44 protein-coding genes (1 of these 44 only partly in view) are annotated in these 40774 nt (G+C 46.2%); 42 read left to right on the top strand and 2 right to left on the bottom strand.

What is annotated here, in order from left to right; genetic code table 11:
- The 15 genes from R7Q39_RS17280 to fliJ all read left to right on the top strand — a co-directional run.
- Window positions 1-528 (top strand): flagellin (locus R7Q39_RS17280; RefSeq protein ID WP_206946719.1); only part of this gene is annotated, 528 nt, incomplete at its 5' end.
- A 288-nt stretch (window positions 529-816) separates the two neighbouring features.
- Window positions 817-1947 carry a flagellin gene (locus R7Q39_RS17275; RefSeq protein WP_005380449.1) on the top strand — a complete coding sequence of 377 codons (1131 nt, stop codon included), beginning with the start codon at window positions 817-819 and terminating at the stop codon, window positions 1945-1947.
- Window positions 1948-2039: 92 nt separating this feature from the next.
- Complete coding sequence (gene flaG, locus R7Q39_RS17270; RefSeq protein WP_005384493.1) at window positions 2040-2474, top strand: flagellar protein FlaG; 435 nt, start codon at window positions 2040-2042, stop codon at window positions 2472-2474.
- A 21-nt stretch (window positions 2475-2495) separates the two neighbouring features.
- A complete protein-coding gene (gene fliD, locus R7Q39_RS17265; protein ID WP_154205107.1) occupies window positions 2496-4490 on the top strand; it encodes a flagellar filament capping protein FliD in 1995 nt (664 codons plus the stop codon).
- 3 nt (window positions 4491-4493) lie between these two features.
- Window positions 4494-4799 (top strand): flagellar protein FliT, encoded by a 306-nt coding sequence (locus R7Q39_RS17260; protein WP_005380456.1) that lies wholly within the window; start codon window positions 4494-4496, stop codon window positions 4797-4799.
- A gap of 12 nt (window positions 4800-4811) precedes the next feature.
- The gene (fliS, locus tag R7Q39_RS17255) at window positions 4812-5222 is read left to right on the top strand and encodes a flagellar export chaperone FliS (protein ID WP_005380457.1); all 411 of its coding nucleotides are present in this window, start codon (window positions 4812-4814) and stop codon (window positions 5220-5222) included.
- A gap of 287 nt (window positions 5223-5509) precedes the next feature.
- Complete coding sequence (locus R7Q39_RS17250; protein ID WP_318076481.1) at window positions 5510-6976, top strand: sigma-54 dependent transcriptional regulator; 1467 nt, start codon at window positions 5510-5512, stop codon at window positions 6974-6976.
- Window positions 6977-7175: 199 nt separating this feature from the next.
- On the top strand, window positions 7176-8207 hold the full coding sequence (locus tag R7Q39_RS17245) for a sensor histidine kinase (RefSeq protein WP_318076480.1): 1032 nt from the start codon (window positions 7176-7178) through the stop codon (window positions 8205-8207).
- 36 nt (window positions 8208-8243) lie between these two features.
- Window positions 8244-9653 (top strand): sigma-54-dependent transcriptional regulator, encoded by a 1410-nt coding sequence (locus R7Q39_RS17240; protein WP_005394318.1) that lies wholly within the window; start codon window positions 8244-8246, stop codon window positions 9651-9653.
- A gap of 122 nt (window positions 9654-9775) precedes the next feature.
- A complete protein-coding gene (gene fliE, locus R7Q39_RS17235; protein ID WP_005384482.1) occupies window positions 9776-10087 on the top strand; it encodes a flagellar hook-basal body complex protein FliE in 312 nt (103 codons plus the stop codon).
- A 14-nt stretch (window positions 10088-10101) separates the two neighbouring features.
- The gene (fliF, locus tag R7Q39_RS17230) at window positions 10102-11844 is read left to right on the top strand and encodes a flagellar basal-body MS-ring/collar protein FliF (protein ID WP_005380462.1); all 1743 of its coding nucleotides are present in this window, start codon (window positions 10102-10104) and stop codon (window positions 11842-11844) included.
- Entirely contained in the window at window positions 11837-12892 is a 1056-nt protein-coding gene (gene fliG, locus R7Q39_RS17225) for a flagellar motor switch protein FliG (RefSeq protein ID WP_005380470.1), read from the top strand. Before fliF ends, fliG begins: the two co-directional genes overlap by 8 nt.
- Window positions 12893-12963: 71 nt before the next feature.
- Window positions 12964-13764 carry a flagellar assembly protein FliH gene (fliH, locus tag R7Q39_RS17220; RefSeq protein ID WP_005394317.1) on the top strand — a complete coding sequence of 267 codons (801 nt, stop codon included), beginning with the start codon at window positions 12964-12966 and terminating at the stop codon, window positions 13762-13764.
- A 3-nt stretch (window positions 13765-13767) separates the two neighbouring features.
- Complete coding sequence (fliI, locus tag R7Q39_RS17215; RefSeq protein WP_213901782.1) at window positions 13768-15087, top strand: flagellar protein export ATPase FliI; 1320 nt, start codon at window positions 13768-13770, stop codon at window positions 15085-15087.
- Between the two features lie 6 nt (window positions 15088-15093).
- Window positions 15094-15537: a flagellar export protein FliJ gene (gene fliJ / locus R7Q39_RS17210; RefSeq protein WP_054575510.1), complete on the top strand. Its 444-nt coding sequence runs from the start codon at window positions 15094-15096 to the stop codon at window positions 15535-15537.
- A 40-nt stretch (window positions 15538-15577) separates the two neighbouring features.
- Here the strand turns inward: fliJ and R7Q39_RS17205 are convergent, their stop codons facing one another.
- Both R7Q39_RS17205 and R7Q39_RS17200 read right to left on the bottom strand, forming a co-directional pair.
- On the bottom strand, window positions 15578-15892 hold the full coding sequence (locus R7Q39_RS17205) for an NIPSNAP family protein (RefSeq protein ID WP_017635953.1): 315 nt from the start codon (window positions 15890-15892) through the stop codon (window positions 15578-15580).
- Window positions 15893-15931: 39 nt separating this feature from the next.
- Complete coding sequence (locus R7Q39_RS17200) at window positions 15932-16075, bottom strand: hypothetical protein (RefSeq protein ID WP_215666825.1); 144 nt, start codon at window positions 16073-16075, stop codon at window positions 15932-15934.
- Window positions 16076-16172: 97 nt separating this feature from the next.
- Between R7Q39_RS17200 and R7Q39_RS17195 the strand changes: the two genes are divergently transcribed.
- The 27 genes from R7Q39_RS17195 to R7Q39_RS17065 all read left to right on the top strand — a co-directional run.
- Window positions 16173-18026, top strand: a complete 1854-nt coding sequence (locus R7Q39_RS17195; protein ID WP_318076479.1) for a flagellar hook-length control protein FliK — start codon at window positions 16173-16175, stop codon at window positions 18024-18026.
- A gap of 85 nt (window positions 18027-18111) precedes the next feature.
- On the top strand, window positions 18112-18615 hold the full coding sequence (fliL, locus tag R7Q39_RS17190) for a flagellar basal body-associated protein FliL (protein ID WP_005380477.1): 504 nt from the start codon (window positions 18112-18114) through the stop codon (window positions 18613-18615).
- A gap of 7 nt (window positions 18616-18622) precedes the next feature.
- A complete protein-coding gene (gene fliM, locus R7Q39_RS17185) occupies window positions 18623-19669 on the top strand; it encodes a flagellar motor switch protein FliM (RefSeq protein WP_005380478.1) in 1047 nt (348 codons plus the stop codon).
- 58 nt (window positions 19670-19727) lie between these two features.
- On the top strand, window positions 19728-20138 hold the full coding sequence (gene fliN / locus R7Q39_RS17180) for a flagellar motor switch protein FliN (protein WP_005380479.1): 411 nt from the start codon (window positions 19728-19730) through the stop codon (window positions 20136-20138).
- A gap of 1 nt (window position 20139) precedes the next feature.
- A complete protein-coding gene (fliO, locus tag R7Q39_RS17175) occupies window positions 20140-20553 on the top strand; it encodes a flagellar biosynthetic protein FliO (protein ID WP_005380480.1) in 414 nt (137 codons plus the stop codon).
- Complete coding sequence (gene fliP / locus R7Q39_RS17170) at window positions 20540-21409, top strand: flagellar type III secretion system pore protein FliP (RefSeq protein ID WP_005380487.1); 870 nt, start codon at window positions 20540-20542, stop codon at window positions 21407-21409. Before fliO ends, fliP begins: the two co-directional genes overlap by 14 nt.
- Window positions 21410-21433: 24 nt before the next feature.
- Window positions 21434-21703, top strand: coding sequence for a flagellar biosynthesis protein FliQ (gene fliQ / locus R7Q39_RS17165; protein ID WP_005380488.1), 270 nt, complete (start codon window positions 21434-21436; stop codon window positions 21701-21703).
- An 8-nt stretch (window positions 21704-21711) separates the two neighbouring features.
- The gene (fliR, locus tag R7Q39_RS17160; RefSeq protein WP_005384463.1) at window positions 21712-22494 is read left to right on the top strand and encodes a flagellar biosynthetic protein FliR; all 783 of its coding nucleotides are present in this window, start codon (window positions 21712-21714) and stop codon (window positions 22492-22494) included.
- A gap of 3 nt (window positions 22495-22497) precedes the next feature.
- The gene (gene flhB, locus R7Q39_RS17155; protein ID WP_005380490.1) at window positions 22498-23628 is read left to right on the top strand and encodes a flagellar biosynthesis protein FlhB; all 1131 of its coding nucleotides are present in this window, start codon (window positions 22498-22500) and stop codon (window positions 23626-23628) included.
- 210 nt (window positions 23629-23838) lie between these two features.
- Window positions 23839-25938, top strand: coding sequence for a flagellar biosynthesis protein FlhA (gene flhA, locus R7Q39_RS17150; RefSeq protein WP_318076482.1), 2100 nt, complete (start codon window positions 23839-23841; stop codon window positions 25936-25938).
- Between the two features lie 28 nt (window positions 25939-25966).
- A complete protein-coding gene (flhF, locus tag R7Q39_RS17145; protein ID WP_025767171.1) occupies window positions 25967-27484 on the top strand; it encodes a flagellar biosynthesis protein FlhF in 1518 nt (505 codons plus the stop codon).
- 14 nt (window positions 27485-27498) lie between these two features.
- Window positions 27499-28386, top strand: a complete 888-nt coding sequence (locus tag R7Q39_RS17140) for a MinD/ParA family protein (protein WP_005380498.1) — start codon at window positions 27499-27501, stop codon at window positions 28384-28386.
- Window positions 28379-29113, top strand: a complete 735-nt coding sequence (locus R7Q39_RS17135) for an RNA polymerase sigma factor FliA (protein ID WP_005380499.1) — start codon at window positions 28379-28381, stop codon at window positions 29111-29113. The genes R7Q39_RS17140 and R7Q39_RS17135 overlap by 8 nt, the downstream gene beginning before the upstream one ends.
- A 45-nt stretch (window positions 29114-29158) precedes the next feature.
- Window positions 29159-29527 carry a chemotaxis response regulator CheY gene (gene cheY / locus R7Q39_RS17130; protein WP_017635949.1) on the top strand — a complete coding sequence of 123 codons (369 nt, stop codon included), beginning with the start codon at window positions 29159-29161 and terminating at the stop codon, window positions 29525-29527.
- Between the two features lie 118 nt (window positions 29528-29645).
- The gene (locus R7Q39_RS17125) at window positions 29646-30386 is read left to right on the top strand and encodes a protein phosphatase CheZ (protein WP_005380502.1); all 741 of its coding nucleotides are present in this window, start codon (window positions 29646-29648) and stop codon (window positions 30384-30386) included.
- 9 nt (window positions 30387-30395) lie between these two features.
- A complete protein-coding gene (locus R7Q39_RS17120) occupies window positions 30396-32636 on the top strand; it encodes a chemotaxis protein CheA (RefSeq protein ID WP_318076478.1) in 2241 nt (746 codons plus the stop codon).
- Window positions 32637-32665: 29 nt separating this feature from the next.
- Window positions 32666-33778, top strand: coding sequence for a protein-glutamate methylesterase/protein-glutamine glutaminase (locus R7Q39_RS17115; protein WP_005384458.1), 1113 nt, complete (start codon window positions 32666-32668; stop codon window positions 33776-33778).
- Between the two features lie 8 nt (window positions 33779-33786).
- Complete coding sequence (locus R7Q39_RS17110; protein WP_005380505.1) at window positions 33787-34566, top strand: ParA family protein; 780 nt, start codon at window positions 33787-33789, stop codon at window positions 34564-34566.
- A complete protein-coding gene (locus R7Q39_RS17105) occupies window positions 34556-35632 on the top strand; it encodes a chemotaxis protein CheW (RefSeq protein ID WP_318076477.1) in 1077 nt (358 codons plus the stop codon). Before R7Q39_RS17110 ends, R7Q39_RS17105 begins: the two co-directional genes overlap by 11 nt.
- Before the next feature lie 35 nt (window positions 35633-35667).
- Window positions 35668-36162 (top strand): chemotaxis protein CheW, encoded by a 495-nt coding sequence (locus R7Q39_RS17100; protein ID WP_262643808.1) that lies wholly within the window; start codon window positions 35668-35670, stop codon window positions 36160-36162.
- Window positions 36163-36175: 13 nt separating this feature from the next.
- On the top strand, window positions 36176-36670 hold the full coding sequence (locus tag R7Q39_RS17095; RefSeq protein ID WP_031777229.1) for a DUF2802 domain-containing protein: 495 nt from the start codon (window positions 36176-36178) through the stop codon (window positions 36668-36670).
- A gap of 289 nt (window positions 36671-36959) precedes the next feature.
- Window positions 36960-37577: a cytochrome c biogenesis heme-transporting ATPase CcmA gene (gene ccmA / locus R7Q39_RS17090; protein ID WP_005380511.1), complete on the top strand. Its 618-nt coding sequence runs from the start codon at window positions 36960-36962 to the stop codon at window positions 37575-37577.
- A 1-nt stretch (window position 37578) separates the two neighbouring features.
- Complete coding sequence (gene ccmB / locus R7Q39_RS17085; RefSeq protein ID WP_005380512.1) at window positions 37579-38247, top strand: heme exporter protein CcmB; 669 nt, start codon at window positions 37579-37581, stop codon at window positions 38245-38247.
- Window positions 38248-38356: 109 nt separating this feature from the next.
- Window positions 38357-39100, top strand: coding sequence for a heme ABC transporter permease (locus tag R7Q39_RS17080; protein WP_005380513.1), 744 nt, complete (start codon window positions 38357-38359; stop codon window positions 39098-39100).
- 11 nt (window positions 39101-39111) lie between these two features.
- Window positions 39112-39318, top strand: coding sequence for a heme exporter protein CcmD (gene ccmD / locus R7Q39_RS17075; RefSeq protein ID WP_005380515.1), 207 nt, complete (start codon window positions 39112-39114; stop codon window positions 39316-39318).
- On the top strand, window positions 39315-39800 hold the full coding sequence (gene ccmE, locus R7Q39_RS17070; protein WP_005380516.1) for a cytochrome c maturation protein CcmE: 486 nt from the start codon (window positions 39315-39317) through the stop codon (window positions 39798-39800). The genes ccmD and ccmE overlap by 4 nt, the downstream gene beginning before the upstream one ends.
- A protein-coding gene (locus tag R7Q39_RS17065; RefSeq protein ID WP_053349548.1) for a heme lyase CcmF/NrfE family subunit crosses the window boundary here: on the top strand, window positions 39797-40774 show its beginning. Its footprint extends 999 nt past the window's final position; 978 of the gene's 1977 nt are visible here — the first part of the coding sequence; it begins with the start codon at window positions 39797-39799; its stop codon lies off the right edge, out of view. The genes ccmE and R7Q39_RS17065 overlap by 4 nt, the downstream gene beginning before the upstream one ends.

The following is a 40774-nucleotide window of genomic DNA, read 5'->3' as shown; positions in this document are numbered from 1 at the left end:
TACGGCCAAGAGCAAGAAATCAACATCAGCGCAAAAGCGGGTGACGATATCGAAGAGCTTGCGACTTACATTAACGGTCAAACTGACCTAGTGAAAGCCTCAGTAGACCAAGACGGTAAACTGCAAATCTTCGCTGGCAACAACAAAGTCGAAGGCGAAGTCGAGTTTTCAGGCGGCCTATCTGGTGAGCTAGGTTTGGGCGAAGGTAAAAAAGTAACGGTAGATACTATCGACGTAACCTCAGTTGGTGGCGCACAAGAATCTGTTGCTATCATCGATGCAGCACTGAAATACGTAGACAGCCACCGCGCAGAGCTGGGTGCATTCCAGAACCGTTTCAACCACGCAATCAGCAATTTGGACAACATTAACGAGAACGTGAATGCGTCGAAGAGCCGTATCAAAGATACTGACTTCGCGAAAGAAACGACGGCAATGACCAAGTCACAAATTCTATCGCAAGCGTCAAGCTCAATCCTTGCGCAAGCGAAACAAGCGCCAAACTCAGCGCTAAGTCTGCTAGGTTAATTTCAAACCTAAGACGAGAACCTCATTGGCTCGTGGTGAGAGATGAGCGAGTAAACCCAGCTTCGGCTGGGTTTTTTTCTGTCTTTTGGGGCCCCAGGATTTCTGCGAATCACGACATTAGAGCTTCATCACATTTCAGTAAGCCAAAGAAAATAATCGCAAAAAATTGAAAATTTCTTCTAAAGGATATTCATCGGTCGCCGTTAAAGGGACTGAGAGAAATGAGATGTACCTAAGTGAGGTGAGAGACACGACGGTACATTCACTAAAGCCTTAAGGAGATCAATTATGGCGATTAACGTTAATACTAACGTTTCTGCGATGACTGCACAGCGTTACCTAAACCAGGCAGCTGACGGTCAACAAAAATCAATGGAGCGTTTGTCTTCGGGTTATAAAATCAATAGCGCGAAAGACGATGCTGCAGGTCTACAGATTTCAAACCGCTTGAATGCACAAAGCCGTGGCCTAGACATGGCAGTGAAAAACGCAAACGACGGTATTTCTATTGCACAGGTTGCTGAAGGTGCAATGAATGAATCTACCAACATCCTACAACGTATGCGTGATCTTTCGCTTCAATCGGCGAACGGCTCTAACTCAAAAGCAGAACGTGTAGCGATCCAAGAAGAAGTAACAGCGCTAAACGATGAGCTAAACCGTATTGCTGAAACTACCTCTTTCGGTGGTAACAAGCTTCTAAACGGTACTTACGGTACTCAATCTTTCCAAATCGGTGCGGACTCAGGTGAAGCAGTGATGCTTTCTATGGGTAACCTACGCTCAGACACTTCAGCAATGGGTGGTAAGAGCTACGCAGCAGAAGAGGGTAAGGACGCATCTTGGACTGTTGGTGAGAAAACAGAGTTCAAAATGAGCTACACCAACAAGCAGGGTGAAGAGAAAGAGCTATCAATCAGCGCTAAGCAAGGCGATGATATTGAGCAGCTAGCGACATACATCAACGGTCAAAACGATGATGTAAAAGCCTCTGTTGGCGAAGATGGCAAACTACAAGTATTTGCTTCTTCTCAAAAAGTTGAAGGTGATGTTGAGTTTTCTGGCAACCTAGCAGACGAGATCGGCTTTGGTGGCCCGAAAGACGTAACAGTGAAAGACATCGACGTAACCACAGTAGCTGGCTCTCAAGAAGCAGTAGCGGTTATCGACGGTGCTCTTAAGTCCGTAGACAGCCAACGAGCTTCACTCGGTGCTTTCCAAAACCGCTTCAACCACGCAATCAGCAACCTAGACAACATTAACGAGAACGTTAACGCGTCTAAAAGCCGTATTAAAGATACTGATTACGCGAAGGAAACCACTGCGATGACTAAGTCGCAAATTCTTCAGCAAGCAAGTACTTCAATCCTGGCTCAAGCGAAGCAGTCTCCATCTGCAGCGCTAAGCTTGTTGGGCTAAGTGGTAAACCCAGCCTGAGGTCAACACCTTAGTGCTGGGGCACCAAAGCGATAGATTCTATCGTTAGCCCATAAGGTGGAAGGGAGATTGTAATGGATATATCCTCCTACGCATCGAACATCCAGCCTTACGGCACGCCAAATGGCACAAAGTTTGCAAATAAAAATGGCAATGATATAGGCACGTCTAGCCCAGCAAATTCAAATGGTGAGATTTCGCCGCAAAAAGCGAAAAACACCGAATACGATTTCTCTGTTCAAGCTGCGATCGAGATGGCTGAAAGCCGTCAAGAACTGAACAAAGAAGAACGTGAAAAATTGGTCGCACAAATGAATGAATTTGTAACGTCCATAAACAAAGGAGTCGCATTTCGAGTGGATGAAGAATCCGGACGAGATGTGGTGACGATTTATGAAGCCAATACCGGTGACGTGATTCGTCAAATTCCTGATGAAGAAATGCTAGTGGTATTGCGTCGCCTAGCTGAGCACACAGCCAACAGCGGGTTGTTGACTGAAAAAGTGTAAGTCGTTTTTAGAGGTGATTTGATGAGTTTAGGCCCTTTGGGGATGTCTGGCGGCATGGATATTAATTCCATGGTCAGCAAAATTGTGGATGCCGAACGCGTACCAAAGCAGCAACGCATCGACAACGAACGCACGACAATTAATGCCAGTATCAGTGCTTACGGGCGACTCAGAGAATCATTGGATACGATGAAAAATCTCATGGCGAACTTTCGTCAGGAGAAAGCATTTGCCGTTCGCACTGTCGAAACGACCGATGACAATATCGTATCTGCCACGGCAACCACAGATGCTATCGCTGGCAAATATGCTATCGATGTGTTGCAGCTTGCTCAGAGCCATAAAGTCGCTTCTGACGTATTGCCAGAAGACGCAAAATTTGGCCCTGGTAAGCTGCAGATTTCGCTTGGTGACGAGCGTTTTAATATCGATGTTCGTTCCCGATCTAAGCTCATCGATGTCGTACGCGGCATTAATGGCGCTAAAGATAACCCTGGCGTTCGTGCATCTCTTATTAACGACGTCGAAGGTCCACGCCTTATCCTTGCTTCTAACCTCTCTGGTAAGGATCATCAAATCAGAGTCAGTGTGGAGGCAGAAAAAGGCAACCCTCTTAAATATTTCGAATACCAAACACTTGAAGACCGCGTCAACGCGCTTGAAGAAGCTCGTTCAGCGGCGGAAGATGTCTTAGGTCCTCTTAAATTTCCGGAACAACCAGCAGAAGAGCTGGATGCAAACGGCAATCCTCTACCTCCAGAAGAGCAAAAAGCGGCAGACGATGTACAAGATGATGCATCGCAAGCGCCAATCTCTGCGGCGGGTGCAGAAGCAGCCAAAGCTGGTCAAGAAGCCATTGATGAAGCCAACCGACGCGCGAGCTTACGCCCTGAAGACAGAATTCCAGGGTGGACAGAAACTGCGTCAGGTACTTTGTTGGACTCTTATGAAGAACCAGAGCTTGAACTCGACGAAAAGGCAATAGAGAAGGCACCAGATGTACCAGGCTGGAATAATGCCGCATCGGGCACCCTAACCGATTCTTACGTTACGACGAAAGAGGCTAAGCAGCTTCTTGAGCAAGAAAAAGCGGAAATCGAGCAAAAAATTGCGAGTGAAAAGCAAGCGTTAGACGAAAAAGTGGCACGTGGTGAACTTTCCGAAGCGCAAGCTAAGCAAATTCATCGCGCTAAACTTGATCCTCAAGAACGTGAGCGTCTGGAAAAAATTGATGAAGCAGAAGCGAAAATCGCAAAGGCACAATCTGCTTTTGAAGAATACCTTGGAATGACAGAAGTACAAGCAGGGCAAGATTCAGAAGTTCTGCTTGATGGAGTGGCAAAGCTATCTAGCCACAACAATGTGATTGAAGATGCGATCGAAGGTGTTGATTTAACGCTAAAAGGCAAATCAGAACCGAATAAACCGCCTGCTGAAATTGGTGTCGAGTACGACCGTCAAAGTGTACGCAACGATATCGAAAACTTTGTGGCAGCGTATAACTCGTTTTATCAAACCTCCCAAGCGTTGGCGAGTGTGGATCCGGTAACTGGCCAAAAAGGGCCGTTGTCAGGTGACAGCACCGTACGCAGTGCAGATTCACGATTAAAATCGGTCTTTTCTACTCGAATCGATAAAGCACCTGAAAACCTAAAGTCCTTAACAGAATTTGGCATTACGACCACACGTCAAGGCACCCTAGAAATCAACTATGACATGCTAGACCGCCAGTTGAACAATAACTTCAACGAGTTAGAAAAGTTCTTCGGTGGCAACACAGGTTTTGCTAAACGAGTAGAAGATGCGATTCACGGTATCACAGGTATTACAGGCAGTATTCGTACTCGAGAAAAAAGTCTCACAGAACAAAACTACCGTTTGAGTGACGATCAAGCGGCATTAGATCGCCGCATGGAAAGCCTAGAGAAGCGTACTCATGCGAAGTTTACCGCGATGCAAGATGCGACCGGTAAAATGCAGGGCCAGTTAGGCGCTTTGATGAGTGCGTTGGGTTAATAAATGCAAAAAGAACTCATGGAAATTAGTGATATAGATCAACTAATTACGCAAGAATTAGAAAAAATTGATTTTAATGCTGAAGAAATTCTTCGCTTGGTCGATATCAGGGAACGGTTATTGCAAAACCTGTTACCAATTATTCATCAAAATCCTTTGGTTAAGCAGGATGCAGAGTGGCAAGCATTGCTAACTCGTACCAAAAGAATTGTCGAGCTGATGCAATCGGAAACGTCAAAGGTCGGAAAAGAGCTCCATAAGTTTCGTTATGGCCAGCGTTCACTTCAGCAGTACAAAAAATTTATTTAAAAGAGGATTACTATGCGCGGTTCTTTGCAAGCATACAAAAAGGTATCAGTCGACAGCCAGCTTAGCGCGGCTTCTCCGCACAAAGTCATTCAAATGCTTATGGCTGGTGCGATTGAGCGCCTTATTCAAGGTAAAGCAGCCATGCAAGCAGGCAATATTCCAGCAAAAGGTGAGCGCTTGGGTAAAGCGTTAGACATCATTATCGCGCTACGCAGCTGTCTATCTATGGATGACGGTGGTGATATTGCTTCAAACTTAGATTCACTGTATGAGTTTATGATCACGCAAATTTCTGCTGCTAACCATCAAAATGAGCCTCAGCTGATCGACGACGTTATCGACATTATCCGTGAGATCAAGTCCGCTTGGGACCAAATCCCAACAGAGTTTCATAATCTTACCGCTGCTGAAGTTGGTATTTAATAGTCAAAACAATGCGTTAAGATACTAGACGAATATATTTGTCAATTGCGCAACGAGTTGTGTAGCAAAGTTTCTATCAAGCTCACACCTCTCCATTGCTTGGTTGCCTTATTTTTATATTCAAATAAAATAGAAGCCATTAGTAGCCCTAATGGCTTTTTTGTTGCTGATTTTCCTATTTTGTCTATCGTAAATTGAGTGTGGTGGTTCTGCCTTCTTTAGCACCCAATTGCGCAAATCAAGGTTTGGCCGCAACGCACCTAAAATAAAGGCAATCATTCTTACTTATGCATGGTTTGGCAAAGCTGCTTGTAATTGATGATGACGCATCAAGTCGTTTAAATTTAAGCAATATATTGGAATTTGTTGGAGAAAATTGCGAAGCGGTCAGTTCTGATCAGCTCAGCGTTGTTGATTGGTCTAGCGTATGGTCGTGCTGTATTGTTGGTAATATTCCAGCAGGTCAAGCGGCGAGTACGGTTATCTCTCATTTAAACAGCGCTTACCACATCCCTCTTCTAGTCATGGGCCGTTTTCCTTTGCCTGTTGATGATCTTCCAAATTTTGTTGGTGAACTAGAGCTGCCGCTTAATTACCCACAGCTTAGTGAAGCGTTACGCCACTGCAAAGATTTTCTGGGGCTAAAAGGAGTGAATGTTGTTGCTAGTGCACGCAAAAACACGCTTTTTCGCAGCTTAGTTGGTCAAAGTAGAGGTATTCAAGAAGTTCGACACCTGATTGAGCAAGTATCAAACACGGAAGCAAACGTGTTGATCTTAGGTGAGTCCGGTACAGGTAAAGAAGTTGTTGCGCGTAACATCCACTATCACTCTTCATACCGCGATGGCGCATTTGTACCTATTAACTGTGGTGCAATACCGCCTGAGCTCCTAGAAAGCGAATTATTTGGTCACGAAAAAGGCGCGTTTACTGGTGCGTTAACTGCCCGTAAAGGTCGATTTGAGCTCGCAGACGGTGGCACGATCTTTCTTGATGAGGTTGGCGATATGCCAATGTCGATGCAAGTAAAGTTGCTTCGTGTATTGCAAGAACGCTGCTTTGAACGTGTAGGTGGCAATAGTACCATCAAGGTAAATGTTCGAGTTGTGGCGGCGACACACCGTAATCTAGAAAATATGATTGAAGAAGGTACGTTCCGAGAAGACTTGTTCTATCGTCTGAACGTGTTTCCAATTGAGATGCCAGCGCTGAAAGAGCGCAAACAAGATATACCATTGCTGCTGCAAGAACTGATGACACGTTTAGAGGCGGAGGGCGGACAACCTATCTGCTTTACACCTCGTGCAATCAACTCACTGATGGAGCATAACTGGCCGGGCAACGTACGCGAGTTGGCTAATCTTGTTGAGCGAATGATTATTCTGTATCCAAATAGCTTGGTGGATGTAAACCATCTACCAACCAAATATCGCTACAGTGACATCCCAGAGTTCCAACCAGAGAGCAACCCATTTGTTTCGGTGGAAGAGCAAGAGCGTGATGTATTCCAAGATATCTTCTCTGAAGATTTTAGCTTTGAAGATCAAGACGACCTTGATCACAGCATGAACGCCCCGCAAGCGCTGCCACCGGAAGGGGTTAATTTGAAAGAGCTGCTGGCTGATTTAGAAGTTAATATGATCAGCCAAGCATTAGAAGCGCAGGGTGGCGTTGTAGCAAGAGCGGCCGACATGCTGGGTATGCGACGTACTACGCTGGTGGAAAAAATGCGTAAGTACAACTTACAGCGCTAGGTAAAGTGAAGTTTTAAGACGATATCTGAATAATCACTTGGGCTGGTTAACATCGTTTTTCTGGCATCCAAAACCGTTATCTCTGAGTGTCAACTTATTGTCGATAGCTTAACGTCCTGATAAATATAGAAAATAGCTTGGTACGCTAATTGCTTACCAAGCTATTTTAGTTTTAGCGGCGATATTTCGACAGGCAGTAATGGATAACAACACCAATCAATCCCATTTAGATTCCGTAGAGAATCAGGTTGAGCGCTACAAACAGGTGCTCGATGTGATGCCTGCTGGAGTGATTTTGCTCGATACGTACGGAGTAGTGCGTGAAGCAAATCCAGAAGCGCACCGAATTCTTGAGATTCCACTGGTTAACGAAAAATGGTTCAACGTTATCCAGGCGGTGTTTGACCCACGTGAAGATGATGGCCACGAAGTTTCATTACGTAATGGCCGTAAAGTTCGACTCGCCATCTCGGCGTCCACAACAGGTCAATTGATCCTGATTACCGATTTAACCGAAACCCGTTTACTTCAAGCTCGTGTCAGTGATTTACAGCGCTTATCGTCGTTAGGACGTATGGTTGCATCGCTTGCTCACCAAGTAAGAACGCCGCTGTCGAGCGCTATGTTATATGCATCCAATTTGGGAGCGCCAAATCTTCCTCCAGCGACAAAAGATCGCTTCCAAACCAAATTAATGGATCGACTGCACGATTTGGAAAAGCAGGTTAATGATATGCTGCTTTTTGCTAAAGGTGGTGATAATAAAGTCATTAAGCCATTTACGATTGCCCAGTTGGTAGCGGAATATCAGCCGATGGTCGAAACCGCGCTAAAAAACAACAGTATTGATTACTGCCTAGAAGTGGAAGAAGAACAAACTGAACTACTAGGCAATGCGAACGCCATTGCATCTGCATTGAGTAATCTGGTCATGAATGCGATTCAAATGTCTGGTAAAGAATCGCAAGTCGATATTTTTTTCCGCCCGGTAAATGGTGAGTTACGCATTTCTGTGCAAGACAGCGGACCGGGTGTGCCCGAAGAACTGCAAGCCAAAATCATGGAGCCATTTTTTACCACACGTTCTCAAGGAACTGGATTAGGGTTGGCAGTTGTTCAAATGGTTTGCCGTGCCCATGACGGTCGATTGGAGCTTATTTCAGAGCAGGGTGATGGAGCCCGCTTCACCATGTGCATTCCGCTAGAGCGAGTGCAAACAGAAGCGCAATAAGCGGCTTTTGGTAATAACAATTTCTGGAGAATCATAATGGCGCAAAGCAAAGTGCTGATCGTAGAAGACGATGAAGGTCTTCGTGAAGCCCTAGTCGATACTCTGGCTCTGGCAGGGTATGAGTGGTTGGAAGCGGACTGTGCTGAAGATGCACTGTTGAAGCTGAAATCGAATACGGTTGATATCGTCGTTTCTGATGTGCAAATGGCGGGTATGGGTGGCTTAGCTCTGCTCAAAAGCATCAAGCAGAATTGGCCTAACTTACCAGTATTGCTAATGACGGCGTACGCCAACATTGAAGATGCCGTGTCTGCAATGAAAGATGGCGCGATTGACTACATGGCGAAACCATTTGCACCAGAAGTGTTGCTAAATATGGTCAGTCGTTATGCACCGATAAAAAGTGATGACAACGGTGATGCTATCGTTGCTGATGAGAAAAGTCTGCGCTTACTCGCGTTGGCCGATAAAGTGGCACGTACAGATGCGAATGTTATGGTGCTAGGTCCGAGTGGCTCAGGTAAAGAAGTGATGTCGCGTTATATTCACAACGCGTCAAATCGTAAAAATGGTCCTTTTGTCGCAATTAACTGTGCCGCGATTCCTGACAATATGCTCGAAGCAACACTGTTTGGCTATGAAAAGGGCGCATTTACTGGTGCTGTTCAGGCATGCCCAGGAAAGTTTGAACAAGCGCAAGGTGGCACAATCTTGCTTGATGAAATCAGCGAAATGGACCTGAACCTGCAAGCGAAGTTGTTGCGTGTTTTGCAAGAGCGAGAAGTAGAGCGCCTAGGCAGTCGCAAAAGCATCAAGTTAGATGTTCGTGTGTTAGCGACGAGTAACCGTGATCTTAAGCAATACGTGTCAGAAGGAAACTTCAGAGAGGACTTATATTACCGCCTGAATGTATTCCCAATTGCGTGGCCTGCACTTAAAGAACGTAAAGGCGATATTGCACCGCTTGCCAAGCATCTTGCTGAGCGTCATTGCAGCAAAATGGGCATGCCAGTGCCTCAATTCTCGACCGTTGCGTTAGAAAAACTATTGCAATACCCTTGGCCGGGTAATGTTCGTGAATTGGATAACGTGGTTCAACGAGCGCTGATATTAAGTGAAAATGGCGACATCGATGCAGAGCACATTTTGCTTGAGGGCGTAGATTGGCAAGATGCCAATAGCTTGCAACACGTGGTGCAAAATGCAGATATGGTCGTGCCCAATGTTAAGCCAGTTGCTCAAGCTGAGAGTGTTAGCCGCCCAGTAACTGGTGGAGAAGGCTTAGGTAGCGAGCTGCGCGATCAAGAATACGCCATTATTTTGGAGACTTTGGTTGAGTGTAATGGTCGACGCAAAGAAATGGCGGAGAAACTGGGTATAAGCCCTCGAACCTTGCGCTATAAGCTTGCCAAAATGCGTGATGCTGGTATAGATATCCCGAATTAACACAGACAACAGCCATAAGACGAAAAGTGTAAGTAAATTGATTGCTAATGTCTTATGGCACGTTAATTGCTATGTCAATAATCAGTTTTGTTAATAGTCAATCTTTTGGCTTAGAGGTGCTAATGAAAATTGATGGTATTCAGGCAGAAATGCGCGCCATGATGGTAGAAGCAACCAATACGGCTCCTACTGCAAGTGGGGCGAAAGTTGGAGCGGATTTTAACGATCTCCTAACTAAAGCCATCAATAACGTGAACACACTTCAAAAAGCATCTGGTGATTTACAAACCCGTTTTGATCGTGGTGATGCCGATGTATCCCTTTCTGACGTTATGATCGCTCGTAACAAGTCTAGTGTCGCTTTTGATGCGACGGTTCAAATTCGCAATAAACTCGTTGAGGCATATAAAGATCTCATGAACATGCCAGTGTAATTTAGGTAATAAGTGTGGCAGACAAGTCTACAGATTTAACCGTCACTGAAGGCGGCTCAGATGGTGCACTGGTAGCAAGTTCCGATGTGGATGTGGAGAGTCAAAATCCAGATCTAGAAGAGCGCAGTGCGTCAAAATTCGATATGGCAGTGGGCGACCTCGATTTACTTCGTCAGGTTGTGCTTGTGCTGTCGATATCCATCTGTGTTGCATTGATCGTGATGCTGTTCTTTTGGGTCAAAGAACCGGAGATGCGCCCACTTGGTGCGTATGAGACCGAAGAATTGATCCCCGTTCTGGATTATCTGGACCAGCAGAAAATCAATTATAAGCTTGATGGCAATACTGTTTCTGTTGAATCGAGTGAGTACAACTCGATCAAACTTGGCATGGTTCGTTCCGGCGTTAACCAAGCTACAGAAGCAGGCGATGATATTTTGCTGCAAGACATGGGTTTTGGTGTTTCACAACGTCTCGAGCAAGAGCGTCTCAAACTCAGTCGAGAGCGCCAATTGGCTCAAGCAATTGAAGAAATGAAGCAAGTTCGCAAAGCACGAGTGTTATTGGCACTGCCAAAGCACAGCGTGTTTGTGCGTCATAACCAAGAAGCGTCTGCGTCGGTATTTTTGACATTGTCGACAGGCACGAACCTTAAGCAGCAAGAAGTGGATTCTATTGTCGACATGGTAGCGAGTGCCGTGCCGGGAATGAAAACTTCTCGAATTACCGTCACAGATCAGCATGGCCGCTTACTCAGCTCAGGCTCCCAAGATCCCGCTTCTGCGGCGCGACGCAAAGAACAAGAATTAGAACGCAGCCAAGAGCAAGCGCTGCGCGAAAAAATTGATTCCGTACTATTACCGATTTTAGGTTATGGCAACTATACGGCGCAGGTTGATATCCAAATGGATTTCAGTGCGGTTGAACAAACTCGCAAACGCTTTGATCCGAACACCCCTGCGACCCGCAGTGAGTACGCACTCGAAGATTACAATAACGGTAACATGGTAGCGGGTATTCCGGGTGCGTTGAGTAATCAGCCTCCAGCGGATGCCTCAATTCCGCAAGATGTGGCTCAAATGAAAGATGGTTCTGTCATGGGGCAGGGTTCAGTTCGTAAAGAGTCCACGCGTAACTTTGAGCTAGATACCACCATCAGCCACGAGCGAAAGCAGACCGGGACGGTGGCTCGTCAGACCGTTTCTGTTGCGATTAAAGACCGTCGTCAAGTTAACCCTGATACGGGTGAAGTGACTTATACCCCAATGTCCGAATCTGAAATTAATGCCATTCGCCAAGTATTAATTGGTACCGTTGGCTTTGATCAAGGCCGTGGCGATTTGCTGAATGTATTGAGTGTAAAGTTTGCTGAGCCAGAGGCTGAGCAGCTAGAAGAACCACCAATTTGGGAGCACCCTAACTTCAGTGATTGGGTTCGTTGGTTCGCAAGTGCATTAGTGATTATTGTGGTTGTGTTGGTTCTGGTTCGCCCAGCAATGAAGAAATTGCTTAACCCTACCAGCGATGATGAAGACGAAATGTACGGACCAGACGGCTTGCCGATTGGTGCGGATGGTGAAACTAGCTTGATTGGCAGTGACATCGAAAGCAGCGAACTGTTCGAGTTTGGCTCAAGTATTGATTTGCCAAACCTTCATAAAGATGAAGATGTATTGAAAGCGGTTCGCGCTCTGGTTGCGAATGAACCTGAACTGGCTGCTCAAGTAGTGAAAAACTGGATGAATGACAATGGCTAACGATATCGTACCTCAAGATGACAACGCCGCGGGAATGCCAGTAGAGCTGGATGTTTCAACCATTACTGGCGAAGAAAAAGCGGCAATTTTGCTACTGAGCCTTAATGAACAAGATGCAGCTGGCATTATCCGTCACCTAGAACCAAAACAGGTTCAGCGTGTTGGTAGTGCGATGGCTCGCGCGAAGGATCTCAGCCAAGACAAGGTATCTGCTGTTCATCGTGCGTTTTTGGAGGATATCCAGAAATACACCAACATTGGTATGGGCAGCGAAGACTTTATGCGTAATGCACTGGTTGCCGCTCTTGGTGAAGACAAAGCCAACAACTTAGTTGACCAGATCCTACTTGGTACGGGCTCAAAAGGCTTGGATTCTTTGAAATGGATGGACCCACGCCAAGTGGCGAGCATTATTGTCAATGAACACCCACAGATTCAAACTATCGTACTGTCTTATTTAGAAGCAGACCAATCTGCAGAGATTTTGTCTCAGTTCCCTGAGCGCGTGCGTTTGGATCTGATGATGCGTATTGCCAACCTTGAAGAAGTTCAGCCATCAGCATTGGCAGAGCTGAACGAAATCATGGAGAAACAGTTCGCGGGTCAAGCGGGTGCACAAGCAGCCAAAATTGGCGGCCTGAAAGCAGCAGCGGAGATCATGAACTACCTAGACAACAACGTCGAAGGTTTGTTGATGGAACAAATTCGCGATCAGGACGAAGACATGGCGACGCAAATCCAAGACCTAATGTTTGTTTTCGAAAACTTAGTCGAAGTGGACGACCAAGGTATTCAGAAGTTGCTGCGTGACGTACCACAAGACGTGTTGCAAAAAGCACTCAAAGGTGCAGATGACTCGTTACGTGAGAAAGTCTTCAAGAATATGTCTAAACGTGCTGCTGATATGATGCGTGATGACATAGAAGCGATGCCGCCAGTACGAGTGGCAGATGTAGAAGCCGCTCAGAAAGAAATCTTAGCAATTGCCCGTCGAATGGCGGATGCTGGTGAGCTCATGCTATCTGGCGGTGCTGACGAATTCTTATAATTTCTATTGCTTCGCAATTATCCTATTGCGGAGCACCCTCACTTCTTAATCGAACACACAATAGGTAACCCATGGCTGGCGATAGAAAACGTGGATTTATCCGTCCTGATGAAGATGATTCGATGATCGAACCTCAACGTTGGGGGCTGCCTGATTATGGCGAGCCTAAAGCCAAACAAGCAAAACAAACCGCGTTCAACTATGACCCGGGATGGGTGCCGAATTTTGATGAGCCTGAAGAAGAGCAGCCACTTGCGCTAACCGAAGAGCAAATTGAACTGATTAAGCAAGGTGCTTATCAAGAAGGCTTACATCAAGGTCAGGAAGCTGGCTTTAAGCAAGGTTACGACAAAGGTAAAGAAGAAGGGTTGCAAGCCGGCCATGCTGAAGGTCTCGAGCTCGGAAAAGCTGAAGGGGTAACTGCAGGGCAAGAATACATTCAGCAGCAAGTTGAAACTTTTATGAACTTGGCCAATCAGTTTGCTCAACCTTTGGAGTTGATGAATGCTCAGGTTGAAAAGCAGCTGGTGGATATGGTGCTCTGTTTAGTTAAAGAAGTGGTGCACGTTGAAGTACAAACCAACCCTCAAATTATTTTAGATACAGTGAAGCAGTCGGTTGAAGCGCTACCAATATCAGGCCACCCTATTACCTTGCACCTGAATCCAGAAGATGTCGCGATTATTCGTTCAGCTTATGGTGAAGAAGACCTTAATTGTCGCAACTGGACGTTAGTTGCTGAGCCATCGCTAAATCGAGGTGACGTCCAGATTGAAGCCGGTGAATCAAGCATTAATTATCGCATGGAAGAACGCGTCAAAAGCGTATTGCACAGCTTTTGTGGCGCAAACCGTCATCAAGAGGGTGAGTAATCCATGCAAGCACTCGCTGACCGCTTAAAAAGCTACAAAGTTGAAGGCCTTACGACGCGCCCTGTCGCCTCTGGCAAACTGGTGCGTGTGGTTGGGTTAACGTTGGAAGCAACCGGCTGTCGCGCACCAATTGGCAGTTTATGCTTAGTGGAAACCATGTCAGGTCAGATGGAAGCCGAGGTTGTCGGCTTTTCAGGTGACAACCTATTTTTAATGCCAAGCGAACAAATTACGGGCATTTTACCTGGCGCGAGAGTCACCCCTTTAACCAGTGACGCTGGTTTGCCTGTCGGCATGGAGTTACTTGGGCGCGTGATAGACGGGGTTGGGAATCCACTTGATGGACTTGGCCCTTTGTATACCGATCACCGTGCCTCTTTTAATGCCGAACCAATCAACCCGTTGGCTCGAAAACCAATTTCTGAACCGCTCGATGTTGGCCTAAAAGCCATCAATGGTTTGTTGACGGTTGGTAAAGGTCAGCGTATCGGTCTGTTTGCAGGTTCTGGTGTGGGTAAATCGGTCACGCTTGGCATGATGACGCGAGGCACCACCGCACAGGTTGTGGTCGTCGGCCTGATAGGTGAGCGTGGACGTGAAGTTAAAGAGTTCATCGAAGAGATCTTGGGTGAGGACGGTCGTCGCCGCTCAGTGGTGGTCGCGGCGCCTGCCGATGCTTCACCTCTAATGCGCTTAAAGGGGTGCCAAACGGCATTAACGATTGCTGAATACTTCCGGGACCAAGGGTTAGATGTTCTGCTATTGATGGACTCGTTGACTCGTTTTGCACAAGCACAGCGTGAAATCGCACTTTCTGTTGGTGAGCCGCCAGCGACGAAAGGCTACCCGCCTTCTGTATTTGCCAAGCTGCCAGCGCTGGTTGAGCGAGCGGGTAATGGAAGTGCCGAACAAGGCTCGATTACGGCGTTCTTTACCGTGTTGACCGAAGGGGATGATTTGCAAGATCCGATAGCGGACGCATCGCGAGCTATTCTTGATGGCCATATTGTACTTTCTCGTGAAATGGCGGATGCAGGCCATTATCCGGCGATTGATGTCGAGAAGTCGGTGAGCCGTGTTATGCCGCAAATCACGACTGAAGAGCACGTTTTGATGTCAAAAGCGGTGCGACAGGTCTTGTCTATTTGTCGCAAGAATCAAGATTTGGTCTCGATTGGAGCGTACAAACCGGGTACCGATCCTGCTATTGATGGCGCATTTACTTTGAAACCGAAGTTAGACGAATACTTGCGGCAGAGCATGAAAGAATCGGTGCCATACGATATGTGCGTCAATATGCTTAGAAACATTTTGGGTGGGTGATAGCGCATGAATAATGCGATGGAGTTTCTACTTGAGCAAACTAAGGATCGTGAAGACCAAGCTGTGCTTGCACTGAACAAAGCGCGTTCTGAACTCGAAGATTATTACCGTCAGGTTGAACAAATTGAAAAGTATCGGCTTGATTATTGCCAGCAACTCGTCGACCGTGGTCAGGCGGGCCTAACGGCAAGTCAATATGGACACTTAAATCGATTCCTTACCCAGCTAGATGAAACTTTATCTAAGCAAAAGCAAGCAGAAAGTCATTTCAAAGAGCAGGTTGAAAACTGTAAAGAATATTGGTTAACCGTGCGTAAAGAACGCAAATCCTATGAGTGGATGATAGACAAACGCGAAAAAGAGAAACAACTTGCTGAAGCTAAGCGCGAACAAAAGCAAATGGACGAGTTTTCCACCTTACTTTACAGTCGAAAACCACATAGTTTCTAAAGGTTATCGGTTCGATATTGCATTACGGTGTTGCAGCTGACTACATTTCTACCGATTCAAGTAAGGTAACTTTGATTGAGTCTTGTTCAATTAACTCAAACACCTTCGGTCGAATCTCGCGAACCCACCACTCGTTGTATGTTTTTTCGTAGAGAGCCTGGCGTGCTTGTTCATTGTCGAACTCTCTAAGCCAAACAAAATAGTCATGTCCATCATCACCAGTGTGAACGTAAGTATTCAGTACACGCATGCCTTGTGAACGTTGATAGGGCAACAGTTCTTCCTTCATCCAACTTAGCCACTGTTCTGTTTTGCCTGCTTTGATTCTATATTGGCGTAATTCTGTGATCTTCAAAGTGATTCCTTAATTGTTAAGCCAAGTGTCTGTTTACGCTTATCGTTTTTCAAAGTCAATCAAGTAGCTGTACATCATGTTAGGAACCAGGTTCTCGGATAGTACTGTTGATGTTTGTTCCATAAACATGCCATCTATTAGCTTACCGAGAATTGACTCAATATTGTGGTGTGATTTTTGCATTTTAGCTGTCAGTGTCGGGTCTTTTTGACCTTTGTTTGCCGCTAGTATTGCTGTCTGTCAGCGATACGCTCAGAGCCACGAGAACGAGAGTTTCTAAATGAGTGTGAATTTGTCCCATGTATCTGCGACTACCAAGACGCCAGTTTCTGATGTGTCCGCTAAAGCGTCCGCAGAGAGCACTGAGAGCAAGGGATTTTTAGAAACGTTAACCGATGCGTTTGCTAGTAAACAAAAGCCCGAAAAAGTAGCAACAGAATCGACAGTAGTTGAAGAAAAAGAAAGAGCGGATGTAGGCAGTACTTCTTCTGCTAACGTCTCGGACGAATTGTTGGCGCAAGAAAGCCAAGAATCCGTCAGTGACGAGCCCCATGGTTTTGATGAAATATCAGCAAACAAACCGAATGCAACCTTAAGTGAAGAAGCAAGTTTACAAAAGGCGAGTAACAGCACACCTTTGGAGAATGATGTTGAAGCTATTGAAAAAGTGAAATCAACATCAATCGATACGAGCAACCCATCAAATACAGTGGACGTAAAAAGCACGATGGGCGAAGGACAACAGCTTCTTGGTCGAATTGAACAAGCGAATCAAACCCTGAATGCGAGTAATGCATCCATCGATAGTGGCAAAGTTTTGCCTCAGAGCGCGAATTTAGTGCATTCGTTCCACGAGCAAGCAACCGTTTCGACACACCTTGATGAGCTGGCTTTGAATGAAACGCCATCAGTTCATTCGCTTGAACAAGCACAGATGATCCCAGGACAAGACTTAGAGCCAATTTTAGATAAGAATGGTCAACCTATCGATGTCGACAAACTTTCGCCTGAGTTTGCTGCTTGGCAAGAGCTAGCGAAACAAGCCAGCCATCCGACGGCTAAGAGCGCAGTCAGTGGTGAAGTAGCTAATGATCTGTCGCCGTTGTTAACAGACGTTGATGGTTCCAACATCGACGCGCTTCCACGAGTCTCCTTGGATGAACTTGAAGTTATAGATACTAAGTTGGCGCAAGGAAAACCACTGACTCGGCAAGAAGCTCAGATCATTGAAGGGTTGAAACAAGGAAGGATCACGGCGGATATTCCTGATCAAGACCTTGCCCAATTTGTTGCGCTCCCTAATGACATTAAACAGATTCTCGCAGAGCAACAAGTACAACATAATTTAACTCGCCAGGCTGGACCTATGGCAGTGTCTCAGCAAATCCAGCATACAGCGGCTCAAGTACCCCAGCCACAAACTGCTCATAGTGGAGAAAAAGTCGCATTATCTCCAACGCCTGATACGTTGATAGCCGCGCAAGTGCCGACGTCGCTTCAAGGTGTGAAAGACGGAGAGATTAGCCAGAAAGTGATGAACGCAGCATTGGAGACTGGTGCGCTAAAGTCGACTGCGGATAAACAAGATAAGCCGGACCTCCAACATGGCTTCGCTGGACAGCTTCAGGCTATGGCAGGTCAGCAAGGAATTAATGTGCAGCAACAAACGCGTATTGATGCTGCACAACAAGCTCAGCTTCCGTTGCAACTAACTAAAGAGCTAGCCAACGAGCAAGTTGAGGAAAAAGTGCAAATGATGATGTCGAAGAATCTGAAAAATCTCGATATTCGTCTTGATCCACCAGAGTTAGGTCGTATGCAAATTCGTATGACCATGAATAACGACGTTGCCAATGTACATTTTACAGTGAACAACCCGCAAGCTCGTGACATTATTGAACAGACGCTCCCTCGTTTGAGAGAAATGCTAGCGCAACAAGGTATGCAGCTGGCTGATTCTTCCGTCCAGCAACAAAACAGCGGGCAACAGCAAGGTAGGTATACTGCTGAACAACATGGTCAAAGCGCGCAAAGTGGCGGTTTTTCTGGACAGTCCGAAGAGGGTTTTGAATCTGATGTCAATCTGGATTTGAATGTCGCTTCAAAGCGTGATGGAATTAGTTTTTACGCATAAAAGGCCGTTTAACGGCAATGGCATACGGTTACCAAGCAACTCACTAAAACGTCTTGGTAACTCAAAAGAACAATAAGAGACAAGAATGGCAGAAGAACAGTTACAAGGGGCCGATGCGCCGAAAGGAAAAAGCAAGTTACTTATCATCATCATCGCTGTTGTAGTATTACTACTTGGTGGCGGGGCAGCGGCATTTTTTCTAATGGGCTCTGATGAACCTGCTCAGGCTGAATCGTCTCAACAGGCTCAAGTGAAGGCATCGGATGCTGCGCCCATCGCGTATGTGAATCTTCCTCAGGCATTTGTATTTAACGTTACTGGGGATAGCCGCGATAGGTTGGTTCAAATTAAAGCGCAGTTAATGGTTCGCGGTGCAGAAAATGAAGAGTTGGCGCGGTATCATTCGCCACTGATTGAAAGCTCTATGCTATCAACGTTTGCTTCCGCGACGGTTGATCAATTGCGCTCTCCTACAGGACGAGTGGAATTGCGCGATCGTGCTTCCGAAGATATCAAAGCAGCGCTGAATGCTGCGGTCGGTAAGCCAGTGATTGAAAAAGTACTGTTTACAGATTTTGTTATTCAATAGGTAAAACGTGACCGATCTATTAAGCCAAGACGAAATTGATGCGCTATTGCATGGGGTTGACGATGTTGATGACGTCGATGAACCGATAGAAAACGACACTGAAGGTGCCGTCAATTTTGATTTCTCGTCGCAAGACAGAATCGTACGTGGTCGAATGCCGACGCTCGAACTTATCAACGAGCGCTTTGCACGGCACATGCGTATTAGTCTGTTTAATATGCTGCGTAAAACGGCAGAGGTGTCGATCAATGGCGTGCAGATGATGAAGTTTGGTGAATACCAGAACACATTGTACGTGCCAACCAGTTTGAACATGGTGCGTTTTCGTCCGTTAAAAGGCACTGCGTTGATCACAATGGAGGCTCGTTTAGTCTTTATTCTGGTAGAAAACTTCTTTGGCGGTGATGGTCGATTCCACGCCAAAATCGAAGGCCGCGAATTTACCCCAACGGAACGCCGCATCATTCAGTTGTTACTGAAAATTGTATTTGAAGATTATAAAGAAGCGTGGTCGCCAGTGATGGGGGTAGAGTTCGAATATCTCGACTCTGAAGTAAACCCAAGTATGGCAAACATTGTCAGCCCGACAGAAGTGATTGTCGTGAGTTCCTTCCATATAGAAGTTGACGGCGGTGGCGGCGATTTTCATGTCGTTATGCCTTACTCCATGGTTGAGCCTATCCGTGAACTATTGGATGCAGGTGTTCAGTCCGACAAGATGGAAACGGACGTTCGCTGGAGCTCAGCACTACGTGAAGAGATCATGGATTGTCCGGTTAACTTCCGCGTGAACTTGCTCGAAAAAGACATTTCTTTGCGTGATCTCATGGAGCTGCAACCGGGCGATATCATCCCGATTGAAATGCCAGAACATGCGACGATGTTTGTAGAAGACCTACCGACCTATCGCGTAAAAATGGGTCGTTCGGAAGACAAATTAGCGGTGCAAATTTCTGAGGAAATTGAGCGCCCACATGTCGTCAAAACAGATTTAGCTTTCTTAGGTAAAGACATCATGTCCGAGCTTGAGAGTGAAGACGATATAGACCATTAAGATACCTTATTAAACAGACATGCTATGGCATGAGTAAGGCGTAACACAGGATAGAAAAATGGAACCAAGTGACGATCAAAAGCTAGCAGACGAATGGGCAGCCGCTCTTGGCGAAGACCCGTCTGCCCCTTCTGTAGACGTAGATGAAGTATTGGCTGCGCCACTGGAAGAGCTAAAAGACACTTCAAGCCCAATTAGCGAAGATGAGCGTCGTAAACTCGACACTATTATGGATATCCCGGTGACGATTTCGATGGAAGTCGGTCGTTCTCAAATTAGCATTCGGAACCTGTTGCAGCTTAACCAAGGTTCGGTTGTTGAGTTGGATCGTCTAGCCGGTGAGTCGCTCGACGTATTGGTTAACGGTACTTTGATTGCTCACGGCGAAGTCGTGGTCGTCAACGATAAGTTTGGTATCCGTTTGACGGATGTGATCAGCCAAACTGAACGAATTAAGAAGCTGCGTTAAGATGAGTCGTTCAATCAAAATGCGATTGAAGCAAATCACTGGAGCACTGAGCTTAATGCTAAGTGCTCCTTATGCATTTGCTGCCGCACCAAATAATCTGGATCTTGCGACGACACTTGGCTCGCTTGTGCTTGTAATCGGCGTGATTCTTTTGCTGGCTTGGTTGCTGAAACGTATGCAAGTGCCAGCGATGGGACAACAAAAGGGCTTGCGTATAGTGAGTCAGTTGCCAGTGGGTACAAAAGAAAGAATCGCAGTAGTTCAAGTGGGTGAAGAACAGTTTTTGGTTGGGATTACTAGCCAATCGATCCAAACTTTAGCCAAGTTAGATAAGCCACTGAAAGAGGAAGAGTTGGCGACCAATGCTTTTGCGACTCAATTTAGCCAGCTGATCAAAAAACATGACAAAGGGTAATCCAATTCGTTTGCTCCTGAGTACGTTGTTACTTTTTGTCGGCGTGCTGTTTTCTTCATTTACCTTTGCTGAAGCAGAGGAGTCAGCGCTGCCAGATAACTTAGCCGATGGAAGTAGTGTTACAGTTCAGGCTATGCAAAGTGATACTGGTGCTAGCCGTGCTATGTCCGTTTCTAGTGGCGGTGGTATTCCAGCATTCACCATGACCACGAACCCTGATGGCAGTGAAGACTACTCGGTTACACTACAAATTTTAGCGTTAATGACCATGCTTGGCTTCTTGCCTGCCATGGTGATTCTGATGACCTCGTTCACTCGAATTGTGGTGGTGATGTCGATATTGCGTCAGGCAATGGGTTTGCAACAAACGCCTTCTAATCAGGTTATTATTGGTATTGCGCTGTTTTTGACCTTTTTTGTTATGTCTCCTGTCCTGAACGAAATCAACGACAAAGCTGTTCAGCCTTATTTGAACGAGCAAGTTACGGCGCGAGAAGCGTTTGATGCAGCACAAGCGCCAATGAAAGCATTTATGCTTAAGCAGACCCGAATCAAAGATTTGGAGACGTTCGTAACCATGTCTGGAGAGCAAGTCGAGAATCCAGAAGATGTGTCGATGGCGGTGTTGATTCCGGCTTTTATCACCTCAGAGCTAAAAACTGCATTCCAAATTGGCTTTATGCTCTTCTTGCCGTTTTTGATTATTGACCTTGTAGTCGCTTCGGTACTGATGGCAATGGGTATGATGATGTTGTCACCAATGATTGTTTCGTTGCCGTTCAAGTTGATGTTGTTCGTATTGGTCGATGGTTGGAACTTGATACTCTCGACACTTGCGGGCAGCTTTGCCCTTTAGATAAGCGCAGATAGAGGATAAGACATGACACCAGAAATGTTTGTCGAGCTTTTCCGTGAAGCACTTTGGATGGTGCTTATCATGGTCTGCGCCATTATCATCCCAAGCTTGCTTATCGGCCTTGTAGTTGCGATTTTTCAAGCTGCGACATCCATCAACGAACAAACATTGAGCTTCTTACCGCGTTTGATTGTCACGCTTTTGGCCCTGATGCTGTTTGGGCATTGGATGACGCAAATGTTGATGGAATATTTCTATGGCTTGATTGAACGCTTACCTCAGGTGCTTTATTAGAGGCGCCTATGGAGTACCCCACTAGCGTTGTCTTAGATTGGATCGCAAACTACTTCTGGCCCTATGTTCGTATCTCATCCATGTTGATGGTGATGACAGTAACCGGGGCCCGATTTGTTTCGCCAAGAATCCGCCTTTACCTCGGTTTAGCCATCACTTTCGCTGTCATGCCAGCCATCCCCGCCGTACCTCAAGACATTGAGCTACTCTCGTTTCGTGGTTTCATGACCATTGCCGAGCAAATGATCATCGGCATAGCGATGGGTATGGTTACTCAATTTATGATTCAAACCTTTGTCCTGCTGGGTCAAATATTGGGTATGCAATCAAGTTTGGGCTTTGCTTCTATGGTTGATCCTGCAAATGGTCAGAACACGCCATTGCTTGGTCAGTTATTCATGTTCTTAACGACAATGTTTTTTCTTGCCACCGATGGACACTTAAAAATGCTGCAATTGGTGGTGTTCAGTTTCAAAACTTTGCCGATTGGCTCCGGCTCGCTCAACGCGGTTGATTTCCGTGAAATGGCAGGCTGGCTTGGTATTATGTTCCAAACGGCACTGAGTATGTCTCTATCTGGCATTATTGCGCTACTGACCATTAACTTGTCGTTTGGTGTAATGACCCGTGCCGCACCACAGCTGAATATCTTCTCGCTTGGTTTTGCTTTTGCTTTGATGGTGGGTCTATTACTTTGTTGGTACATACTGGCTGGTCTATACAGTCATTATGAAATGTTCTGGACAGTGGGTGAGGCGCAGATTTGTCGGCTTATTCGCTTGGAGTGCTAAGATTTGGCAGAATCAGACGGTCAGGAACGCACCGAAGAAGCCACGCCCCGACGGTTACAACAAGCCAGAGAAAAGGGGCAGGTCGCTCGATCTAAAGAGCTCGCATCAGCATCTGTGCTGATCGTTGGCGCCATTTCATTGATGTGGTTTGGCGAGGCGTTAGCACGTTCATTGTTTTCCATCATGAGCCGTTTATTTGATCTTCAACGAGAAGAGATTTTCGATACTGCAAAACTGTTTGATATCGCTTTGGGCGCGATGAGTGATTTGTTGTTCCCACTATTTTTGGTGTTAGCGACATTGTTTACCGCCGCCATGATTGGAGCAGCAGGTGTGGGAGGAATCAGTTTTTCTGCCCAAGCAGCCATGCCCAAGCTGTCGAAAATGAATCCGCTTAGCGGCTTAAAGCGAATGGTTGGCATGCAAAGCTGGGTAGAGTTGATCAAATCAATCCTTAAAGTGGTTCTGGTCACCGGTGTCGCCATCTATTTGATCCAAGCATCGCAGGCCGATCTGATTCAATTGAGCATGGATGTGTATCCGCAAAACATCTTCCATGCTTTAGATATTTTGCTGAACTTTATTTTGCTGATCAGTTGCTCGCTATTGATTGTGGTTGCCATCGATATTCCATTTCAAATTTGGCAGCACGCCGATCAGTTAAAAATGACCAAGCAAGAAGTCAAAGACGAATACAAAGAGACTGAAGGTAAGCCGGAAGTGAAAGGCCGTATTCGTATGTTGCAAAGGGAAGCGGCTCAACGTCGAATGATGGCGGATGTTCCTCAAGCTGATGTTATTGTTACTAACCCTGAGCACTTCTCGGTAGCGCTTCGTTATAAGCAGAAGACAGACCGTGCGCCAGTCGTGATCGCTAAAGGTACTGACCACATGGCGATGAAGATTCGAGAAGTCGCCCGCGAACATGACATTACGATTGTGCCCGCACCACCTTTGGCTCGTGCGTTGTACCACACGACAGAGCTCGAGCAAGAGATCCCCGATGGGTTATTTACTGCCGTCGCTCAGGTTTTGGCATTTGTATTCCAATTAAAGCAATACCGAAAACGAGGTGGACAGCGCCCGAAAATTCAAGATTATGATTTGCCAATCCCACCCGAACACCGCCATTGATACGAAAAGCGGTAAAGCCTTAAAAAAGCTTGTTTGATCAAAAGCTAAGCTCTATTTGAGTGTTTAGTCATTATTTTGGCGCTAATTCTGGTACATAGATTGCTTAAAACGCTTTAATTATCAACCCTACCTAAACTTTTAGGCTAAAGCGGTCGCGTATTAATAGTAAGAGCTTACGTGACGCTTCAATCGATTGAGATCTCTCGCAGTATGAAGTTAAGCCTGCCGTTTGCAGATAAATTGCCACGAATCCCTCAACGTGAAATGCCAGCTATTGGTGCTCCGGTGATGGTTTTGGCCACCCTAGCGATGGTGGTACTGCCGATTCCAGCATTTTTGCTGGATATGTTCTTCACCTTTAACATCGCGCTGTCGATGGTGGTGTTGTTAGTGACCGTTTACACACGTCGCCCTTTGGACTTCGCTGCTTTTCCAACGGTATTGCTGATCGCCACGTTGCTCCGCTTGGCTTTGAACGTTGCCTCGACTCGTGTCGTCTTACTGCATGGTCATGAAGGCGGTAATGCGGCAGGTAACGTAATTGAGGCGTTCGGTAACGTCGTTATTGGTGGTAACTACGCGGTCGGCCTAGTGGTTTTCCTCATCTTAATGATCATCAACTTTATGGTGGTGACCAAAGGTGCGGGTCGTATCTCTGAGGTAAGTGCTCGCTTTACGCTTGATGCGTTGCCGGGTAAGCAAATGGCGATTGATGCCGACTTGAATGCCGGATTGATAGACCAAGAGCAGGCAAGAGTTCGTCGTTTTGAAGTGACCAAAGAAGCGGATTTCTATGGCTCGATGGATGGTGCCTCGAAGTTCGTAAAAGGTGACGCGATTGCCGGTATTTTGATTCTGTTTATCAACATCGTCGGCGGTCTGTCGATCGGTATGGCGCAGTATGGATTGGGTTTCGGTGAAGCGATTGAAATCTATACCTTACTGACAATCGGTGATGGTTTGGTCGCACAAATCCCATCGCTATTGCTGTCGATTGCAGCGGCAATGATGGTGACGCGCCAAAACACCGATGAAGACATGGGGGAACAACTGGTCTTCCAGATGTTCGACAACCCAAAAGCGCTGATGATTACTGCGGCTATTCTTGGTGTGATGGGCATCGTACCGGGCATGCCACACTTTGCGTTTTTGAGCCTGGCAGTCGCGGCCGGTGCAGCGGCATATTTCATCGACAAACGGCAGAAGCAGAAAGCGAAAGAGCCCGCTTTACCAGCAACAGCAGACGAAGGTACAGAACCTTCCTCACAGCGCGAACTGTCTTGGGATGACGTCCAGCCAGTCGATATTATTGGCTTGGAAGTCGGTTATCGCTTAATCCCTTTGGTGGACAGAGACCAAGGTGGGGAACTGTTAGAGCGCGTAAAAGGCGTGCGTAAAAAGTTATCGCAAGATTTTGGGTTCCTAATTCCAGCGGTTCATATTCGTGACAATCTTGAGCTGACCCCAAACAGTTACCGAATTACATTGATGGGGGTTGCGGTGGGCGAAGCAGAGATTCGTCCGGATCAAGAGCTAGCGATTAACCCAGGTCAGGTGTATGGCATGATTGATGGTGAGCCAACCATTGACCCTGCTTTTGGACTGGAAGCCGTATGGATCCGAGAAGATCAGCGAGAGCACGCGCAGGCTCTGGGTTATACGGTTGTTGATTCATCAACGGTATTAGCGACGCACCTAAGCCAGCTATTGACCAACAACGCATCACAGCTAATTGGCCATGAAGAAGTAGAGAATTTATTAGAAATGTTGGGACGCAGCGCGCCTAAGTTGGTCGAGAACTTTGTTCCTGACCAATTACCATTAGGTGTGGTGGTGAAAGTCCTACAAAACTTGTTAAACGAGGCCATTCCAATCCGCGATATTCGCACGATTGTTCAAACTTTGGCTGAGTACTCAAGTAAGAGTCAAGAAGCTGACATATTGACGGCAGCAGTTCGAATTAGTCTTAAACGCCTAATTGTTCAAGTAATCAATGGTATAGAGCCTGAGCTACCAGTGATTACTTTGGTACCCGAACTGGAACAAATATTGCATCAAACTATGCAAGCATCAGGAGGCGAATCCGCGGGGATTGAACCGGGACTCGCTGAGCGATTGCAGTCTTCACTAAGCCAAGCGACACAGGAACAAGAACTGAAAGGCGAACCTGCCGTTCTGCTTACTTCCGGTGTATTACGCTCGACGTTGGCTAAATTTGTGAAGAACACAATACCTAATCTCCGGGTACTGTCTTACCAAGAAATCCCGGATGAAAAACAGATCAGAATTGTGCAAGCCGTGGGTAACTGATCTCACGCATCATTAATGGATTCATAGTTTGAAAATAAAGCGATTTTTTGCCAAAGACATGAGAACGGCGCTGCTCCAAGTGAAAGAGGAGTTAGGCGCGGAAGCGGTGATCATGTCAAACAAGAAAGTGGCTGGTGGAGTAGCGATTGTTGCGGCGATAGATAGTGAATCTAATCCGTCTCAAGCAAGCGCAGCGTCACAGCAAAATCGCGGTGCTTCTCAAACGAATCGCTATAACGAACATCGTCAAATGTCATCGTCTTCTGCTGATCGTTACCAAGATCGTCATTTAGATGAAGATAAAATTAGCCTGAACAGTAATAACAGTAACAATGAAAAAACAGGCTCAATGACGCAGCGATTCGCTAATATGCTTAAGCAATATAGCGGTGGTGCAGCAGATGCTGACGACCACGTAGCGGAAAATGAAGATTCGCTCTCTGCTTTGCTGCAACGCCAAAATAAGCATCGCGACGGCTACAACCAAGAAAAGCCAGCGCCATATCAACCAGATTCACCTTTGGCGAAGCTAATCGCACAGGACAATCGATTTGAACGTCCGACGCCCAAGCTGGACCCGACGCGCTATGACCGACGTCGCCCAAGTGATGAGCGTGACGAATCGGCCGATGAGCTAGAAAGCATGCGCGAAGAGATGACGTCAATTCGTCGTCTGTTGGAGCACCAAGTTTCTGGCCTGATGTGGCAAGAAGTAGAACGCCGTGAGCCGCTAAGAGCGATGCTGATTAAGCGCTTAGAGCGAATGGGCGTTTCTCCGGAGTTAGCAGACCAGATGGCCTGTTATATCCCGGAAGATACAAAGCCAGCGCGAGCGTGGAAAGCGTTATTGTCGCTGGTGGCGGATCAAATCAATATTCCTAAACAGGACATTTTAAAACGTGGTGGCGTAGTCGCATTGTTGGGTCCGACGGGGGTTGGGAAAACAACAACCGTAGCGAAACTCGCAGCACGCGCAGCCATGGAATACGGTGCCGACAATGTGGCCCTTGTGACAACAGATACATATCGCATAGGTGCACATGAGCAACTCTCAATTTACGGAAGAATTATGGGTTGTCCCGTAAGAGTTGCTAAAGATTCTAACGAGTTAGCCGATGTTATATATCAGCTAAGAAACAGAAGACTGATTTTGGTCGATACGGCAGGGATGGGGCAACGAGATGTGAGGCTTTCCGAGCAGCTCGACACTCTAATGCAAGAGAGCGGGGAAGTGATTCACAGCTACCTTGTTTTGCCGGCTACCGCACAACGTCGTGTTCTACAAGAAACGCTGGATCACTTCCGACGTATACCACTTTCGGGTTGTATTATGACGAAGCTTGATGAGTCATTAAGCCTAGGCGAATTCATCAGTGTAGTGATTCAAAACGCAATGCCAGTAGCTTACATCGCTAATGGTCAGCGCGTACCAGAAGACATTGTGATAGCGCAACCAAAATATATGCTTGCGAAAGCAAATGAACTGTTAGAGAAGTCGACAGAGAACGAACCTCACTTTTGGAACAGTGACAGTGAAGGACTCTAAGGCGGCGGACTACTATGACTGAGAATATGATACACGATCAAGCAAGCGGCCTCCGTCGCTTAACACAACCATCGTTGACCAAAGTGATTGCTGTTACTGGCGGCAAAGGTGGTGTGGGGAAATCAAACGTAACACTGGGTCTGGCGATTTGTATGGCTCGCCAAGGCAAGAAGGTGATGGTTCTCGACGCTGATTTAGGTCTGGCCAATGTGGACGTGATGCTCGGAATTCGTGCAAAACGTAATCTAGGACATGTCTTAGCGGGTGAATGTGAGCTAAAAGATGCGATTGTCGAAGGGCCTTATGGTATAAAGATAATTCCTGCAACTTCTGGCACACAGAGCATGACAGAGCTTTCTCACGCTCAGCATGCCGGACTCATCCGAGCATTTGGTAGTCTTGAAGACGAAATGGATGTCCTGCTGATTGATACCGCTGCTGGTATCTCTGACATGGTAATCAGTTTTTCGCGAGCAGCTCAAGATGTGGTTGTAGTTGTGTGTGATGAACCGACGTCAATCACAGATGCCTATGCATTAATCAAGCTGTTGAGTAAAGAACACCAAGTTCAACGCTTTAAAGTTGTAGCAAATATGGTCAGAAGCTACCGTGAAGGGCGAGAATTGTTTGCAAAGTTGACACTAGTCACAGAGCGATTCTTGAATGTTAGCCTTGAACTCGTAGCATGTATTCCATTAGATGATAAAGTACGACAGGCTGTAAAAAGACAAAAAATTGTCGTTGATGCGTTCCCACGCTCGCCTGCCGCTTTAGCTATCAGCTCACTAGCAAACAAAGCGTTGACGTGGCCACTACCGAAAACACCAAGTGGACACTTGGAATTTTTTGTGGAAAGGTTGCTAAATCGTACCGAATTCGCAGAGGACCCTTTTGGTGAATAAAGCGATAACCTATGACCAACATGGCAAATTTAATAGCCAGCAGGCGTTCATTGAACGTTATTCAGTGTTGGTTAAGCGCATTGCTCACCACCTACTAGGCCGTTTACCGCCGAGTGTTCAGGTAGAGGATTTAATTCAGGCCGGCATGATCGGTCTTATCGAAGCTCAGCAGAATTATGATGGTTCTAAAGGTGCGAGCTTTGAAACTTATGCAGGTATCCGTATTCGTGGCGCAATGTTAGATGACATGCGTAAAGGCGATTGGGTACCGCGTTCTGTTCATAAAAATAATCGAGAGATTAACCAAGCGATTGCGGAGCTGGAAGGCGAATTAAATCGAGATCCTACTGATTCTGAAGTAGCCACGCATCTCGGTATGACACTGGATCAATATCATAGTGCTCTTACCGATATCAACTGCTCAAAATTAGTCGGTATTGAAGATTTAGGCGTTTCTGATGATGTGATTTCACCGGCGGATGAAACCGATGACAGCAACCCATTCAAAGGGGTAGTTGATGAATCATTTCGAAAAGCACTGGTTGAATCAATAAAACAGCTTCCAGAGCGTGAAGCTTTGGTTCTTTCGCTTTATTATGATGAAGAACTCAATTTGAAAGAAATTGGCGATGTGTTAGGCGTAAGCGAATCTCGCGTAAGTCAAATACTGAGTCAAGCGATGCAACGTTTACGTACCAAGCTCAGTGCGTGGACACAAAATGACTAAAAACACTGATTTTACGATTCAGTGGAGGCAATTTTGAATAAAAACATGAAGATCCTTATTGTTGATGATTTCTCAACAATGCGCCGTATTGTTAAAAACCTGCTTCGTGACTTGGGTTTCAATAACACTCAAGAAGCGGACGATGGTTTAACCGCATTACCAATGCTGAAAAAAGGTGACTTCGATTTTGTTGTAACTGACTGGAACATGCCAGGTATGCAAGGCATCGATTTGCTTAAACACATCCGCGCGGATGCAGAACTTAAGCATCTGCCAGTTCTAATGATCACGGCTGAAGCGAAGCGTGAGCAGATCATTGAAGCTGCTCAAGCAGGTGTAAACGGCTACATTGTTAAGCCATTTACTGCTGCAACATTAAAAGAAAAATTAGATAAAATTTTCGAGCGTTTATAACTCTCTCTTTCTCTTTGTTATTCGAGTCATTCATACCAATTATTAAATACCTATTAAATGACTCGTTTAGCGTTTTCAAAGTGATAAGAAGAACTAAACGTAAAAGGGTCTATTCAGAATGATCTCACTAGAGCAGGCGAAGTCACTCGTTCAAATGCTAGAAAACGGGGAACAAGACCAAGCCAATATGCTTGTTGCCTCGATCTACGAAGGTGCCGATAACCCAATGCTGCAAGAAATTGGAGCGTTAACTCGAGACCTTCACGAATCACTCAAGCAGTTCAGTCTCGATCAGCGCATGACCGAAATTGCGAAAGACGAAATCCCTAACGCTAGGGATCGTCTCAATTATGTGATCGAGAAGACAGAGCTTGCAGCCAACAAAACAATGGATGCGGTCGACTGCTGCCTTCCTATCGCTGACAACCTGCATGATTGCCTTCTAAAAGTTCGTCCTCAATGGAATGAACTCATGCACGGGCGCATAGAATTAAGCGAATTTAAAGCACTGTGCCACCGAATCGACGGGCTATTAGTGCAAGTCGAAGGTGACAGCACTGAATTGCGCGGCCAGTTGACCGAAATTCTCATGGCGCAAGACTTCCAAGACCTAACTGGCCAAATCATTCGCCGCGTAATTACGTTGGTTAATGAAGTAGAAGGCCGCTTAGTGGAAATCCTAACCGTATTCTCTGGAAATAAACTCGAAGAACACATTCAAGTTTTGTCAGAACCGGCAGATAAAAAGAATACACAAACAAGCGAAGCCGAAGGCCCGATTCTTCATCCAGAACTGAGAGAAGATGCGGTTTCATCGCAGGACGAAGTCGATGACTTGTTGTCCAGTCTTGGATTTTAAAGGTAACGTATGAGCTACGATTTAGACGAAGATATTCTTCAGGACTTTCTCATTGAGGCTGGGGAAATTCTCGAGCTGCTTTCTGAGCAGTTGGTTGAATTGGAAAATAACCCAGAAGACAAAGACTTACTTAATGCTATTTTCCGCGGGTTTCATACCGTAAAAGGCGGTGCCGGCTTCCTTTCATTGGCAGAGCTAGTCGATACTTGTCATGGTGCGGAGAACGTGTTCGACGTTTTACGAAACGGTCAACGCACGGTAACGCAAAACTTAATGGATACGATGCTAAAAGCCTTGGATACGGTTAATACCCAGTTCCAGGCTGTTCAAGATCGTGAGCCGTTAGAAGCTGCGGACCCTGAGCTTCTTGAAGAACTTCATCGTCTATGCAAACCTGAGTCAGAAGATGAAGTAGCGGCAAGCGTAATTGAAGAACCAGTGGCTACTCCAGAACCTATTATTCCCGAGCCTATCATCGAAGAACCTGCTGCACCGTCAGCACCATCAAGTGTCGGCTCTGTTGATGAAATTACCCAAGACGAATTCGAAAAGCTACTGGATGAGCTTCATGGTAAAGGTTCAGCGCCAGGCGCCTCAATGTCTGCGACATCTACAACGCCATCTGAACCGCCTCAATCGAGTGCACCATCAGTTGAAAGTGGTGATATCACTGATGATGAGTTTGAGCGTTTACTCGATGAACTGCACGGTGTAGGAAAAAGCCCTTCTACGGCAGAGGCTGCTGCATCTGCATCCGTACCAGTAGAGCCACCTAAAGCGGCAGAACCTTCCGCTCCACTGGCATCTTCATCAAATCAAGACAGTGACTTAATGACGGACGAAGAGTTCGAAAAGTTACTCGATGAGCTACATGGTTCAGGTAAAGGTCCAACGCTAGAAGAATTGGATATGGCAACGAAGCCTGCTTCAGCAAACGTAGAGCAAAGCTCTGCGAAACCCGAGCCTGTTGCTAAGCCAGCACCCGTTCAAGCAGTGCCAGCACCAAAGCCAGAATCTAAACCAGTCGCGGTAAAAGAAGAAGTCAAAGCACCAGCGGTTAAAAAACCTCAGGCTGAAGCAACCGTTCGTGTTGATACCTCGACGCTTGATACCATCATGAACATGGTGGGTGAGCTCGTATTGGTTCGAAACCGCCTATTAAGCCTTGGTTTGAATAGCGACAACGAAGAGATGTCCAAAGCGGTCGCTAACCTTGATGTGGTAACTGCGGATCTACAAGGCGCGGTAATGAAAACGCGTATGCAGCCAATTAAGAAAGTGTTTGGCCGTTTCCCGCGCGTTGTCCGTGACTTGGCTCGTAACCTAAATAAAGACATCGTGCTAGAAATGCGCGGTGAAGAAACCGATCTCGATAAAAACCTTGTAGAAGCATTGGCCGATCCGTTGATTCACTTGGTGCGTAATTCGGTTGATCACGGTATTGAAATGCCAGACGCACGCGCGAAGGCAGGCAAATCACGCACAGGTAAAGTGATTTTGTCAGCATCGCAAGAAGGGGACCATATTGAACTATCCATCGTAGATGATGGTGGCGGTATGGACCCGAACAAACTGCGTGGCATCGCGGTGAAGCGTGGCATGATGGATGAAGATGCGGCGGCACGTTTAACAGATAAAGAGTGCTTCAACCTCATCTTCGCACCTGGCTTCTCAAGTAAAGATAAAATTTCTGACATCTCTGGTCGTGGTGTGGGTATGGACGTGGTTAAGACGGCGATCAATACCTTAAACGGTTCAATCGATATCGATTCTGAGCTAGGCAAGGGCACTAAGATTACGATCAAAGTACCACTAACGTTAGCGATTTTACCGACTCTGATGGTTGGTGTTGGCGGTCATCCTTTTGCTCTACCACTGGCTTCGGTGAGTGAAATTTTCCACTTGGATCTTAGTCGTACAAACGTGGTAGATGGTCAGCTGACGATTATTGTGCGTGAGAAATCTATCCCACTATTTTACTTACAAAACTGGTTGGCATCTAAATCGCAAAACGTCCAAGAGCGTACTGGTCACGGTCACGTGGTGATTGTACAGATTGGTAACCAGCGCGTTGGTTTTGTTGTGGATACGCTTATTGGTCAAGAAGAAGTGGTTATTAAGCCACTCGATAATCTATTACAGGGCACTCCAGGTATGGCTGGTGCGACAATTACTAGCGATGGCCATATTGCATTAATTCTAGATGTGCCTGATTTACTTAAGCGATATGCTGCGGCTTCACGCCTTTAAGCAAAGCTGACGTTATTAAAAGGAATAAGATGGCGATTAAAGTACTAGTCGTTGATGATTCGAGTTTTTTCCGACGTCGCGTGAGCGAAATCATCAACTCAGAATCGCGCCTAGAAGTGATTGACGTTGCGGTAAATGGTAGAGAGGCGGTTGAGAAAGCTAAATCTCTCAAACCTGACGTCATTACGATGGATATTGAAATGCCAGTGATGGATGGCATTACAGCTGTACGTGAAATTATGGCCGCTGCTCCAACGCCAATTCTAATGTTTTCGTCCCTGACCCACGACGGGGCGAAAGCTACGCTTGATGCGCTAGATGCGGGCGCATTGGACTTCTTACCGAAAAAGTTTGAGGACATTGCGCGTAACCGTGAAGAAGCGGTGTCATTACTTCAACAGCGTGTGATTCAGATTGCCTCGAAGCGCGCTTTCATGCGTCGACCTATCGCTCGCCCAACAGCGAGTACCAGCACGACTACTCGACCATTAGGTTCAAGAACGGCTTCACCTGTGACTCCAACACCAACTCGACCTGCTGCGACAAAGTACCGTGCTTCTGGTAAGAAGTATCAACTGACGGCAATTGGCACATCAACAGGTGGCCCCGTTGCTCTACAAAAAATTCTGACGCGTTTGCCGATGAACTATCCGCATCCGATTGTATTGATTCAACACATGCCAGCAACGTTTACTGCTGCGTTTGCCAGTCGTTTGAACACCTTGTGTAAGATTCAAGTGAAAGAAGCACAAGATGGCGATGTGTTACAGCCCGGTGTGGCATACCTTGCACCAGGTGGGAAACAAATGATGGTGGATGGACGAGCGGGCGCTGCTCGTCTTCGCATTATTGATGGCGGCGATCGCATGAACTACAAACCATGTGTGGATGTGACTTTTGGTTCTGCCGCAAAAGTATATGGCGACAAAGTGCTCTCTTTAGTGTTGACAGGCATGGGTGCAGACGGTCGTGAGGGCGCTCGCATGTTGAAGTCTTCAGGCTCAACAATTTGGGCACAAGATGAAGAAAGTTGTGTTGTTTATGGCATGCCCCAAGCGGTTGCTAAAGCAGGCATTTCTTCAGAAGATTTACCGCTTGACCGCATTGCTGAACGCATGTTGGTGGAAGTTGGCCTAGCTTAGGATTCATCATGATTGTTTGGAGTGTAGCTAACCAGAAAGGAGGCGTGGGTAAAACCACCTCAACAGTGACATTGGCGGGCTTATTGAGCCAGAAAGGCCATCGAGTATTGATGGTTGATACTGACCCTCACGCCTCACTGACTACTTATCTCGGTTATGATCCTGATGCAGTAACTTCGAGCCTATTTGATTTATTCCAGTTGAAGACGTTTTCTCGTGAGACGGTTAAGCCGTTGATTTTAGAAACAGAGCTGGAAGGAATGGATATCATTCCCGCGCATATGTCCCTTGCCACGCTTGATCGCGTAATGGGTAATCGCAGTGGTATGGGATTAATCTTAAAACGGGCGCTGCAAACTGTCTCACAAGACTATGACTATGTGTTGATTGACTGTCCGCCAATCCTTGGCGTGATGATGGTGAACGCGTTGGCAGCCAGTGACCGAATTTTGATTCCTGTTCAAACAGAGTTTTTGGCGATGAAAGGTCTAGAGCGCATGATGCGTACGCTAACCATTATGCAAAAATCTCGCCCGGGCGGTTTCAAAGTGACTATCGTCCCAACCATGTACGATAAGCGCACGAAAGCGTCATTGCAGACATTGATGCAACTGAAAAAAGATTACCCAAATCAAGTGTGGACCTCAGCGGTGCCTATAGATACCAAGTTCCGCGATGCCAGTTTAAAGCACTTGCCAGCTTCGCACTTTGCATCTGGTAGCCGTGGTGTGTTTGCCTATAAACAGCTACTGATTTACCTGGAGAGGTTGGCGTTCGATGAGCAGTAATGATGTGCTGTCCAGTGAACAAGCACTTGATGACTACTTTAATGCATTACTGGATGATGAAACTGAAATAACGACTCTTGAGGAAGACCTTGACCTGTTGGCTCAAGAGGTATCATCTGCAGAGCCAGAGCCAGAGCCAGAGCCAGAGCCAGAGCCAGAGCCAGAGCCAGAGCCAGAGCCAGAGCCAGAGCCAGAGCCAGAATTGCAGCTACAATACTCGGAGCCAGAAACGTACCAGTTTCAAGAAACATATCCGCCAGAGTTGGAAGCTCCAAACCTGGAAGATGTTCAAAGGCTATTAAGTCAGCTTGAAGCAAGCAACCCAGTGGCTGAGTTGGATATTGATAGTATTCTTGAACAAAATACGATTGATATTGCAGCAGAGATAAAAGCGGCTGAGCCTGAGGTACAAACCTTTAGTGAGGTGCCTGAGCTTCAGGGTGTTGAGGAAATACAGGACTGGGTGACTGATGAGCCAGTTTTTGAGGAAGCGCAACCAGAGGTGGATGAACCTCACGCAGTGATCGAACAAAGTATCAATATAGAATCGAACGTCGATACTGAACTCGAAACACAAGCAGATTCCGATATACCAACGGTCTGGGAAAGCACGAAGCGAAGTGAGGACTTCCAAGTTCTTTACTTTGATGTGAATGGTGTCACGTTTGCTGTACCTCTTGATGAGTTAGGTGGTATTCATCGCATTAGCGAGCTTAACCATTTGATAGGAAAACCCGCCTGGTATTTGGGGCTACAAACAAATCGCGAGCAGCAGTTTGATGTCGTCGATACCGCGAAATGGGTGATGGCAGATAAGCTTCGTGATGATAGCTATAAAGATAACTACCAATATGTCGTCATGCTTGGTGAGAGCATGTGGGGGTTGGCCAGTAACCAATTAATGGGGACTGAAACGCTTAATATCGACAAGGTTCGCTGGCGTGAGCAGGCGGGTAAACGCCCTTGGCTAGCGGGCATGGTAAAAGAAAAAATGTGTGCCTTAATTCATGTCCAGGCGCTCATTGACATGCTAAACGCCGGTTTAGATGTCAAATCACTGAATTAGATTTAAGTCGGGAACGACATTAACGAGGATTAACTATGTCTCAAGCTTTTGAAGTAGAAGTGAAGAAAGATGCATCGAATGACGAAGTTCTTCAGTGGGTGACGTTCCAGCTAGAAGAAGAAACGTACGGCATCAACGTAATGCAAGTTCGTGAAGTACTTCGTTATACTGAAATTGCCCCTGTTCCAGGTGCACCAGATTATGTACTTGGTATCATCAACCTACGCGGTAATGTAGTTACTGTTATCGATACACGTTCACGTTTTGGCCTGATGGAAGGCGAAGTCACTGACAACACTCGTATTATTGTGATCGAGTCTGAGCGTCAAGTGATTGGTATCTTAGTAGATAGCGTGGCAGAAGTTGTTTATCTGCGTTCTTCTGAAATTGATACGACGCCTTCAGTTGGTACCGACGAGAGTGCGAAGTTCATCCAGGGTGTGAGCAACCGTGACGGCAAGCTTCTTATCCTTGTGGATTTGAACAAGCTGCTAACAGATGACGAGTGGAACGAGATGGCTCACCTTTAATGGCTGAATGATGATGGCTGAAGAGACTCTTTTATCTGCTCCATTCCTTGCGGGTGGCGTCGCTTTTATCGTGTTAGTATTGGTTGTTTTGCAACTGCGGATTCGCTCGGGGTTACAAAAGCAGTTAGACCAACAACGAGCTCAATCTCGACACGCAGATAAAGAAGTGCAAAAGTTGAGTAAGCAGTTACTCGAAGTGCGCTCGGTTGTCGTTGGTCTTGGACAAAAAGTGACGGAGCAACAAGACATTATTCAGCACTTAAACGAGAGAATTCGCGAACTCGAACACGCTGATACTGATGGTCGCTTGTATAGTCGTGCTTCTAAAATGGTACAGCTTGGCGCTGATATCAACGAGCTGATTGAAGAGTGCGAACTACCAAAAGCCGAAGCTGAGTTGATGCTTTCACTGCAGAAGAAACTGGCGGGGAAAGAGAAGATTCCACCATTAAGTGGTCAGCCATCAGATGACGCAGAATATCCAACGCGTGGACGTCGTCGACGCTAAAGGTTATCAAGCGATAAAAAAGAGGCGTTATTACGCCTCTTTTTTGTTTTTAGCCGCTAATGCTCTTCTTAAATACAACCCTAGATAACCTTCAGTCGATCTTGCTCTTAGTTCTGGCCTCTCAAATTCAAAATGAGCGCTTATAACTACTTATAGTTAATTTTATTAAAGTGTGATGATTAATTAACAAAAATACATGAACTTACATGTAACCTAGCCCTCTTATCCTGTTTTGTCATAACTAAGCTGTGCTAATATAGCGGCTCGTTCATTTTTTAGTTGAAGCTCTATGTTAGAAGTGTCTAACCTGACAGCAATCCGTGATGAAAGGGTTCTGTTTGAAAACCTGCAGTTTGAAATTAAGCCTGGTGAATTGGTCCAGATCGAAGGGCGTAATGGTACTGGTAAAACTACATTGCTACGGATTGTGACAGGGTTAGGTGATAGAGAAGAAGGTGTCATTAAATGGAAAGGCGAAGAGGTTGAAAAATCTCGTGATGTTTTCCATCAAGATCTGCTTTTCTTAGGACATCAAACAGGAGTGAAACGAGAGCTTACCGCATTAGAAAACTTACGTTTTTATCAATCTATTCAAAATAATCGCTCTTCAGACGAAGAAATCTTTATCGCTTTGACTCAAGTAGGATTAGCTGGTCGAGAAGATGTGCCTGTAGCACAACTTTCCGCAGGTCAGCAACGACGAGTCGCATTGGCAAGGTTATGGCTCAGTAAGCAAATTTTATGGATTTTAGATGAGCCGTTGACTGCCATTGATAAGCAAGGCGTCAAGGTGCTTGAATCTTTGTTCGCAAGTCATGCTGATAATGGCGGTATTGTTGTGTTGACGACGCATCAAGATATGTTTGCGGACAGCCCGAAACTTAGAAAAATAAAGCTGGGTGACTGATATGATTTCCTCGATGACCACCATCATTCGTCGTGAGCTCCTAATCGCATTTCGCCGTCAGGCAGACATTCTGAACCCGTTGTGGTTCTTTATTATTGTCATTACTCTCTTTCCTCTGAGTATTGGACCAGAACCTAATTTGTTAGCACGTATTGCAGCGGGCATCGTTTGGGTTGCCGCATTGCTGTCCGCCTTATTATCATTAGAGCGTCTATTTCGTGATGATTTTCAAGACGGTGCACTAGAACAAATGATGCTAATGCCGATTCCATTGCAACTTGTAGTGGTTTCAAAGGTCATAGCACATTGGTTGTTAACAGGGTTACCTCTGATTTTAATTAGCCCATTATTGGCGGTTTTACTTTCGCTCGACTTCAATACTTGGCTATCGGTTGTATTAACCTTGATGATCGGTACACCAACACTAAGTTTTATTGGCGCCATTGGTGTGGCGTTGACTGTTGGGTTGCAAAAGGGTGGCGTTCTTTTGAGTTTGCTTATTCTTCCGCTCTACATCCCAATTTTGATTTTCGCAACATCGGCAATTGATGCTGCCGCACTCGGTATGGCGTATAACGGTCAACTAGCGATTTTAGGTGCGATGCTAATGGGGGCGATGACATTAACGCCTTTTGCCATCAGTGCCGCATTACGAGTTAGTGTCAACTAACTCAATAAAGTGCCAATGAAGCGGCGCTTGATCAAAGAATTATTATTAAAGCACTGCTACGGTCTCAACCCTTTAGACAGTGTCCCTGAAGTAAGAGTGAGAACAAAACATGTGGAAATGGCTACATCCTTATGCCAAGCCAGAAGCAGCTTATCGTTTGAGTGGTAAGTTTCTGCCTTGGTTTTCTGTATTGGCCCTCGTATGCTTATCGGTTGGTACGGTTTGGGGGCTTGCATTTGCGCCTTCAGATTACCAACAAGGTGACAGTTTCCGAATCATCTACATTCATGTCCCATCAGCTATTTGGTCTATGGGCGTTTATATGTCGATGGCGATCGCTGCATTTATTGGCCTAGTATGGCAAGTTCGCCTATCTGATATGGCGGCACTTGCGATGGCTCCGATTGGTGCAGTATTTACTTTTATTGCTCTACTTACAGGTGCTGTTTGGGGCAAGCCTATGTGGGGCACTTGGTGGGTATGGGATGCCCGTCTTACATCTGAATTGATTCTTCTATTTCTCTACCTTGGTGTGATTGCGCTTTACCATGCGTTTGACGATCAAAAAACCGCCGCAAAAGCTGCTGGTATTTTAGCGATCGTAGGCGTAGTAAACCTACCTATCATTCACTTTTCCGTGGAATGGTGGAACACGCTTCATCAAGGTGCGACGATCACGAAATTTGAACAACCTTCTATTTCATCCGACATGCTTTGGCCGTTATTGCTGAACATCTTTGGCTTTGCGTTCTTCTTTGGTGCCGTGACGATGGTCCGTTTTCGTAACGAAATCATCAGTAAAGAAAGTCACCGCCCTTGGGTGCGCAAACTCGCAACAGAACAAACTCAGTGAGGTAACTGATTATGCATTTTGAATCTCTGAGCGACTTTTTTGCCATGGGTGGCTACGCATCATACGTATGGAGTGCGTTTGGTATTACTTTCTTATCCATGCTGATTCTTCTGATCACTAGCCTTCGCCGCGGTGATGCATTATTGAAAGAAGTGAAAGCAAAAATTGACCGTCAAGCTCGTATCGACGCAGCGAAGAACATGGAGAACACCTTATGAACCCGAGACGTAAAAAGAGGCTAGGTATTGTACTAGCGATCTTTATCGGTATTAGTGCCACCATTGGTTTGATACTTTATGCGCTTAATCAAAATATGGACCTTTTCTATACTCCAACGGAATTGGTTAATGGTAAGCCAGATGGCACCAAGCCAGAAGTAGGCCAGCGTCTGCGTATCGGTGGAATGGTGGTTGTGGGCTCAGTTCGTCGAGATCCTAATTCTTTGAAAGTGAGTTTTGACCTGCACGATGTCGGTCCGAAAGTGACGATTACCTATGACGGTATTCTTCCTGACTTGTTCCGTGAAGGGCAGGGTATTGTTGCTCAAGGTGTACTGAAAGATGCCACGACAGTTGAGGCATTTGAGGTCCTAGCGAAGCACGATGAAGAATACATGCCACCAGAAATTGCAGAAGCGATGAAGAAAACGCATGAACCGCTTCAATATAGCACCGAACAGAAACAAGGAAGCGGCCAATGATTGCTGAAATCGGTCACTTTGCTCTCATTCTTTCGCTTGCAATGGCTGTGCTGTTGAGCGTATTGCCATTGTGGGGAGCATCGAATAATAACACCATGCTCATGAACACAGCGCGACCGCTATCTTGGTCTATGTTCCTGATGCTGTTGTTCTCTTTCGCCATTTTATGTTGGGGATTTTATACCAACGACTTCACGTTACAGTATGTAGCGAGCAACTCGAATAGTCAGCTTCCTTGGTACTACCGTTTAACCGCAGTATGGGGTGCGCACGAAGGTTCACTGTTGCTATGGGTTTTAATCCAAGCTGCTTGGACTGTCGCTGTAGCGACGTTTAGTCGTGGTATGCCGCAAGAGTCGGTTGCACGTGTACTTGCTGTTATGGGCATGATCTCAGTGGGTTTCCTACTGTTTATCATCCTGACGTCGAACCCATTCCTACGTACGTTACCGTTCTTCCCGGTTGACGGACGTGACTTGAACCCTCTGCTTCAAGACCCTGGTTTGATTGTTCACCCGCCAATGCTTTACATGGGCTATGTTGGTTTCTCGGTTGCATTCTCTTTTGCGATCGCATCCCTAATGACCGGACGCCTTGATACGGCTTGGGCTCGTTGGTCTCGTCCTTGGACAACCGCTGCATGGGTATTTTTAACACTTGGTATCGCACTAGGTTCTTGGTGGGCTTACTACGAACTTGGCTGGGGTGGCTGGTGGTTCTGGGACCCAGTAGAAAACGCATCATTCATGCCTTGGTTAGCGGGTACCGCATTAATGCACTCTCTTGCCGTGACAGAAAAACGCGGCACATTTAAAGCGTGGACGGTACTATTGGCAATCTCTGCATTTTCGTTGAGTTTGTTGGGCACCTTCTTAGTCCGTTCCGGTATTTTAGTATCGGTCCACGCGTTCGCGTCTGACCCGTCGCGCGGTATGTTTATTCTAGGCTTCCTCGTTTTCGTTATCGGCGGCTCT

Source organism: Vibrio sp. 947, assembly GCF_033339115.1.
In the GTDB taxonomy this organism is placed as follows: Bacteria; Pseudomonadota; Gammaproteobacteria; order Enterobacterales; family Vibrionaceae; genus Vibrio; species Vibrio alginolyticus.
Note: the sequence above shows the minus strand (reverse complement) of the source record. Positions and strands in the feature narration are given on the sequence as shown.

What these genes read in the sequence shown, in the direction of transcription:
- R7Q39_RS17275 (WP_005380449.1), top strand. Translation starts at nt 817, where the DNA reads ATGGCGATTAACGTTAATACTAACGTTTCTGCGATGACTGCACAGCGT.
- flaG (WP_005384493.1), top strand. Translation starts at nt 2,040, where the DNA reads ATGGATATATCCTCCTACGCATCGAACATCCAGCCTTACGGCACGCCA.
- fliD (WP_154205107.1), top strand. Translation starts at nt 2,496, where the DNA reads ATGAGTTTAGGCCCTTTGGGGATGTCTGGCGGCATGGATATTAATTCC.
- R7Q39_RS17260 (WP_005380456.1), top strand. Translation starts at nt 4,494, where the DNA reads ATGCAAAAAGAACTCATGGAAATTAGTGATATAGATCAACTAATTACG.
- fliS (WP_005380457.1), top strand. Translation starts at nt 4,812, where the DNA reads ATGCGCGGTTCTTTGCAAGCATACAAAAAGGTATCAGTCGACAGCCAG.
- R7Q39_RS17250 (WP_318076481.1), top strand. Translation starts at nt 5,510, where the DNA reads ATGCATGGTTTGGCAAAGCTGCTTGTAATTGATGATGACGCATCAAGT.
- R7Q39_RS17245 (WP_318076480.1), top strand. Translation starts at nt 7,176, where the DNA reads ATGGATAACAACACCAATCAATCCCATTTAGATTCCGTAGAGAATCAG.
- R7Q39_RS17240 (WP_005394318.1), top strand. Translation starts at nt 8,244, where the DNA reads ATGGCGCAAAGCAAAGTGCTGATCGTAGAAGACGATGAAGGTCTTCGT.
- fliE (WP_005384482.1), top strand. Translation starts at nt 9,776, where the DNA reads ATGAAAATTGATGGTATTCAGGCAGAAATGCGCGCCATGATGGTAGAA.
- fliG (WP_005380470.1), top strand. Translation starts at nt 11,837, where the DNA reads ATGGCTAACGATATCGTACCTCAAGATGACAACGCCGCGGGAATGCCA.
- fliH (WP_005394317.1), top strand. Translation starts at nt 12,964, where the DNA reads ATGGCTGGCGATAGAAAACGTGGATTTATCCGTCCTGATGAAGATGAT.
- fliI (WP_213901782.1), top strand. Translation starts at nt 13,768, where the DNA reads ATGCAAGCACTCGCTGACCGCTTAAAAAGCTACAAAGTTGAAGGCCTT.
- fliJ (WP_054575510.1), top strand. Translation starts at nt 15,094, where the DNA reads ATGAATAATGCGATGGAGTTTCTACTTGAGCAAACTAAGGATCGTGAA.
- R7Q39_RS17200 (WP_215666825.1), bottom strand. Translation starts at nt 16,075, where the DNA reads ATGCAAAAATCACACCACAATATTGAGTCAATTCTCGGTAAGCTAATA.
- R7Q39_RS17195 (WP_318076479.1), top strand. Translation starts at nt 16,173, where the DNA reads ATGAGTGTGAATTTGTCCCATGTATCTGCGACTACCAAGACGCCAGTT.
- fliL (WP_005380477.1), top strand. Translation starts at nt 18,112, where the DNA reads ATGGCAGAAGAACAGTTACAAGGGGCCGATGCGCCGAAAGGAAAAAGC.
- fliN (WP_005380479.1), top strand. Translation starts at nt 19,728, where the DNA reads ATGGAACCAAGTGACGATCAAAAGCTAGCAGACGAATGGGCAGCCGCT.
- fliO (WP_005380480.1), top strand. Translation starts at nt 20,140, where the DNA reads ATGAGTCGTTCAATCAAAATGCGATTGAAGCAAATCACTGGAGCACTG.
- fliP (WP_005380487.1), top strand. Translation starts at nt 20,540, where the DNA reads ATGACAAAGGGTAATCCAATTCGTTTGCTCCTGAGTACGTTGTTACTT.
- fliQ (WP_005380488.1), top strand. Translation starts at nt 21,434, where the DNA reads ATGACACCAGAAATGTTTGTCGAGCTTTTCCGTGAAGCACTTTGGATG.
- fliR (WP_005384463.1), top strand. Translation starts at nt 21,712, where the DNA reads ATGGAGTACCCCACTAGCGTTGTCTTAGATTGGATCGCAAACTACTTC.
- flhA (WP_318076482.1), top strand. Translation starts at nt 23,839, where the DNA reads ATGAAGTTAAGCCTGCCGTTTGCAGATAAATTGCCACGAATCCCTCAA.
- R7Q39_RS17140 (WP_005380498.1), top strand. Translation starts at nt 27,499, where the DNA reads ATGACTGAGAATATGATACACGATCAAGCAAGCGGCCTCCGTCGCTTA.
- cheY (WP_017635949.1), top strand. Translation starts at nt 29,159, where the DNA reads ATGAAGATCCTTATTGTTGATGATTTCTCAACAATGCGCCGTATTGTT.
- R7Q39_RS17125 (WP_005380502.1), top strand. Translation starts at nt 29,646, where the DNA reads ATGATCTCACTAGAGCAGGCGAAGTCACTCGTTCAAATGCTAGAAAAC.
- R7Q39_RS17120 (WP_318076478.1), top strand. Translation starts at nt 30,396, where the DNA reads ATGAGCTACGATTTAGACGAAGATATTCTTCAGGACTTTCTCATTGAG.
- R7Q39_RS17115 (WP_005384458.1), top strand. Translation starts at nt 32,666, where the DNA reads ATGGCGATTAAAGTACTAGTCGTTGATGATTCGAGTTTTTTCCGACGT.
- R7Q39_RS17110 (WP_005380505.1), top strand. Translation starts at nt 33,787, where the DNA reads ATGATTGTTTGGAGTGTAGCTAACCAGAAAGGAGGCGTGGGTAAAACC.
- R7Q39_RS17105 (WP_318076477.1), top strand. Translation starts at nt 34,556, where the DNA reads ATGAGCAGTAATGATGTGCTGTCCAGTGAACAAGCACTTGATGACTAC.
- R7Q39_RS17100 (WP_262643808.1), top strand. Translation starts at nt 35,668, where the DNA reads ATGTCTCAAGCTTTTGAAGTAGAAGTGAAGAAAGATGCATCGAATGAC.
- R7Q39_RS17095 (WP_031777229.1), top strand. Translation starts at nt 36,176, where the DNA reads ATGGCTGAAGAGACTCTTTTATCTGCTCCATTCCTTGCGGGTGGCGTC.
- ccmA (WP_005380511.1), top strand. Translation starts at nt 36,960, where the DNA reads ATGTTAGAAGTGTCTAACCTGACAGCAATCCGTGATGAAAGGGTTCTG.
- ccmB (WP_005380512.1), top strand. Translation starts at nt 37,579, where the DNA reads ATGATTTCCTCGATGACCACCATCATTCGTCGTGAGCTCCTAATCGCA.
- R7Q39_RS17080 (WP_005380513.1), top strand. Translation starts at nt 38,357, where the DNA reads ATGTGGAAATGGCTACATCCTTATGCCAAGCCAGAAGCAGCTTATCGT.
- ccmD (WP_005380515.1), top strand. Translation starts at nt 39,112, where the DNA reads ATGCATTTTGAATCTCTGAGCGACTTTTTTGCCATGGGTGGCTACGCA.
- ccmE (WP_005380516.1), top strand. Translation starts at nt 39,315, where the DNA reads ATGAACCCGAGACGTAAAAAGAGGCTAGGTATTGTACTAGCGATCTTT.